Here is a 57,671-nt window from a genome sequence, read left to right on the forward strand (position 1 = left end):
TGTTTGCTACAGCTTCATCAATATGATTTACTGCATCTAGAAAATAATCATGTCCAGGGAGGCCATCTGGACCTAAAGGTTCTTGAGTTTCTTTCATTTTCAATTTCCTTGATTCGTTTTTTAAATCATTTGATCTACTTTATAGAAAAACTTGCGTGCATAGGCAAGAATTTCTTTATCAGTAGGATGATCAACCGTTTCTACGCCAACAATCTTTTCTGCAATATTGGCATCATGTTTGTGCGCGTGTTTGATGAGCTCTAATTTTGCAGATCCAGGCCCAAGAATCAAGATTTCTTTGGACTCATTCACGGCATTGATAACTGAGTGTAAATATTTTGAATCTAAAGCGACTTTACCGCTACCGACTTCATTGGCTTTGTGATGCAGATGAGTGTGGGTACTTTTACTGCGAATCACTTCGGCTTCGCTAGCCTCTTCGCTCAAGAACATTACGTGAGCTTCTTTATGGTCGATCCAAATTACTGCGTGATTTAATGACATATTCTTCCTATGATTAGTATTAACTACCCCTTCAGAATACTCCAGCAATGCTTAAGGATTACTGAAAAATCACTGTGGAAGCGCTATTAGGTTTGATTTATGTCAAATTGTTTGTATTAGTATTAAATTCGTATACTCAGACCATCCACATTTAAGCTCGTTACGGCCATGTCCCCCAATAAATACCTACCCATACGATATATTCCATTTTCTCTATGCATCCTGGGGGCCATTGCCAGTTTTACCTCTTTACAGCTGCATCCACAGGCTTGGAATTTCTTCCTACTATTTGGCTTTTTGTCATTTGTAGGCATGTATGACATCACGCAAACCAAAATAGCCATTCTTCGAAACTACCCCGTTATTGGACATTTGCGTTTCATGCTTGAATTTATCCGCCCAGAAATTCGCCAGTACTTTATCGAGGGCGACAATGATGAAACCCCTTTTTCAAAAGAACAGCGCACATTAGTCTATTCACGCGCTAAAGCTGTACCGGATCAAATTCCTTTTGGCACCACTCTGGATGTCATGGCCCCTGGCTACCAATGGATTAATCAATCATTAGCCCCTACCCGCCTGCCCAGCCATGATTTCCGAGTCGAGATTGGCGGCAAAGATTGCAAACAAAAATATTCAGCCAGCATCTTTAATATCTCAGCCATGAGCTTTGGGTCCCTTAGTGCTAACGCTATTTTGGCTTTAAATCTTGGTGCCAAAAAGGGTGGCTTTGCTCATGACACTGGCGAAGGCTCGATCTCTCAATACCACCGCATACATGGTGGCGATCTCATTTGGGAAATTGGCTCTGGTTACTTTGGCTGCCGCAATACCGACGGTAGTTTTAATGAGAAAAAATATGAGGAGAATGCTTTAGATCCTCAGGTCAAGATGATCGAGATTAAATTGAGCCAAGGCGCCAAGCCTGGTCATGGCGGCATCTTGCCGGGCTCTAAGGTGACGGCTGAAATAGCTGCAGCACGTGGCGTCAAGGAAGGGGAAGCCTGCATCTCCCCTGCTTCGCATAGCGCTTTCTCGACACCGCTTGAGCTGATTCATTTTGTGAAGAAGTTGCGTGATCTATCTGGCGGTAAGCCGGTTGGCTTTAAGTTCTGCGTTGGCCATCCATGGGAATGGTTTGGCATTGTCAAAGCCATGCTAGAGACTGGCATTCATCCGGACTTCATCGTAGTGGATGGCTCTGAAGGCGGGACAGGTGCATCGCCAGTGGAATTTACTAATCACGTGGGCACACCACTACAAGAAGGCCTGCGCCTGGTTCATAACACCCTTGTGGGTGTAAACCTAAGAAATCAAATCAAAATTGGTTGTGCCGGAAAGATCATTAGCGCCTTTGATATGGCTGTAGCTTTTGCTTTAGGTGCCGATTGGTGTAATAGTGCGCGTGGCTTTATGTTCTCCATTGGCTGTATTCAGGCGCAGGTTTGCAATACGGGCAACTGCCCTACTGGCGTAACTACACAGAATCCATTGCGCCAGAAAGCATTGGTAGTGCCGAATAAAGCTGAGCGCGTGTACAACTTCCACAATGAAACCCTGAAGACCTTAAAAGAGCTGGTAGAGGCCGCTGGATTACATCACCCCGGTGAAATTGATGCCCCTCACATCATCCGACGCATTAATAAGCATGAAGTACGTCTTTTATCCTTCTTACTCCCTGAAATGCCCGCTGGACTGTTACTAAAGGCAGAACATATAGATCCGAGCCTGAATTTGCCAAGAGTATTTGAGCTGTATTGGAATCGCTCCCAAGCCGAAAGCTTTGCTGCATTAAAAATTTAATTGTTGAAGGCTTTTAAATGATCTTAACTCCCCAGTTATTGGGTCTAGGAATTCAATCCCATATGCCAGTAACTGTAGTGACCTTGAAAAATCCAAGTCATATTCTTGATAAGGCGTAAGAATGGGATAGATCTGATCATGCTTCATGGGTATATTGAGGGCATTGAGATGGCAACGTAGTTGATGCTTTTTTCCGCTACCAGGAGTCAGCCGATATTTAGCCCATGGCTTATTTGATTTTATAATTTCAATCAAGGTATCCGAGTTTGGCTCACCCTCAACTTCTTGCATCTGCAGAAAATGTTCTGATTCCTGAATTCGACTTTGATAAGTCATTGGAAGTTGTTTCTCCAATTCTTCAGAGTATGGTGCTATCGCCTCATAGACTTTTTTGACCGCTCTATCCCTGAATAAATTTTGGTATTGAGCTCGCTCATTTAGATTAACTGAAAAGATAACTAGCCCTGCTGTATCACGATCAATTCGATGAATGGGGCTGAGCGTTTGTATGCCTGTTTTTTTCTTGAGTCGATTTAATAAGGTTTGATGCAGGTAAAGTCCGCTTGGCGTTACTGGCAAGAAATGCGGTTTATCTGCAACCAGAATATGCTCATCTTGATAGAGAATCTGCTCTTCAAATGGAATCTCTGGCTCGCGAGTCAGTCTCCTGAAGTACATCAGATGAGTATTCGGTTGATATGGATCAGCCACATTAAGAGGCTGTCCTTCCATATTTAGAATAAGGCCCTCATTAAAACGAAGCTCCCACTCAGTAGCTTTTATATGGGGAAATTGCGCTATGAAAAAGGCCAGCAAATTCAGATGGGTTTGATTTGCAGGCAAATACACCCGCGATGCTGAGACTCCTTCTGAATTAACTTGTGTGCTCATAGTGCCCCATAGTTTGGAGCTCTATTTTATGCTTTTGCCAGAGCGTAATTGGCGTCGCTTTATTTGGCCTGACCAAATACTGGGTCGCGCTTTTCTAGGAAGGCGGTAATCCCCTCTCGGTAGTCACTTCCCATATACACATTCTTACGCAAGGATTGCAAGTGTTCAAAAACGGCGGGATTCATGACTGCGGCATCAGAGAGCATTTGTGCCTGGGCTTTGAGCACAGAGTTAGCCTGAGGTGAACGCGAAGCAATAGTTCGAGCCATTTGGTAAGTTTTTAACTCTAATTCACCAGAGACGTAGAGATGATTCAGGATACCAATCTGCAAGGCACGATCAGCGCCTATAGGATCGGCAGTCAGGAACATCTCTTTAACAACGTTCAAGGGCATGCGTGACATGAAATGCAAAATTCCGCTCGCGGTATAAGGGAGTCCCAACTTGGCCGGTGTAATCGCAAAGGTCGAGTCGTGATCACCAATGGCAATATCGCAACTCATAATTAAATCAGTCGAAGCGCCCCATACCGAACCATCTACCATGGCTATCACTGGCGCTCTAAACGCCCTGATAGATTGAAGCAAAACCATAACAGGGTCATCAGCGGGCAAGGGATCCCGCTCTGATCTAGGTAATTCCATCACATCATGACCTGCAGACCAAACTTTATTTTTCTTATCGGCACGCAAAACCAATACGCGCACATCCTGTTTACCGAACTCTTCCAAGGCGTGATGCATTTCTTCGATTAAGCACTCACTTAATGCATTACGCTTTTCATAATGATTAAAGCGAATTGTGGCAATTAAATCTGCCTGTTCGGTTTTGATGTATTGATAGTTCAATGCGCTGTCTCTTTATTTATTATTTTTGGTTGTCTGCGTATTAAGCCGCAATCAAAATATCACCTAGCTCCATCTTCTCCCACCAGATAAAGGGTAAAAGATAGACCGGCTCCCCAGCATCCTGAAGAATTTCCAGCGCACCATCATTGGTCTTGTTAGCCTCATATTTTCCAGGATTTAGAGGTCTGCAGCCATTATCCGTACCGTCATTACGACGCATTCTGGCAATGATGTTTCGAGTGATATAGACGACCATATTTCCTCCTGGTTAAAGTGCTGACTGAATGTGGTTGCGAACTACTGGATAAATCTGGCTTTCCCAGCGCTTACCATTAAATACCCCGTAATGGCCGACACCCGCTTGTAAGTGATGTGACTTCCTGTATCCAGGTAGGCCAGAACAGAGATCTTGCGCTGCTAAAGTTTGTCCAATGCCACAGATATCATCTCGCTCACCTTCAACGGTGAGTAGAAATGTCTTCTTAATCAGCTTTGGATTCACTAACCTACCTTGGTATGTCAAAGTTCCATTAGCTAGATCGCGATCCATAAATACTTTTTTAATGGTTTCTAAATAGAAAGGGGCCGATAAATCCATGATTGCAAAATATTCTTCATAAAAATCATGAATGACATCCGCCTTCGCATCATCACCATTAACGCGATACTCATATAGCTTTCTGAAAGACTCTGCATGACGGTCAGGATTCATACTCATAAATGCCATGAGCTGTAAGAAGCCAGGATAGACTTTGCGCCCAGTACCATTGAATTGATTTGGAATAACCCCGATGAGCTTTTCTTCAAACCAAGACATGGGTTTGCTGGTAGCTAATTCATTGACCTTTGTTGGGCTTTGACTGACATCAATCGGCCCAGCCATCAAGGTCAAGCTTGCCGGGACATAGGGACTCTTGTCTTCAGACATGATGGCTGTGGCTGCTAAGCAGGCTACTGTTGGCTGACATACCGCCATCAGGTGGGTTTGAGGTCCGATCACCTGCAAGAAGTTAATGATGTGCTCGACATAAGTATCAAAGTCAAAGTCGCCACAACTCAATGGAATGTCACGAATGTTCAACCAATCAGTTACATAAACTTCATGATCAGTTAGAAGCGTCTTAATGGTTCCCGCTAACAAAGTAGCAAAGTGTCCTGACATTGGAGCAACTAAGAGAATCTTAGGTTGACCAGAAATATTGGGCTTTGAAAATCGAATCAAGTTACAAAAATGCGTTGAGTAAATTAATTCCTCTGTAACAGGCTGCTCCACCCCAAATGAATCCATGACAGATTGAATTTTAAAATCAGGTCTTGTATGCGTAAATCCAAGCAAAGAAATTTGCTCATAGTGTGCGGCTAATCTCTGCATAGGATTTAGGGAAAAGTTTCCAAACCAATTAGTAGAGACGCGCTCTGATGCTTTTGCAAACATCCGAACGGGGTTATGCAAATTAGCAAAGGTTTGATAAGCTTTGTACATCATCTATGGGCACCGCTTTCTATATGACGCAATGCTCGTTCTGTAGTTTTGAGTGCTGGGTCAAACACCCTACTCAAAGACACATCATTGGCAATAATGGCTGCGGTTTGTGCTGCACGTGCTGCAACGATGGATAAATTCACGAAACCAGCAACATTAAAAGTTTTGAGAAGGTCGGGCAACTCTTGATCGTCTGAAGCAACTTCGCCAGCCTCTATCTTTTGATAAAGATCGCGGTAGTAACTCCTCATACCATCGAGCTCCTCAGCAATTGTCATAATCCGCTGAAATAAGACCGCAAAGTCTGATGCCAGAGCATTGTTTTTGACTACTTCCATGGAGTTACCCCTGGGACCTCGGCTGGAGCAACAGAAACTGGGATAGTTTCAAAGTCCGCAGGGCCCACTATCTCGAGATATTCCATGTCGGGTGAATAGTCGAAGAGGAAATGGGTGATGCCCGGCATTTGATGAACAACATCACCCGCCTCAACTAAGGTGACCTTATCTTCATACATAAACTTGGCCCAACCTTTAGTCATAATGACAATTTGGAACTCTGCTACGTGATAGTGCCAGCCGGTACCATTCTCTGGGGGTTTATTGGCCTTCACGAGATGGGCAATGACCTTACCTTTGGTTGCCTTAGCGACACCCAAATCTTTATAGAGAAAAAAATCCCTAAGGCCGCCTGGTAAAAACTGAGTATCGGCAGGTTTTACATGAGAAAACTCGGTATCACTTTTAAATTTTACGGGTGCGTTCATTTTTAAAACTCCACTTCAAGTTCTTCAATGTCATCGGGTTCTTCGAGGGCGCCCATCACCCATTCCTTCATCTCAGGCATCGCCATGATGTGCGTGCAGTAATCCCTGCTCGCCTTGTCCAGCTCTACCTGATACGTTAGGAATCTTGTGACTACTGGCGCAAACATGGCGTCAGCTAAAGTGGGTTCCTTGCCAAATAAGAAAGGCCCACCGTATGTTGTTAAGCAGTCCTGCCATATGACCAAGACACGATTAATATCGATTTGTGCTTTTGACCACACCTTAAATGACTCAAAATTCGCTTTGACATTCATAGGCAAAGAAGCGCGCAAGGCAGAGAAGCCGGAATGCATCTCGCCACAGATGGAGCGGCAATGGGCTCTTGCTGCTGGATCTTTTGGTAGCAGATGCGCTTTGGGATTTAATTCATTCAGATACTCACCAATAGCCATGGTGTCCCAAACCCTGCAACCATCATGATCTAATCGCGGAACCAGAATGGAGGGTGACAAGAGCAAGAGTTCTGCTCGGTTATCCACATCATCCGGATGAACCTGCACTTCCTGAAAAGGTAAGCCAGAAAGCTTGAGCATCAGCCAACCGCGTAATGACCATGAAGAATAATTTTTGCTACTAATCGTCAAGGTAGTTTGCTTAGGCATAAGAACTTTCAAATGAGGTACAACTACAACTTATTCCCCCTGAAATAAGGATTGGTAGCCAAATGCCCTATTTTTGACATGTTCTACCCAAATCTGGGCATACCTCACCTTTACGCACCCATCTTGTGCGCCGTAATAATGCACCCTTGTGGTGAACTTATAGACTTTGAGTCATGTCTATACACGCCGCCCTACACCACGTCACCGAATACATATATGACCGCCCAGTCAAACTGGGGCCACAGGTAATTCGTTTGCGACCGGCACCTCACTGCCGCAGCCATATTCTTTCTTACTCTCTCAAAATTGAGCCTGAAGGTCATTTCATTAACTGGCAACAGGATCCATTTTCAAACTATCAAGCTCGTTTGGTTTTTCCTGAACCTACGACGCACTTTAAAGTAACGGTCGATCTTGTTACGGAAATGGCCGTATACAACCCATTTGATTTCTTTTTAGAGCCAGATGCTGAAGACTACCCCTTTACCTACAGCCAAGATCTGAAGAAAGAGTTGCGCCCTTACCTAGGTAAAAAGCGCAATGACGGCATCAACAAATACTTCAAAACGGTTGATCGCAGCAAGATGCGCACGATCGATTTTTTAGTTTCGCTCAATCAAAAAGTTCACAAGGATATTAGCTATACCATTCGAATGGAGCCTGGAGTACAGACCCCAGATGAGACTTTAAAACTTCGCAGTGGTTCTTGTCGTGATTCGGCTTGGTTAATGGTGAATCTCTTGCGTCTTTGCGGACTCGCATCGCGCTTTGTTTCAGGCTATCTTATTCAGCTTAAACCAGATGTCAAAGCGCTAGATGGACCAAGTGGAACAGAGGTAGATTTCACTGACTTGCACGCCTGGTGTGAGGTCTATTTGCCAGGTGCAGGATGGATTGGCTTAGACCCGACTTCCGGCCTATTTGCTGGTGAGGGGCATATCCCTGTTGCCTGCACACCTGAACCTTCAGGTGCAGCCCCGATTGAAGGTGGTGTTGACGAATGTGAAGTGCAATTTGCTCACTCCATGGAAGTCACTCGCATTTATGAAGCGCCCCGAGTAACCAAACCATATACCGAAGAACAGTGGCAAGCGATTGTCGATCTGGGCCATCAAGTTGATAAGCAATTGGTTGCGGGCGACGTTCGCTTGACCATGGGTGGTGAGCCTACTTTTGTATCCGTTAATGGACGTGATGAACGTGAATGGAATGTAGATGCATTAGGGCCAACTAAGCGGGGTTACGCAACCGATTTAGTAGAAAAACTTCGCAAGGAATACGGCGATGGTGGTTTCCTTCATTTCGGTCAAGGCAAATGGTATCCAGGAGAGCAACTCCCTCGTTGGGCTTTGTCAATCTACTGGAGGGCTGATGGACAGCCTATTTGGAAAAATCCCAAACTCTTCGCCGATGAACGCCACCCCACAAACTACACCAGCAAAGATGCTGAAAAATTTGTCTACACACTTTCCAAAAAATTAGGCTTGGCGGACAAATTTATTGAACCTGCCTATGAGGATGTTTTTTATTACCTCTGGCGAGAATCCAAGCTACCAGTCAACGTTGATCCCTTCAAATCAAACCTAGATGATGAGATGGAGCGCACTCGGTTAAAGCGGGTCTTCACTCAGAAATTAGATTCCGTGGTGGGCTACGTCCTCCCTATTGAAGCGAATGAAGGAAAGAATTACTTAGATACCGCCTGGAAGACGGGACCTTGGGAATATCGTGATGATCGCCTCTATCTGTTACCAGGCGATTCACCAATGGGCTATCGACTTCCCCTAGAGTCCCTACCCTGGGTTAGCAAAGCAGACTATCCTTATCTCATTGAGCAAGATCCATTTGCTCCCAGATCGCCATTAAACAGTCAAGCGTCAATTGTTCACCAACAACAACCAACTCGTAAAGAATTTACAGCGTCTGGAAAAACGATTTGGAGTCAGTCACAAGAAGTAAGGCGTCCAAAACGTCAAGAATCAGCCGCATGGGTTACCAGAACAGCGATGTGCGTAGAAGCACGTGATCCAATGCGCTCCAATGGACCCAAGGCAGAGAATGAGCATGGTGGTAAGTCAGGCGTGCTGTATGTCTTTATGCCCCCACTCGCTCGTCTTGAAGACTATCTCAATTTATTGGAGGCGGTAGAAACTACGGCGGAAGAACTTCAGTTTCAAATTGTGCTGGAGGGATATACCCCACCACGCGACCCACGCTTGAAGTTGTTACAGGTGACACCAGATCCAGGCGTTATTGAAGTCAATATTCATCCAGCTCATAACTGGGGCGAGCTAGTTGAGCATACGGAATTCTTATATCAAGCTGCTTTTGAATCTCGCCTTTCTGCTGAGAAATTTATGGCAGATGGCCGCCATACCGGCACAGGTGGTGGCAATCACTTTGTAATGGGTGGTGCAACACCGATTGATAGCCCGTTCTTACGCAAACCCGAGCTCTTGGCTAGCCTAATTTTGTATTGGCACAACCATCCAAGCTTGAGCTATCTCTTTAGTGGCATGTTTATTGGACCAACCAGTCAAGCGCCTCGAGTAGATGAAGCGCGCAATGACCAAATCTACGAGTTAGAAATCGCGCTGAAAGAAATTCATGAGAATCGCAAGAAGTTTGGCCAAAGCATGCCACCATGGCTAGTTGATAGAACACTACGTAATATCCTGATTGACGTCACTGGCAATACGCATCGCAGCGAGTTCTGTATTGATAAGATGTATTCACCAGATAGTCAAACGGGTCGCTTAGGCCTACTAGAGTTACGTGCTTTTGAAATGCCCCCACATGCACATATGAGCATTGTTCAGCAATTACTCATTCGCGCCTTGATAGCTCGCTTCTGGGATAAGCCTTATGAGGCGCCAATGACGCGCTGGGGAACTGAACTCCATGACCGCTGTCTCTTACCAACATTTATCAAAATGGACTTTGATGATGTCATTCAAGAGATGCAAAAGTATGGCTATGACTTTAAGCCGGAGTGGTTTGCACCTCACCTTGAGTTCCGCTTCCCGCTCATTGGACAAGTGCAAACGATGGGCACAGAAATTACCTTGCGCAATGCGCTTGAACCATGGCATGTTATGGGTGAAGAAAATTCAGCAGGCGGAACTGCACGCTATGTTGACTCCTCGTTAGAGAGAATTGAATTGCGTGTTACAGGCCTAAACCAAAGTCGCTACACCATCACCTGCAATGGCGAGCCTTTGCCACTCCAACCAACAGGAGTTGCAGGAGAGTATGTAGCAGGTGTTCGTTATAAGGCCTGGAATCCTCCGTCTAGTCTGCACCCCAGTATTGGTATTCATGTTCCATTGATTTTTGATGTGATTGATACCTGGAATAAACGCTCTGTGGGAGGTTGCCAATATCACGTTGCCCACCCTGGTGGCCGAAACTACGACAACTTCCCCATCAATGCCTATGAGGCAGAGAGTCGCCGTCTTTCTCGCTTCTTTAGGATGGGCCACACCCCGGGAACTGCTGAAGGGGCTCTGGCGAACATTGACCTCCCGGCCAGTAAGGAATTTCCATTTACGCTGGATATGCGTCGGTGAGACAATAGTTTGTGGACAACTCTCAGACCCATTCCTTGAAATATGCGAGCAACCCTTCGCTGGTGGAGGATATCAACCGTCTATCACCCGCACCCAAAGAGGGGCACTTTGATGAGTTGCGAGGGGAATCAGGGTCGCTACTGCCCCAATGGCAAACTTTTTTTGAATCTCTTGGTTCATCCGGGTTAAGCGATCTTGATCAACGCACCCAAGAACTTAACAGGCAGATTCGGGATAACGGCATTACGTATAACGTCTATGCCGACGAGTTTGGTCCGCAGCGCCCTTGGTCAGTAGATTTATTTCCGCTCCTCATTAGCCTTGATTCTTGGCAAAAAATTCAGTCGGGGGTTTTACAACGAGCGCGTTTGCTCGAAGCGATTATGGCGGATGTGTATGGGCCGCAAAATTTGTTGAAGGAAGGATGGATTCCTCCGGCATTAATTCATGGACACCCTGGTTACTTGCGCTCCATGCATGGCGTCGAGCTGAAAAACAGAAAATATCTTCACATCATGGCTTTTGATTTAGCCAGAGCGCCTGATGGATCATGGTCAGTACTGTCTCAACGCACCCAAGCACCTTCTGGTCTTGGCTATCTTTTGGAAAATCGCAACCTGATTACAAGGCAATTTCCCAAAGCATATGAGCTCATGCAGATTGCCCCGCTAGCCAATGCCTATAGGGACTTAATCGATGCATTGAAGCTTGAAAGTCCAGCAGGTGCTAATGCCCATATTGCCCTTCTTACTCCAGGACCTTATAACGAGACCTACTTTGAGCATGCCTATCTCGCTCGTTATCTCGGCCTAACTTTGGTTGAGGGCGGTGACTTAACAGTACGCGATCAACATTTGTTTTTGAAAACAGTACGCGGTTTAGAGCCTGTTCATATTTTGCTCAAACGTTTGGACGATGAGTTTTTAGATCCCTTAGAACTGCGTTCTGACTCCACCCTAGGCGTCCCTGGTCTATTACAAGTTATACGTGCCGGTAATGTTGTGTTGGCAAATGCTCCTGGCTCCGCCTTCCTAGAATCTCCAGCCCTATTGGGATTCTTACCGGCGATTAGCGAACGACTTCTCAATGAAAAAGTTCAGCTTCCAGCAATGGATACCTGGTGGTGTGGTGAACGCGCTGCATTAGAGGCTGCTATTCCAAATTTAGGGCATAGTGCTATTAAGCCAACCTACCCTAATGGCACGGGTCATCAAAATTATGAATCCGCCCTAGGTTGCGATCTGAATCAGGCCCAATTAGATGAATGGGTGGGTCGCATTACGCGCCAGCCAGATGAACACACAGTACAAACCTACATCCCGTTGGCACAAATGCCAACCTGGTTAAATGCTTTTAACCTCAATGATGCGTCTTTGATTGAGCCCCACTCTTATATGTTGCGAGTCTTTGCCTTGAGTGATGGTCCTAATGGCTGGCAAGTATTACCTGGTGGACTTGCCCGTATCGCAAGCACTGATTCAGGTATTGCCTCGATGCAACGGGGCGGTAGTAGTGCGGATGTATGGGTTCAAAGCCCGCAGCCCTCCCAAGAGCAAGGACAACAAACTCAGCACCCGATTCAAGCCCCTGAAAAAGTGATGCGCAAGCGCTTGGTTACCAGCCGCGCAGCTGAGAATCTCTATTGGTTTGGGCGCTATACCGAGCGCAGTGAAAATATTCTGCGCTTAGCCAAGCTTTATCTTGAAAATATTAATAGTGAATACACCCCTTCCCGGTCATTATGGTCTTGGTTAGAAAACCTATGTCACCACTACGGGCTTGTGCCTGAAGGGGTACCAAGTAATTTTGACCAGAGTGATATGCGTCACCGAATTTTTGAGCGTACTTTAATTAACTCTCTCAATGCCAGCGACAGCGTCACCAGCGTGGGCTACAACCTGAACGCCATGAAACGCACTGCCTCTAATGTGAGAGAACGACTCTCCCCGGAACAATGGAGCACTATCAATCATTGCATTGAGCAATTTCAGTCTGATTGCCATAAAGCCAATACCTTTAATGATTTTTCCGCTTCGCTCGCTATCGATGCTTTAAATGGCGCGAGTAGCTGCTTGGCGGCGATAACCGGCGCCCAAACTGACCGTATGACACGTGATGACGGCTGGCAACTACTTTCAATTGGAAGGCATATCGAGAGGCTCGCCTTTCTAACAAACGCATTAGACTCAGCTATCGTTTCTGGCTTACTTAACAATCCAAATACAGATAGCTCAGGTTATACCGCCCTACTCAATTTATTTGACAGCACGATCACCTTTCATGCGCAGCATCAACAAAGTCGCGAGATAGCTCCTTTAATTAGCTTACTGGTGATGGATGATGAAAACCCACGTTCCCTGGCCTGGGTTAGCAAAGCGCTCCGCGCCAGACTCTCTAAACTTGCGGGCACCGAGCGAAATAACCCGGATGAGTTAACTCGTAGCGTCATTAATCTACTAGATTACGACTTATATATCCTATCGACTGCCGATGGGTTTGGCAATCTCCCTAACCTAAGAAATTGTTTGAGTAATTGCTCGCAATCCGCCTGGAATGTTTCAGATGCAATTAGCGCACGCTATTTCAATCTGATTCACTCTAATGAATACAGTATCCAAATGTAATGCGCCATTTATGTTGCTAGAAATTACCCACGATACCCATTACTCTTACGATCCTGATGTAGAGATTGCGCAGCATTTTGCTCACCTCAAACCAGCAGATCTAGAAACACAACGAGTATTAAAGTCCGAAGTTCAGGTGAGCCCCAGGCCTTCTTGGAGCGAAGAAAATCGAGATAGTCATGGAAATGTTTGCACCTTCTTTTCTTTGCAGAATAGGCACAGTGAATTACTCATTACAGCCAAATCACTGATCGAGACTACAGCTACTGAATATGGCCCTAAGCCCCAGGAAACTGCACCCTGGGAGCTGGTACGCGAATACTTCCGCTATCACTCCAATACCCAATGGGATGCCGCCTCAGAATTTTTATTTACATCTCCATTCATTACTTTAAGACCAGAATTCGCAGAATTTGCGAGGGCCAATTTCACAGCTGGTAGACCTATATTAGATGCTGCAATTGATTTGATGAAACGCATCTATAGTGAATTTCATTACGTTAGCAAAAGTACCGATATCAACACCCCAGCACTAGAGGCGCTGAATAAGCGAGAGGGGGTATGTCAGGACTTTGCACATATTTTGATTTCAGCGCTCCGCAGTATCGGCATCCCCGCAAAATATATGAGCGGCTATATTCTGACCAATCCTGCACCCGGTCAAGCAAGACTGATTGGCGGAGATGCTTCGCATGCTTGGGTATCGGTTTATGTTCCTAGCATGGATGAAAGCAGTATTTTAGGTAAGGGCATTTGGTGTGATCTAGATCCAACCAATAATCGCTGGGGCTACGGAACTCCTGGGGAAGATTATGTTCACTTGGCTCAAGGAAGAGATTACTCAGATGTCTCCCCTATTCGCGGGGTGATCCATGGCGGAGCAGATCATACGCTAGAGGTAGCGGTAACGGTGATGCCCATTAACTCTTAAGGCACCCTTCTTTCTCCCCAATAATAAAACCGCCCGAAGGCGGTTTTATTATTTGAAGCGTGCATTACTTTCGACTTAGTCTGCGTAAATACCTGCAGCCTTAATGATTGGTGTCCATAAATCAATCTGCGCCTTCAGATGCTTTTTCAAGCCTTCTGGAGTAGCGCTTGCTTGAGATGGAATCTCAACACCCAACTCCGCCATGTGTTGTTTGTAAAGTGGATCCTGAATAGCCCCTTGCAGTGCCTTGGCCAACTTATCCATCTCTGCTTTTGGTGTGCCCTTAGGAGCATAAACACCATGCCACACTTTCACTTCAAAGTTTTTTAAGCCCTGCTCATTGAGAGTGGGAATCTTTTCAAAGGCCTTAATGCGCTGCATGGTGGTTGTGCCATAAGGCTTCACCGCATTAGTTGCCAACTGACCTGAAAGATTGGTTGTTTGATCACACATCAATTGCACCTGACCACCGATCAAATCGGTCAAGGCAGGCGCAGTGCCTTTGTATGGAACAGTCGTCAAATCCAGCTGAATACGGCTCATAAAGAGCAAGCCGCACAAGTGGCTAGCGGAACCTACGCCCGCATTAGCGTACGCAATCTTACCTATGTTTGCCTTCATATAAGGCAGAAGTTCTTGATAGTTCTTAGGAGGCAAATCTTTATTGCCAACCAAAATCATTGGTACATCGGCAACCTGGCCAACGTATTCGTAATCGGTCATTGGATCAAAGCCCAAGTTCTTATACAAAGCTGGGGCTGTAGACATGCCAATATGGTGAATCAGTAATGTGTAACCATCATTCTTAGAATTAATGACACGTTTAGCCGCAATCGTGCCACCAGCACCAGGACTGTTATCCACAATGACTTGGCCTTTGAGCTGCTTACCCATTGCTAAAGCCAGCTCACGAGCTACTTTATCGGTTGGACCGCCAGCCGAGAATGGCACCACTAAAGTAATAGGGCGATCGCCAGGGAAATCAGCCGCCTTTGCAGCAGAAATACTGACGCCTAATGCACACAGCGAAATCGCTGCAATGCGGAAAATTGATTGGGACATTTTCACGGTAATCCTTGTCATTCTTGGTTAAACATACAAAGCAATAGTTTAGAGAATTTGCCACCCCAGCAGGGGAAAATTCTCTAAAAAATGATTATTTCTTCAGCTTGCCAAAGGCGGCTGCCATTGCATTATTCATTGGGGGCGCTTGCCTTCTATCTTCATGCGGCTTTCTGTTTTCAGGCTCTCTAGGACGATTAAGAGCCCTTTGATCAGGCTTGGAGCCCTCTCTTGGAGCTTCATCTGTCAAACGCATTGTTAGCGCGATGCGCTTACGCTTTTCATCCACTTCCAGCACTTTAACCTTCACTACCTGTCCAGCCTTAACCACGCTATGGGGATCTTTTACGAAGGTATTAGATAAAGCAGAGATATGCACCAAGCCATCTTGATGTACACCAATATCGACAAAGGCCCCAAAGGCGGCAACGTTAGTCACTACGCCTTCTAAAATCATATCCGTCTTGAGGTCGCCAATTTTCTCGACACCATCTTTAAAAGTTGCAGTAGTGAATTCAGGGCGCGGATCTCGACCAGGCTTTTCTAATTCTTTAATGATGTCAGTAACAGTAGGTAGACCAAATTGACCATCAGCATACTTTTCTGGTGAAAGTGACTTCAGCAAGCTGGCATCGCCAATCACTTCTTTTACGCCTTTCTTAATATCCTTCAGAATCTTTTCTACCAAAGGATAAGATTCAGGATGAACTGCAGAGGCATCTAATGGATCATCGCCATTCATGATGCGCAAGAATCCAGCAGCTTGCTCGTACGTTTTATCGCCAAGTCGCGGAACGCTCTTGAGATCGGCCCTCGATTTAAATGCACCCTTGCTATCGCGATAGGCCACTATCCCTTCAGCCACTGTAGAGCTTAAACCAGAAACTCTTGCTAGCAAGGGGGCTGAAGCCGTGTTCACATCAACACCGACAGCATTTACGCAATCTTCTACAACCGCAACTAATGATTTAGCCAACTGGGTTTGCATCACATCATGCTGATACTGGCCTACGCCAATCGATTTAGGATCAATCTTGACCAGTTCGGCTAATGGATCTTGTAATCTTCGGGCAATTGAAACGGCACCGCGCAATGAAACATCCATACCCGGTAATTCTTTTGAGGCATATTCAGACGCAGAGTAAACAGAAGCGCCCGCTTCAGAAACAACAATCTTGGTAAGCTTGAGTTCTGGCTTAGCTTTAATTAGCTCCTGGGCTAATTTATCAGTCTCGCGAGATGCAGTACCGTTACCAATCGAGATTAAGGTGGCATTGTGCTTCTCAGCTAATTTAGCCAAGGCATGCAATGAACCAGCCCAATCATTTTTTGGTTGATGCGGGTAAATGACCTCGGTATCCACTACTTTTCCAGTAGCATCCACCACTGCCACCTTCACTCCCGTTCGCATTCCGGGATCAAGACCAATGGTTACTCTTGGGCCAGCGGGTGCCGCCAGCAAGAGGGCTTTAAGGTTGCGGGCAAATACATTAATCGCTTCAGTTTCTGAACGCTCACGTAACGCTGTCATCAACTCAGACTCCAAATGGAGTGAACACTTGATGCGCCAAGTCCAGCGAACGGTATCTGCTAACCACGCATCGGCAGGTCGCCCTTCATTTTTGATCTTGAAATGATTGGCAATCCGATTTTCACAAGGATTGTGAGGAGAATCCCATTTTGGCTTTTCTTCTTCGCTATCTAAACGTAAATTAACCATTAACATCTGTTCCCGACGACCCCTAAATAAAGCTAAGGCACGATGCGATGGAATAGCTTTAATCGGCTCAGAGTAATCAAAGTAATCAGCGAACTTCTCACCCTCTTGCTCTTTACCAGCAATCACTTTAGATTCGACTACACCGTGATCTTGTAAGTACTCTCTAAGAGATTGTACCAATGCTGCATCTTCTGCAAAGCGTTCCATCAAAATTTGACGTGCACCTTCAAGCGCAGCCTTGGTATCCGCAACACCAGGATTATCTGTCCCATCGACCTGAAACGCTTCCTTCAGATACTTTGCAGCCTCTGTTTCAGGATCGAGCTTGGGGTTATTCAGCAGATCATTTGCCAATGGCTCTAAGCCAGCCTCTAAGGCAATTTGCGCCTTAGTCCTTCTCTTGGGTTTATACGGTAAATAAAGATCCTCTAAGCGAGTCTTATCCTCTGCCAACATAATGGCCTTCAGCAACTCTGGCGTCATCTTGCCCTGCTCCTCAATAGAAGCAACGATTGTCTTGCGGCGATCCTCTAGTTCACGAAGATAGCTAAGACGCTCTTCCAATAAACGTAACTGCGTATCATCCAACCCCCCGGTAGCTTCTTTACGATAACGAGCGATAAATGGTACGGTAGCGCCCTCATCCATCAGAGCTATAGCAGCGGCTACTTGAGCAGGCTTAGCAGCAAGTTCTTGGGCAAGACGTTGTTCAATTGATGGCAGCATGTATATCTAGTTTTATTTATTTAACTTATAAATGATTAATTTATAGTTTTGATTTCAATGAAGAACAAAAGCCACCCGGAGGTGACTTTTGTTGTGTAGCTGAAAAAGAGCTTACTCGCGGGATGCTTTCTTACGATCATGCTCTTTCAGGTGGCGCTTACGGATACGTACACTTTTCGGCGTTACTTCAACCAACTCATCATCACTAATGAATTCAACCGCATATTCCAAGGTCAAATCAATTGGCGTTACTAAGCGAACTGCTTCGTCAGTGCCTGAAGAGCGAACGTTGGTTAATTGCTTACCTTTAATTGGGTTAACGACCAAGTCATTGTCTCGACTATGGATACCAATCACCATTCCCTCGTATACAGGATCACCATGGCTAACAAACATACGACCACGATCTTGTAACTTCCAAATAGCGTAGGCAACTGCTTCGCCATCATCTTGACTAATCAATACGCCATTATGACGTTCACCCAAGATGCCATCTTTCGCTGGAGCATAAGAATCAAATGTATGACTCATCAAACCATTACCGCGAGTCATGGTCATGAAGTCGCCTTGGAAGCCGATCAGACCACGTGCAGGAATGCGGTACTCAAGACGGGTGCGGCCTTTGCCATCACTCACCATATCTTGCAACTCACCCTTACGCTTACCCAAGTCTTCCATCACAGAACCTTGAGTGGCATCTTCTACGTCAACCGTTAAGTTCTCATACGGCTCCATTTTGACGCCATTCTCCTCATGAAAGACAACGCGTGGACGGGAAACTGCCATCTCATAACCTTCACGACGCATGGTCTCTACCAAGATGGTGAGATGCAACTCGCCACGACCTGATACTTCAAATACGGTGTCATCATCAGTTTCTTTTACGCGCAAAGCCATGTTGGCTTTTAATTCGCGGTCTAAACGTTCACGAATTTGACGGCTAGTTACAAACTTACCTTCACGACCAGCTAATGGACTAGTGTTTACCATAAAATTCATAGTCAAGGTCGGCTCATCAATCTTGAGCATTGGCAATGGATCTGGCTTGTCAACCGCACATACTGTTGTGCCAATGGCCAAATCTTCAATACCATTGATGAGGGCGATATCGCCAGCAACAGCCTCGTCAACGATTTCTCGCTCCAGGCCTTTAAATTTCAATACTTGGTTGATACGGCCTTTGAATGGCGTGCCATCAGGACCATTCATGCAGAGCACTTCCATACCTGACTTCACACGGCCCCGGCTAATACGGCCAACTCCGATCTTGCCAACATAGCTGTTGTAGTCAATTGAAGAAATCTGGAATTGCAAGGGGCCTTCTGCGTCGTCATCACGCACAGGAACGTGCTTCAGAACAGCATCAAACAAGGGGCGCATAGTACCTTCACGCACATCTTCTGACTCTCCTGCATAACCATTCAAGCCTGATGCATAGATCACTGGGAAATCTAACTGCTCTTCAGTTGCGCCTAGTTTGTCAAATAATTCAAAAGTTGCGTTAATCACGTAGTCGCAACGTGCGCCTGGACGGTCAACCTTGTTAATCACAACGATTGGCTTCAAACCCAATGCCAAAGCTTTCTTGGTAACGAAGCGGGTCTGCGGCATTGGACCTTCAACCGCATCAACCAAAAGCAATACACCGTCAACCATCGAGAGAACGCGCTCTACTTCACCACCGAAGTCCGCGTGTCCTGGGGTATCAACGATATTAATATGTGTACCGTCATATTCCACTGCGCAGTTCTTGGACAAAATAGTAATGCCACGCTCTTTTTCCAAGTCGTTTGAGTCCATGACGCGTTCGGTCATTTTTTCATTTGAGCGGAATGTGCCTGATTGGCGCAAGAGTTGGTCAACCAAGGTAGTTTTTCCGTGGTCAACGTGGGCGATGATAGCGATGTTACGAAGTGCGCGTTTAGTCATGTGAAGCTTCTTGAGTTAAAGATAAGTAAAAGGGTTATAAATAATGATTAATTAATGAGCCTGCGAAATCAAGCGCTTTGGATGCAAAACACCAGAACGCCAATCAGCAGTACCAATAAAGTTATGAGGAGCAGCGGTCGCTCGATAAATGCGTACCAATGCTTCAATGGAAGGTAAGTTCAGAGGAACACGCTGTCCCATTTCAAGACGTTTAGCTTGTTGCTCATCCACCGTTAAGTGTGGCAATGTTTGCAGCAAGGCATCAACAGGCAATATGTAGTCGGCGCTATTCTGAAGGCTGCTTTGTATCGCCTCAATCGTAAAGGACTGCTCAAGATTGAGATGCCCCACTTCGGTTCGGCGTAATCCCACCAAATGGGCGCCACATCCTAGGGCATTACCAATATCTTCTGCTAGAACGCGAATATAGGTTCCTTTGCTACAGCTGACTTTTAACGTAGCTTCTGGCCAAGCGATGTCAGTCCAACGAATGGAGTGAATAGTGATATCTCGCGGAGTGCGCTCCAACTCAACACCTGCACGAGCATATTCATATAAAGGTTTGCCATCACGCTTGAGTGCAGAATACATTGGCGGCACTTGAGAAATAGGCCCTGTAAATTTTGGGAGCAAGGCATCTAATGCAGATTTGAGCTCAACTTCATTGGCAAATACCGGCAAAGGTAATTCTTCAATAGTGAGACCCTCAGCATCGCCGGTATCAGTGCGTGAGCCGAACTTTACTCGAGCGATATAAGACTTATCAGCTTCAAGCAGGTCTTGTGAATACTTAGTTGCTTCGCCTAAGCAGATAGGCAATAAGCCAGTCGCCATTGGATCTAATGTACCGGTATGGCCAGCCTTGTCAGCATTAAAGGCACGCTTGACGGCAGTAACCGCACCCTGAGAACTCATTCCAGCGGGTTTATCTAGTAGCACTACGCCGTCGATCCGTATAGACATGAATTACTTAGTCTCGTCTTTGTGATCGCTCTCAACTGCTTGATCGATCAATCGAGACATTTCTATGCCATGCTCTACTGAGCTGTCATAGTGAAAATGTAAAGTAGGAACGGTATGAATATGCAAACGCTTAAACAAGAGTGAGTGCAAGTATCCGGCTTTTTCTTGAAGCGCCCTTAACGCATGCTCAGGCTCAGCACCCAAAACTGTAAAGAACACTTTGGCATGGGCCAGATCCGGTGTGAGCTCAATACTTTGTAAGGTAATCAAGCCCAAACTCGGACTACGCAATTCGCGGGGAATAAGCTCGGCCAGGTCTCGCTGAATTTGATCGGCGAGACGCTGGTTACGATGCGGGCTAGTTTTATGCATATTGCTTAGAGTGAACGTGCAACTTCAGTAACTTCAAATACTTCAAGCTGGTCACCTTCTTTAATGTCGTTATAGCCCTTTAATGACAGGCCGCACTCGACACCGGCACGAACTTCCTTAGCATCATCTTTGAAGCGCTTGAGAGAGTCCAGTTCACCAGTCCAAACAACGACGTTGTCACGCAAGAGACGAACACTAGATGTGCGCTTGATAATTCCATCAACTACCAAGCAACCTGCAATTGCGCCAACCTTAGATACCAAGAAGACTTGACGAATCTCAACGAGACCAGTGATTTCTTCTTTTTTATCTGGAGTCAACATGCCGCTCAGAGCCAACTTTACTTCATCCACTGCGTCATAGATGATGTTGTGATAACGAATATCCACACCATTGTTTTCAGCTAACTTGCGAGCTGCCGCATCTGCACGGGAATTGAAGCCAAAAATAACCGCTTTAGAAGCCACTGCTAAGTTCACGTCAGTTTCAGTAATGCCACCAACACCTGCGTGAACAATTTGCACCTTCACCTCCGGTGTAGAAAGCTTCATTAATGACTGTGCCAAAGCTTCTTGAGAGCCCTGTACATCAGCTTTAATGATCAATGGCAATAACTTAGCCTCAATAGCGCCTTCTTCCATGTTTTCCATCATGGTTTCAAGCTTGAATGCTTGCTGTTTAGCCAACTTCACATCACGGAACTTACCTTGACGGAACAATGCAATCTCGCGAGCCTTACGCTCATCCGGAACCACCTGTACTGACTCTCCAGCTGCAGGAACATCCCCTAAGCCTTGGATTTCAACAGGGATAGATGGGCCTGCTTCATTACATGGCTTACCGTTTTCATCCAGCATGGCGCGGACGCGACCATAGGTTGAACCCGCCAACAACATATCTCCACGTTTGAGCGTGCCTGATTGAACCAATATGGTTGCTACAGGGCCCTTACCTTTGTCCAAACGCGCTTCAATGACTAAACCTTGGGCCGGTGCATCTTTGGGCGCTTTCAATTCCAAGATTTCAGCTTGCAAGAGTACGTTCTCAAGCAGGGCATCAATGCCCTCACCAGTTTTTGCGGATACCGGAATAAATGGCACATCGCCACCGTATTCTTCAGGAACCACTTGCTCTGCCACCAACTCAGTTTTGACGCGCTCGGAATTGGCTTCTGGCTTATCAATCTTGTTAATTGCCACAACAATTGGAACGCCACCTGCAAGCGCATGGTGAATTGCTTCTTTTGTTTGCGGCATCACGCCGTCATCTGCCGCAACAACCAAGATCACAATGTCCGTTGCCTTGGCACCGCGAGCACGCATTGCCGTAAAGGCTTCGTGACCCGGAGTATCTAAGAAGGTAATCATGCCGCGTGGAGTTTCCACATGGTATGCACCAATGTGCTGAGTAATGCCGCCAGCCTCACCGGTAGCCACTTTGGCCGCACGAATCTTATCGAGCAAAGAAGTTTTACCGTGATCAACGTGACCCATCACTGTAACTACTGGTGGACGTGGCAACAACTCTGCATCGTGACCATCGGTACCAAGATCTAAATCTGGATCATCTAATTTCGCAGCAAAAGCCTTATGGCCCATTTCTTCAACAAGAATCATTGCGGTATCTTGATCAAGCACTTGATTAATGGTGACCATTTGACCCATACCCATCAGCAACTTAATCACTTCCGCACTCTTCACTGCCATTGCATGAGCTAACTCAGCAACAGTAATGGTTTCTGGTACGTGAACATCACGCACTATGGCTTCTGTTGGTACTTGGAAGTTGGTATCTACGTTCGCCTCAGCAATTTGACGTTGCTTCTTACGACCACCGCCTGAACGCCAACCACCAACACCACCAGAAGAATCGCCGCGAGTCTTTAGGCCGCCAGGTTTCTTAGCGCCCTCTTCTTGCCAAGTGGATGATGTCTCAGAAGATTTAATAGTCTTGCCACCAACTTTGGCAACAGCCTTCTTCTTATCATCAGCACCTTCAACTTTTGCAGGTTTATGCAAAGTGCCTTTTTTCGCTTCTTCAGCAGCAATTTCACTAGGTGCTTTGAGAACACGTGCAGGAGCGCTCATCATGTCGCGGATTGCTAAAGCCTCAGCTTCAGCCGCAGCACGACGAACGCGAATATCTGCCAATTCTTTTTCTTTGCTAGCAGCCAAATCTTTAGCTGCTTTATCTGCTGCCGCCTTTTTCTCTGCTGCCGCTGCGGCAGCATCCGGCGCTGTACCTACAGGCGCCTCTTCTTTAGCAATTACTGGAGCTGCAACTTCTTTTTGACGTGCTTCTTCGGCAGCTCTCATTTCCGCTTCTTGGCGAGCCAACAACTCAGCTTGGCGTGTTGCCTCTGCCGCGCGTTTTTCCAACTCCTCTTCGGAAATAACGGGTTTAGCTGGTGCTGCTGGAGCAACTTCTTTAGCCGCTGGAACTGGAATCTCTTCAGGCGCCTTATCACCGGCCTTAACGAGCACACGCTTTTTACGAACTTCAACCTGCACAGTGCGAGTACGTCCAGCAGAGTCTGCTTGACGAATTTCTGAGCTCTCACGCTTGATTAAAGTAATCTTTTTACGCGCGCCAGTATCTGCACTGCCATGCTCTTTTTGCAAATGCTCAAGCAGGACAGTTTTGTCCTTTTCGGTAATGCTATCGTCCTCAGAACCTTTTTCGATACCAGCCGCCTTCAACTGCTCCAAGAGGTCTGGCGCGGTACGTTTTAATTCTTTAGCGAGTACTTTTACTGTTGTTGCCATGCACTACTTCCTCTCATGAAGTAAACCAATGTTCGCGCGCTTTCATGATGAGCGTTTTCGCAGTTTCTTCGTCAATTTGTGTCGCCTCAACCAGCTCATCAACAGCTAGTTCCGCAAGGTCGTCACGGGTATGTACCTGATTGTCAGCAAGCTTAGCAATCAGTTCTGTGGTCATTCCTTCCAGGGAACGCAAGTCTTGTGACACTTCGCCGATACGCTCTTCTTTTGCCAACTCCATAGTTAACAAAGAATCACGGGCGCGGGTACGCAACTCATTCACAGTATCTTCATCGAATGAATCAATCTCTAACATTTCAGACAATGGTACGTAGGCCACCTCTTCTAATGTATTGAAACCTTCTTCAATCAAAATATCAGCCACTTCTTGGTCGACGTCCAACTTGTCCATAAACAATTGACGTACAGAAGAAGCTTCTTTTTCAGTTTTCTCAGCAGACTCTTCAGGGGTCATGATGTTGATCTGCCAACCAGTCAAATCACTTGCCAAACGAACGTTTTGTCCACTGCGGCCAATAGCGATTGCCAAATTCTCTTCATCAACCACTACATCCATCGCATGACGCTCTTCATCAACCACGATTGATGAAACTTGAGCTGGAGCCAAAGCACCAATTACAAATTGGGCTGGATCTTCAGACCACAATACGATATCCACTGCTTCGCCAGCAACTTCATTACGAACCGCAGTCACACGGGTGCCACGTACGCCAACGCAAGTGCCAATTGGATCGATGCGCTTGTCATAAGTAATAACCGCAATTTTTGCGCGGATACCAGGATCACGGGCAGCGCCTTTGATCTCTAATAAACCCTGCTCCATCTCAGGAACTTCGTTCTCAAACAACTTAATTAAGAAGTCTGGGCAAGTACGGGAGAGTTCGATTTGTGGGCCACGTGCTTCACGATCCACCTTAAGGATGTATGCCCGCACACGGTCGCCAGAACGTAAGTTCTCTTTTGGAATCATTTGATCGCGGCGGAGCAATGCTTCAACACGACCAGATTCAATAATCAGGCCATTCTTGTCAGCACGCTTCACGGTACCAGTCATGACTTTTTCGCCACGCTCAAGGTAGTCGTTCAAAATCTGTTCACGCTCAGCATCACGAATGCGCTGCAAGATCACTTGCTTAGCAGCTTGTGCGCCGATACGACCGAAGGCTAAAGATTCGATTTGCTCTTCGATGTAGTCACCAACTTCCATGTCGGCGAGTTGCTCTTGGGCTTCAAATTGCAGAATCTCTTTGTCCGGCTCTTGCAAACCAGCTTCATTGGGCACAACCAACCAGCGACGGAAGGTTTCGTATTCACCAGTTTCACGATCAATCGCAACACGGATATCCACATCTTCTGTAGCGTAGCGCTTCTTAGTCGCAGAGGCTAAAGCCATCTCCAACGCTTCGAATACGATCGCTTGATCAACGTTCTTTTCACGCGCTAACGCGTCTGCCAACATGAGAACTTCTCGGCTCATGACTTTCTTCCTTTGAAATCAATAACAGGGACCAACCGAGTCTTATCGACCTCGGCTAAAGAGAACTCCAATTGAGAGGGCTGACCATCAGCACCCTCAAATACCAAACCAAACTTTGCATCTGGTGAATTCAATTCACCACTCAGCAAACCTTGCAACTCACCACGAAAATTCTTGCGACCGCCAGCTGCAACGCGCAATTTCAAATCCACTTGCATTCCAGCAAAGCGCTCATAATCAGCGGCACTTTTCACTGGACGATCCAGTCCTGGAGATGAAATCTCTAAACGCTCATAAGGAATGTTTTCAACTGGCAAGGTGTAACTCAACTGATGGCTCACCTTTTCGCAATCCAAAACAGAAATCAAGCGTTCGTAATCTGGGTTTTCAATCGTGACGCGCAGCAATCCACCGGCTTCACGCTCTATCTCAACTAGCGTGTAACCCAAGTTTTCCAGCTCTGCAGAAATAACCTGCTGATCTTTCACGACGCCCCTTCATACCAAAATGGCAAAAAAAAATGGGCTTCAAAGCCCATATTCTCGAAATTCAGAACAGGCCGACTTACGTTGATCGCAACATCAGTCGGTAACCACTAAAAACAGCAGAATACTGCTGTAAGACCAAAATTATAGCCTATTTGGCAGAAAACTGATACAAATCAGAAGCTTTCGCCCGGATTACGGGGTTTTCTAGGTCCCTTATTGAAGGGTTTGCGCCCTTTTGGTGCGCTACGCTTAGGTCCATTTCCAGGACTCTGAGGATTGCCTGTCACAAAAGCGGACTGCCCGTGGTGAACTTTGCTGCCTTTACTGCGGTTTTGGCCCTGACCGCCTTGACCACCCTGTCCGCCTTGTCCACTGCGACCACCTTGACCGCCCTGACCAGGTCTGCCGCCTTGAGTGCGCCCACGGAATGGCCCGCGCCCCTCGCTAGAACCGCCGCCGCCAGCCGGTTTGCCACCCCTACCTTGATGCGTTAGGCCGTTATGGCCACTAGCAAGGGTTAAAGCATCACGGGAACCCCAATAAGAAACTGAGGTTTGCATTGGATCCGGTTGGAAATCTTCACCCATCGGGCGACGATCACGATTATTGGGATTCGGGTTGCGGCCCTTGTCTTGTGGCTGTGGCATTTTTAAGCCAGCAGACTTCATCAAGTTATAAATACCGCCCGCCTCAATCTCTTCCCATTTGCCACGTCTTAAACGTGGAGGCAATAAGAAAATACCATAACGAGTTCGGATCAAGCGAGATACTACATGACCAACCGCCTCAAACATACGACGCACTTCGCGATTACGACCCTCACTTAATGCAACGTGATACCAACGATTAGCGCCTTCACCACCGCCCATTGCTAGACGTAAGAATTTAGCTTGGCCATCATCGAGCGTAATGCCACTCTTTAATAGTGAAGTATTTTCTTGGCTCAAGTCACCTAAGATGCGCACGGCGTATTCACGCTCAACACCATAACGGGGATGCATTAAGCGATTTGCTAACTCACCAGAAGTGGTAAACAATAAAAGACCTTCGGTATTAAAGTCTAATCGACCTACCGCGATCCAGCGTCCTTGACGCGGCTTTGGCAAACGATCAAATACGGTTGGACGACCCTCTGGATCTGACTGGCTAACGATCTCACCTGCAGGCTTGTGGTACATGATCACGCGCGGTGGCTTAGTCTGAATCTTGCGATGTACTGGCTTGCCATTGATGCGCACTTGATCGGTTGGTCCAATGCGCTGACCAATATGTGCTGGTAATCCATTCACCGATACGCGCCCTTGAATAATCAAGTCTTCCATATCGCGACGGGATCCCATACCAACATCAGCTAATACCTTGTGCAACTTAACGGTATCTTCATCATCAGCATCATCATCCAAACCATCGAGGTCAGACCAAACTTCATCACGCAAACTGAGTGGGAGATCATCAACGTTGGCAAACTGCAGACTACTCATTTCCTCATCCGTTGGCGCATCTGAATCTTCATCCTCGCGTGAACGTTGTGCACGTTGTGCGCGACGCTCTGCACCAGTTTGATGAGATACCTCGTTCTCATTCACACCATCGGGATTTTTTAATTCCTCAACTTCAGGAGCATCTAAAGCGGCGTCAAATTCACCAGAGACAACTGAAGCAAACAAAGCCTCACTCTCAGCTAGATTGGGAGCTAATTTAGAAGATTGGTTATTGCCTTGATTGTTACCGCCTTCGCGCGGACCATTGGCATCGCCACCTTCGCGGCGTGGCCGATCTTTGTTAAATGGGCGTTTCTTATTAAACGGGTGTTTACCGCCTCCAGCACCCTGGCGACGTGGGCGGCGTTCACCGCGCTCTCCACCTTCAGACTTTTGGCCATCTGAGTTCGATGGCGCAACGTCTGCATTAGAAGGGGTTGCCGATGGATTTACTACCGGGGATGAATCGTTTTCGTTAGAGCTTGTCATTAATTATTATTTTGTTTCGTCTGGATTGTCTTCAGACTCAGGGGTAACTTCCTCAGAATCTAGCTCAGAAATATCAATGATGATTTCCTCTGCAGTGATTTCAGTTGTCTCTTCTTCTATTTCGATCACCTCTTGAGCATCAGTATCAATTACTACTGTCTCTACCGTAGCAGATGGATCAAACTCCATTACCGCTTGACCTAATTGCGCTGCAGCAGCCATTGGCGCCGCATCTTCCAGCATCGGCAAGCTTTGTAAATTGGTCAAACTGAGATCGTCTAAAAATTGCTTAGTAGTGGCATACAAGCCTGGGCGTCCAACGGTTTCTTTATGCCCAATCACCTCAACCCAACCACGATCTTCCAACTGCTTCATTACATTACTACTCACAGCAACACCGCGAATTTCTTCGATCTCACCACGGGTGACAGGTTGATGGTAAGCAATGATGGCCAAAGTTTCCATCACGGCACGTGAATATTTTGGTGGCTTTTCTGGAGTCAAGCGATCAAGGTACTCGCGCATTGAGATACGGCTTTGAAAACGCCAGCCAGTTGCGATATGTACCAACTCCATACCCTTGTCATCCCAAACACGTTGCAGCTCGACTAATGCTTCATCGATATCTGCCGTAGTGATGTCCTCTACAAATAAGCGAGACAAATCAGCAACGGTGAGTGGTTCCTGTGCGCACAGGAGGGCTGTTTCAATGACGCGCTTATTTTGATCGTCCATAAAATTCGGGCTACCAGGAGTAATCCTGGCTAGGCTTTAAAAGGTATTTAGTAATGGGTTTTGGTGTTCTCAAGCTACTACGGACAATCCATCTCATCAATTCTTCTTGGGATATGCCCGCGCTGAAACGAAGTACTTTTCGTTCACCATGCTCTTATTATAAGGTAGGCTCAATACAATAGCCACATGCACAAGAATTCCACCAAACCCCCTTTATTTATGCCTAAGGCGATCTATTCCATAGAGCGCCGTCGACTCCTGGGCCTCGGAATTGGTATGGGGACCCTACTTGGAGGCGCAGGTTTGAGCTCTTGTAGCCTGGTGGGGAGTAAAAAACCTGTCGTTGGCCTAGTTCTGGGTGCTGGAGCAGCTCGAGGTTTTGCCCACATAGGCGTCATTAAGGTATTGGAAGCCCAGGGCATTAGACCCGATATTGTTGTCGGCAGTAGCGCTGGCAGTGTCATTGCCTCCCTCCTCGCATCAGGCGCCACCGGGAATGATCTGAATCGCTTGGCCCTCAATCTGGATGAGGCCACGATTGCTGACTGGGGTCTCCCGTTTGCCGGCCGTTTTGGCGGGCTCATTAAAGGTGATGCACTACAAAATATGGTTAACCGAGAAGTGCAAAATAAATCGATTGAGCAAATGCGCATCCCCTTAGGTATTGTTGCCACTGAATTGCAGTCCGGCAAAGGGGTTTTATTTAGGACAGGTAATACCGGTCTAGCCGTTCGCGCATCTTGCAGCGTACCCGGAGTATTTCAGCCGGCAGTAATCAGCGGCAAAGAATATGTGGACGGTGGTTTAGTAGCACCAGTGCCAGTCAGCTATGCAAGACAGATGGGGGCAACCCTAGTCATTGCAGTAAATATTTCTTCTGAGCCAGTTCATCAAGATGCCAGTGGAACCTTAGGTGTCTTGCAGCAAACCATCTCCATCATGCAGAGAAGTATTAATCAGTACGAACTCAAAAGCGCTGACATCGTGATTCAGCCGCAGTTAAAACAAATGGGTAGTGGTGATTTCAAATCCAGAAATGCCGCCATACTCGCTGGTGAAGCTGCAGCACAAGAGCAAATGGGTTTGATTAAAGAGAAGCTGAAAGGCTAATAGCAATCAGGCTGAGAGTCTCTTACTTAAAGGCTGCGTGAATTACGCTTAAGATTTTTGACTTCGTTGAGAAGCTCTTGACGCTCAGAGTCATCGAGATTGTCGCTACCATCTAAACGACGTGCTCCGTCAAAACGTTTATCCCAATAGAGGCTGCCGAGATCATCCACTCGAACATTGGTACCTCTGGAAGGTGAGTGAATGAATTTGTTATCACCCACATAAATTCCAACATGAGAAAAAGTAAGGCGCATCGTATTAAAAAATACGAGATCGCCTGGTTGCAATTCTTCACGGGTAATCGGTTTACCAACACGGCTCATTTGCGTTGACTTACGCGGCAATAAGAATCCCAACTTATCTTTGAAGACATAGCCAACGAAGCTACTGCCATCTAATCCAGACTGCGGTAATTCTGTGTCCCAGCGATAGCGCACGCCAATAACTTCCATAGCGCGGTTAATTAATTCGTCTGACTTGCCAGTCACGGTATCGGCCAAGCGGTCTGATACTCGGGCAATGTAGGAGCGCCCTGCTTGGAACATACTTTCTTTGGGAACTACAGCATCCGCAGATGCCTCTACCGCCGTATCAACCGCATAGGCAGATACAGAGATGATGGCGCCTAAACCTAGGCCCAGTAGTTTCAAAAGAAGTGCTTTTTTCAATGACATCGGTTCAGTTTAACAAAGAACCCTCAATTAACCAAGTCTTCACTCTATGCTTAAGTCTTTGTTTATAATGATAAATTTGCTTTATATCGGGGCAAATGCACCAAATTAGCCCATTCAGGGGGGTTTTGATCTGCTATCTAAGTCAGCTCTGCAGCAGCAAATAGCTCTTTCGTATAGGTCTGACGAGGGTACTTAATCAGGGTTTCGGTATCACCAAATTCCACCACCTTGCCCCCTTTGAGAACCATCACCTCGTGAGACATTGCTCTAATAACTGCTAGATCGTGACTAATCATGAGATACGCCAAGTTGTACTTTTTTTGCAGCTCGGTTAATAAGGCAAGTACCTGTTTTTGAATAGAGACATCCAATGCCGAGGTGGGCTCATCTAATACCAAAATTTGTGGGCGCAAAATTAAGGCACGCGCAATCGCAATTCTCTGGCGCTGCCCTCCAGAAAATTCATGTGGGTAGCGCAGAAGCGCAGAACGATCTAAGCCCACCTCTTTGAGCATATCCACTACACGTGTCTCACGTTCTGCAGTAGACAGTTTCGGAAAATGCACATCCAATCCCTCAGAAATAATCTGCAATACGTTCATGCGCGGTGACAGCGAGCCAAAGGGATCCTGAAAGATCACCTGCAAGCTAGAACGCATCGCACGTCGCTCAATAGGCTTGAGTTTTTGCCAATCGCTACCAAGCACATCAACATTGCCATTCACTTCTGCCATTGAATCACCTAGCAAGCCGAGTACAGCCATACCTAGGGTGGTTTTGCCAGAGCCAGACTCTCCAATCACACCAATGGTCTGACCTTGCTTTAGTTCAAAGCTCACTTTTTTCAATACTTTATGTGATGGCGCTTTTTTAAACCAGGAGACTGATTCTTCGCTCGGGTAAGCAACCGAGAGGTCCTCTGTTTTCAACAATACCGGAGCTAATGGCATCAGAGGTGCCAGATCGCGTACCGGCTCACTATTGACCAAGGCACGCGTATAAGGATCCTCTGGGCGCTCAAACACTTGTTTGGTTGGCCCAGCCTCCATCAAGTTACCTTGATTTAGGACAGCTACACGTTGCGCAAAATGCTTCACCAAATTGAGATCGTGGGTAATCAACAGAATGCCCATGCCACCATGATCTTTGGATTCTTCTTGGAGCTCTTTGAGTAAATCCAAGATTTGCAAACGCAAGCTCACGTCTAAAGCTGTCGTAGGCTCATCGGCAATCAGTAGCCGTGGCTTACATGCCAAAGCCATCGCAATCATGGCGCGCTGCCTTTGGCCACCCGAAAGTTGATGTGGATATGAATGAAAGCGGCGTTCAGGCTCTGGAATGCCCGTCTTTCTGAGTAGATCAATTGCAGCATCAATCGAATCCGCCTTAGAAATCAAAGGTTGATAGATTTGTACTGCCTCGATGATTTGATTACCAACAGTAAAGAGTGGGTTCAGAGCCGTCATCGGCTCCTGAAACACCATCGCAATCTCACGACCACGAATCTCCCGAATATCTTGGATAGACATCGAGAGCAAGTCCACCGTACCCTCCCCATCTTTTTTATTCCACAAAATCTTTCCAGAGACTTTGGCGCCCTCGGGCTCTAAACGTAATGGCGCCAATGCAGTCAGCGTCTTACCTGAGCCAGATTCCCCAACTAATGCCACACGCTCGCCAATGCCGATTTCTAAATCCAGATGATTGACTGCAAACTTTTCACGACGACCCGTTCCAAATGAAATACACAGATCTTCATAACGAAGCAAACTCATGAACGACCTCCGCTCATTACGCCAGCCTTGCGAGAATCAAAAGCATTACGCAATGCTTCACCCATAAAAGTTAATAGCAACAGAGTTGCGACCAAGACAACAAAGGTTGATAGAGAGATCCACCAGGCATCAAGATTGCTTTTGCCTTGAGAGAGTAGTTCACCCAAGCTTGGAGTACCTGGGGGTACACCCAAGCCTAAAAAGTCCAAGCTGGTTAACGACAAAATGGCGGCACTCATGCGAAATGGCAAAAAGGTAATCACTGGTGTCAAGCTATTAGGCAGAATGTGACGCCACATGATTTGCAAATTGGTTAAACCCAATGCTCTTGCTGCACGCACATATTCCAGGGCGCGATTGCGGAAAAATTCTGCACGGACGTAATCTGATAGGCCCATCCAACCAAAAGCGGCTAACAAAATAATCAGTAGGGAAACACTGGGATTAAAGATTGAGGCAAAAATGATGAGCAAGTACAGCTCTGGCATAGCTGACCAGATTTCTATCAGGCGCTGCGAGACTAGGTCAAACTTTCCTCCAAAGAAGCCCATTAAGGATCCAGTGATGATGCCCACACTCACGCCAACGATCGTTAGTGCAAGACCAAAAAGAATCGATAAGCGAAAACCATAGATCAGGCGAGCCAAAACATCGCGCCCACGATCATCGGTCCCTAACCAGTTCTCCCATGATGGTGGTGCTGGATTAGGCACTTGTGAAAAATAATTGAGCGTCTCATAGCTATAGTGAATCGGCGGGTAGATTGCCCAGTTTCCATTACTAGTAATGTTCTGACGAATATCGGGATCTAAGAAATCAGTTGGAGTCGCAAAGTCACCACCAAAAACAGTTTCTGGCTGACTCTTCACAATCGGAAAATAGAAATGGCCTTCATAGCGCACCACCAAAGGCTTATCATTCGCAATCAATTCAGCGCACATCGATAAGCCAAAGAGGATCATGAAGATCCATAAGCTTACATACCCTATACGACTATTTTTGAAGCGCTGCCAACGACTCATGAGCCGCCTCCTGCACCAAACTGAATGCGTGGGTCTACATAAACATAGCAAAGATCAGAGATTAACTTGGTGAATAGGCCAATCAGAGTGAATAAATACAGAGTGCCGAAAACTACTGGGTAGTCACGACGCATTACAGACTCGTACGAAAGCAAACCGAGTCCGTCTAATGAGAATAGTGTTTCGATCAATAGTGAGCCAGTAAAGAATGCGCCGATAAATGCGGCCGGAAAACCCGTTACTAAGGGCAAGAGTGCGTTACGGAATACATGCTTCCATAGCACTTGCTTTTCAGTAAGGCCCTTTGCGCGCGCAGTCAAAACATACTGCTTACGAATCTCTTCCAAAAAAGAGTTCTTAGTCAACATCGTGACTACGGCGAAACTACCCAAAACAGAGGCGGTAATCGGCAACACTAAATGCCACAAGTAATCCATGACTTTGCCAACCAAACTCAGATCACTCCAATTATCTGAAGTGAGGCCTCGTAGCGGGAATAACTGCAAGAAACTGCCTCCGCCAAAAAGCACCAGCAATAAGACACCCAATACAAAACCAGGAATCGCATAACCCACCAAGATCATGCTGCTGGTTACGGCATCAAAACGTGAACCATCGCGCACTGCTTTAGCTATTCCCAAGGGTATGGAAACTAAATACGTGATGAAGAAGGTCCATAGTCCAATGCTGATCGAGACCGGCAACTTAGAGACCACTAAAGTCCAAACGCTTTCGTGCTGGTAATAGCTTTGACCCAAGTCGAATCTGGCAAAGCGGCCTAACATCATGAAATAGCGTTCAAGTGGTGGCTTATCGAAACCATATAACGCTTTCACCTCCTCTAGGCGCTGTGCATCCACACCTTGACGGCCGCGATAGGTTGATCCGGACCCAGAGGACTCGGAGCCGCCTGTTGCAGCGCCACCCTTCCCTTTTAGTTCCAATACCATTTGCTCTACTGGACCACCAGGAACAAATTGCACTACTGCGAAGGTAAGCGTTAATACTCCCAAGATGGTAGGAATCATCAAGAGCAAACGTTTAAAAATATAAGCGCGCATTTGACCTTGCATTATTTGACCTCTTCTTTCCACCAATTTTGCATGATCCATGTCTCGGCCGAGTAATACAAAGGAGGTTCTGGATAACGCATCTCGTGGCGGAAGGCAACACGATGCGTTGGGTTGTACCACTGCGGCACAACGTAATAACTATTCCACAGAACTCTGTCTAGGGCTCTCGTTGCGGTTCTTAACTGTTCCCGATTTTGTGCTCTGGTAATTTCATCAATCAAAGCATCCACCACAGGAGACTGCACACCAATCACATTATCAGAGCCTTTTTCTTTAGCAGCCTGACTGCCAAAGCGATCCCAGAGTTCATTGCCTGGATTTTGGGAGTCCTGAAATCTGACGGTGGTCATATCAAAGTCGTATTCATTCATACGCTTTTGATGCAAAGCAAAGTCGCTAGTCCTAATATCTACCTCCACTCCCAGCTTCTCTAAGTTGCGTACATAAGCAGAAATCACTCTCAAGAAGAACCCGCCATCTTCCACAATCTCAAAACGAAATGGCTCACCCTTTTCATTGCGTAATGCACCGTCACGATATTGCCAGCCGGCATGAAGAAGGAGCTCACGGGCTTTCTTTAAGTTCTGGCGTAGGCTGCCGGGCGGCTTAGTTGATGGCGCCGCAGGCATTGGCTCAAAGACGGCATCTGGAACCCACTGTGGGTATTTTGCTTTTAAGGGCTTAAGTAGCTTTAGCTCTAACTCTGTAGGTTTGCGAGGGCCGTCAAAGTTGGCACTCAAATCACTGTTGGTGAAATAACTATTGATACGGCTGTACTGATCAAAAAATATTTGGCGATTAAGCCATTCAAAGTCAAGCGCATAACCTAAGGCTTCGCGCACACGCGCATCTTTAAAAATAGGACGTCGCACATTCATGGCAAAACCTTGCATGCCAGCGCCATTGTGATTTAGGAATGCTTTCTTTAAGAGAACACCTTGCTCAAACTTAGAGCCAACATACCCTTTAGCCCATATCTTGGCGCGATACTCAACCAGAGCATCAAACTCCCCTGCTTTAAAGGCTTCTAACCTAACAGCATCATCGCTATAGAGCTTATATAGAACACGATCAAAGTTATAAAAGCCAACGCGGACATTTAATGGTTTACCGAGTTGATCAGCCCAATAGTTTGGGTTCTTTTTATAAACAATCGATTTACCTGCTTTAAAAGATTCAATCAAGTAAGGCCCACTACCGACTGGCATTTCAAAGGCAAGACTCTCAAATGGAATCACCGTTCCATCAGCTTGCTTACCCCAGTTCCGTGAGAACACTGGAAATGTCCCCGCCAAAATAGGTAGTTCAGTATTGTCATTCTTAAAGTCGAAGCGGATGGATCGTTCAGACAAAACAACCGCTTCTTTAATATCCGCAAAAGTAGTTTTATAACGCGGATGCGCTTTACCACTCATCAAGGTATCAAAACTATATTTAACGTCAGCAGCCAAGACTGGACTGCCATCTGAAAATTTTGCCTCTGATCGAAGATGGAAGGTAACCGACTTGTGATCTTTGGCCACCTGAATATCGTCTGCCAATAAACCGTAAATACTAGAGACCTCATCCGCACTTCCTTCGGCCAAGGACTCAAACATCAATTCAATACCGGGAGCAGTGATACCTCTCAGGGTAAATGGATTAAATTTATCAAAGCTCGTTCTTTGCCCCGGGTTTGGCAAGACCAGGGTTCCACCCCGGGGAGCATTGGGATTAACGTAATCAAAATGGGCAAATCCATCAGGATATTTAGGCTTGCCGTATTGCGCAATCCCCTGTCCTGCCAGAGCGATATTGGCCCCTAGCCCCGCTAGCAGGGCTAGCAGCAAAAAATAGGCAATTTGTCGAATGGGCTTTAAGGTGGACATATATGCAACAATTGTAGATAGCTAATCATATTTGAAGTAAAGGACACAACATGGGCTTTCTCACCGGCAAAAAAATCCTCATTACCGGCCTCCTCTCTAATCGCTCTATTGCCTATGGCATAGCCAAGGCCTGCCACCGCGAAGGTGCCGAACTAGCCTTTACCTATGTAGGTGAGCGCTTTAAGGACCGTATCGTTGATTTTGCAAAAGAATTCAATACCGAACTGATTTTTGACTGCGATGTGGGCAGCGACGAACAAATCAGCGCCCTTTTTAAGGATTTAGCTAAATCCTGGCCCCAATTTGATGGTTTTGTACACGCGATTGGCTTTGCCCCACGCGAAGCAATTGCTGGCGATTTTTTGGAAGGTCTTTCTCGTGAAGGCTTCAAGATTGCTCATGATATTTCTGCATACAGCTTTCCAGCAATGGCAAAAGAAGCACTCCCAATGTTGCGTGATAAATCTTCATTGCTCACATTAACTTATTTAGGATCCATGAAGAATGTTCCTAACTACAACACTATGGGTTTAGCAAAAGCATCGCTTGAAGCATCCGTTCGCTACCTCGCTGGCTCAGTTGGCCCTAAAGGCATTCGCGCTAACGGCATCTCTGCTGGCCCAATTAAAACTCTAGCGGCTTCTGGCATTAAAGGTTTTGGCAAGATTTTGCAAGCGGTTGAGGAAACTGCCCCACTGCGTCGTAATGTGACCATTGATGATGTGGGCAATACTGCTGCATTCTTATTGTCTGACTTAGCCAATGGCATCACCGCTGAAATCATTTACGTTGACAACGGCTTTAGTCAAGTAGTTGGCGGAATGGATGAAGTTTGAGTATTTCGCTGCGCGAGGCCCTGAAGTTTTGGGCTAAGCTAGGCTTTATCAGTTTTGGTGGGCCCGCAGGACAGATTGCCGTTCTTCACCAAGAGTTAGTTGAAAAGCGTCGCTGGATTTCTGAGCGGCGCTTTTTACATGCTCTGAACTACTGCATGCTATTACCAGGGCCCGAGGCCCAACAGCTAGTAACCTATATTGGTTGGCTCATGCACCGCAGCTGGGGCGGCATCCTAGCGGGTACGCTCTTTGTGTTGCCCTCCTTATTCATTTTGATTGGCTTGTCATGGGTATACCTCACCTTCGGACAAGTTCCTTGGATTGCAGCCATCTTTTTTGGTATCAAGCCTGCAGTGACTGCGATCGTATTGCACGCTGCAGTGCGAATTGGTAAACGCACAATTCATAACCAAGCACTTCAATGGATCGCCCTTGGATCTTTTTTAGCCATCTTTATTCTGAATCTCGCTTTTCCCATCATCGTGCTCATTGCGGCAGCAATCGGTTACTGGGGAGGCAAACGCTATCCAGAATATTTCCAACAAGCTGGTGGGCATAGTACGAAAGAAGCAAAACAATTTGATAACGCCATCATTGATGACGACACCCCTACTCCCGAGCACGCCAAATTTACTTATTCAAAAACGATACGCTATAGTGGTGTTGCGCTTGCTTGCTGGCTAGCCCCTATTGGTACGCTAGTAGCAATCTTTGGCTGGAAAACCTTATACCCAAATATCGCATGGTTCTTTACCAAAGCCGCCCTTCTGACTTTTGGTGGCGCTTATGCTGTGCTTCCATATGTATATCAAGGAGCAGTCGAGCACTTTCATTGGCTCAGCGCCAATCAAATGATTGATGGTTTGGCGCTGGGTGAAGCAACGCCAGGCCCGCTGATCATGGTGGTAGCCTTTGTTGGCTACCTTGCAGGACATATTCAATATCTGATTGGCAACAGCAACCCATTTTGGTTTGGAGTGCTAGGCGCTTGCGTTGCTACTTGGTTTACTTTTTTACCCTCCTTCTTTTTTATCTTGGTGGGCGGTCCGTTAATTGAGTCAACCCATGGCAAGCCAGGATTTACAGCACCGCTAACCGCAATCACAGCAGCAGTGGTTGGCGTCATCGCTAATCTAGGCCTCTTCTTTGCTTATCACGTCTTTTTACCAAGAGGCTTTGGCGGATCTATCTCTTGGATCTCGATTTTGATCTGCGGTTTAGCTGGTTTGGCTTTATTTAAGTTTCAAAAGGGTGTTCTTTCAGTATTGGGCGGTTCAGCCTTGGCTGGATTGCTCTTCTATTACATCTCTATTTTGATAGGGTGAGTTTTTTCACAAGATTGGCATAATGGAACTTATGCGAATCGAATCTCAAACTATCACCCACCTGCAAGAATGGCTTGGTAAAACCGAGTCTCTACAAGACACCGTCACAGCAGCCCCTGTGCGAGCACTATCCGCAACTTTGGATCGCAATGATGCTGCACCAAGTAAGGGGACTTTTTTACCTGAGCTATGGCACTGGTTGTATTTTCTGCCCCACGCCCGCGAATCCGAAATCGGACCTGATGGTCATCCAAAACGTGGTGGCTTTCTTCCGCCGGTGCCACTACCTCGTCGTATGTGGGCAGGTAGCCGCCTTGAATGGCTAAAACCACTTGCTGTTGGCGACGAGATTGAACGCGTTTCCACGATTGAGTCCGTAAGCCATAAAGCAGGTCGCACAGGCGACTTAATTTTCGTATTGGTCAATCACAAAATCTCTAACCAGAACGGTCTAGCGATTATTGAAGAGCATGACATTGTGTATCGCGATGCGCCAGGGCCAGACGATAAACCTGTTGCCCCTACTGCCGCACCGACGGATGCCAAATGGAGTAAAGCAATTACGCCTGATGACGTACTTCTATTTCGTTATTCAGCATTAACTTTTAATGGCCATCGAATTCACTATGATCGCAAATATGTTACTGAAGTTGAGGGCTATCCAGGCCTCATTGTTCACGGCCCCTTGATTGCGACTCTATTAGTTGATCTAGTGCGTCAAAGTATTCCAGGATGCAAGCTTAAGAGTTTTGAGTTCCGCGCGATACGCCCTACTTTTGATATCAATATCTTTAAAGTCAATGCCAAGCCGGATCTAGAAAATGATCCGAGTGGAAAAACTATTTCCATTTGGGCAGAGGATCATGAAGGTTGGCTCACTATGCAAGCCACTGCTGTTCTAGCCTAATCACAAGAAGGTTTACTGATGACCACTCAACACCTTTCTCGTGAGCTAGCTAGCTTTGCGGCCAATTTACAAGCTGCAGACATTCCAAGTAATGTCATGAACCGTGCTGAAGACCTATTAGTCGATTGGTTTGGTTCCGCTATTGCTGGCAGAGGCTCGCGCCCAGTGGAGCTCATTACTCAGTTTGCACAAAATATGGGTGGGTTTAATGCAACACACGCTGGCCCCTCTGAAGTTTTAATTTCTCGCAAAACTTCTAGCCCCATTTTAGCGGCTATGGCTAATGCTGCAGCATCACATGTTGCAGAACAAGACGACGTCCACAATGGCTCAGTCTTTCATCCGGCCACCGTAGTATTTCCACCTGCACTTGCTTGTGCGCAAGCCATTGGTGCATCTGGTGAAGATTTATTAGTTGCTGTAGTAGCAGGCTACGAGGTAGGCATTCGGGTTGGTGAATTTTTAGGTCGCTCTCATTACAAAGTGTTTCATACCACTGGAACGGCCGGCACATTAGCTGCAGCTGCGGCAGTTGGTCGCCTACTGAAACTCAATTCAGAACAAATGCTCCATGCCTTTGGTTCAGCGGGCACGCAGTCAGCCGGCCTCTGGGAGTTTCTGCGTGATGCCGCAGATTCCAAACAATTGCATACGGCCCATGCGGCCTCCACTGGCTTAATGTCCGCCTATATTGCACAAGCTGGCTTTACAGGCGCTGAACATATCCTGGAAGGCAAGCAGGGATTAGCGGCAGGCATGTCAAGCGATAGTCGCCCCAGTAAATTGGTTGATCGTTTAGGTACCCGCTGGGCTTTAGCAGAAACCAGCTTTAAGTATTACGCCTCCTGCCGTCACACTCACCCTGCTGCTGACGCTCTACTGCAAGTCATGCTGGCAAACAAACTATCTCCTAGCGATATTGCGAAAGTAGAAACCTTGGTTCACCAAGGCGCTATTGATGTCTTGGGCCCAGTAACTGACCCTACTACCATTCATCAGTCCAAGTTCTCTATGGGAACGGTGCTCGCTTTAGTTGCACACTACCAATTTGCTGGCTTACAAGAATTTGATCGGCACTTTCATGATGATGCAATCTGCGCCTTCCGTGAGCGCGTCTCGATGACGCTAGATCCTGAGGTAGATGGCGCCTATCCGCAACGTTGGATTGGCAAAGTCAAAGTTCACTTGAACAATGGGCAAATTCTGGAGGGTCGGGTGGATGAACCTAAAGGCGACCCTGGTAATACCCTATCTCGCGCAGAGATTACCGATAAAGCAATGCGCTTAGCAGCATTTAGCGGGGGTGCTAGCCCAACAGAGATGAGCAAAGCAATTGATCTCTTGTGGAATATCCGCAAACAAGCCAAGATAAGCTTTCTACTGCCGTCCACATAAGCAAATCTACTATTCGCCCCCTTATTTTTTTAGGTTGATATGAACCCACTTGATACACCGCTAGGCTTTAGCACTAACTTTCTATTTGTACCGGGCACTTGTCCTGAACGTTTTATGAAAGCCCTCGATAGTGGCGCTAGCGGCGTTGTCTTGGATCTAGAAGATGCCGTTGCAGAGGAAGATAAAGAGAATGCACGTGACGCCATTCGTACAGCATGGCCTAGCTTTAGCCCTGAGCAAAAGAAGCGACTAGTCATTCGCACAAATTCACCTGGTAGTAAATTTTATTCGGCTGACCTAATTCTTGCGCAACAACTTGAAGTTGCCTGCCTATTAATTCCCAAGAGTGAATCGCTCGACCAAATTAATGGCGCCGCCCTCATACTTCCTAATACCGCAATTATTCCCATGATTGAAACGGCAATTGGGCTGGATAAACTAAAAGAAATTGCAAACTCCAATCAAGTGATTCGCCTTGCTTTGGGTAATTTAGATCTACAAGCGGATCTAGGCATGGTCTGTGATCTTCAAGAAACGGAATTGCAAACAGCACGTTTCCAGATCGTTTTAGCATCACGACTTGCACAGATTGCCCCTCCTATTGATGGAGTTACACCATCCACTGACGACATTGAGCGCATTACCGATGACGCAGAGCGTGCAAAACGTATGGGTTTTGGTGGAAAACTCTGTATTCACCCAAAACAAGTGGCTATCGTCATCAAGGCATTTATCCCAACTGAAGAAGATCTGGCCTGGGCCCAACGGGTTATTGAGGCAGATATGACCTCCAAGGGCAGTGCAGTAAAGCTCGATGGCCGCATGATAGATCGCCCAGTTGTGTTGCTGGCTAAAAGAACCCTGGCTATTGCTGGTAAACACTAAGAGTTTCCTCTGTCTAAAGAGTTGCAAAACTGGCAAAATAACTCTGAGTTGTTTTGCACTCATATAATTTTTATAACTACTACTAGAGACAAAAATGAAATTACGTAAATCACTATTTGCCGGTTTCTGTGCAATCGCTACCCTAGGATTTATTGCAGGTAATGCGTTAGCTGCAGATCCCTATCCAAATAAGCCCGTCACATTGGTTGTGCCCTTTGCTGCTGGCGGACCTACAGACGCTGTTGCTCGTCTAATTGCCGTGCCGATGGGTAAAGAATTGGGCCAAACCGTTATTGTTGAAAATACTGTTGGTGCTGGTGGCACCATTGCAGCCACCCGTGTTGCGCGCTCCGCTCCAGATGGCTATATGATTTTCATTCATCACATGGGTATGGCTACCGCACCGGCTTTGTATAAAAAATTGAACTTTGATCCAATGAAGGACTTTGAATACATCGGCCAAGTCGTGGATGTACCAATGGTACTTTTGGGTCGCAAGAACTTCCCACCAAACAACTTTAAAGAATTAGAGGCTTACATCAAGGCCAATAAGGATAAAGTGACGCTGGCAAACGCTGGTCCTGGTGCGGTATCTCAGTTATGTGGCCTTTTATTTATGTCGCGCGAAGGCGTGGAATTAACAACCGTTCCCTACAAAGGAACTGGCCCTGCATTAACCGATTTGCTTGGCGGCCAGGTTGACCTACTCTGCGATCAGACCACACAGACTGTTCCCTATATTAAAGATGGTTTAGTAAAAGCCTATGGTGTTACCACACCAAAACGCCTGCCAGCCTTACCAAATATCCCTACCTTGGATGAGCAAGGCCTTAAAGGCTTTGATGTCAAAGTTTGGCATGGTATGTATGTCTCTAAAGGCACGCCTCCTGCAGTCGTCGCTAAAATCAATAAGGCGCTTAACGTTGCTTTGAATGACCCTGAAGTAAAGGCTCGTTTAGCAGAGTCCAATATTGAAATTGTTTCACCAGCCAAGAGAACTCCAAAAGGCTTGCAAGAACATCTTGAGGCTGAGATTAATAAATGGGGTCCTGTAATTCGCAAGGCTGGAGCCTATGCGGATTAAGGGCTTACCTTAGAAATAAAAAAGCCAGCATCTCGCTGGCTTTTTTATTGTGCTGAGTTCTTATTTACAGGGGTAATTATCAGTAAAGAAACGCATTAAAGTTTTAGCTGCTTTCTCTTTATTAAACTGAGGGTTTGTCTTGGACCACGCCAGGAACTTTTGCAAGACCTCATTACGAGTCTCGCTCTTATTTGCAAAGCAAATGGCTGGCTTGGCGTCTGGACGACGATTCGCTAAGTATCCCTGATACACTCCTTCGCCAAAGCCAAAACAAAAACTGCGGCCTTGCTCATCATCAGGATTTTTACAGAGCTCAACAAATGCAGCAGTACTAGCATCATCTGCTGGGAGATCCTTCTGCGCAAATGCAGTTGGGGCAAGGGACAGGATGGATGCAATAACTACGAATGTTGCTATGAATGTTTTCATGATTCTTTCTCTCAATAAAGGTTAACGCCTAAAACCGCTCATGTGGCCACCGCCAAATCCACTCATGTGGCCGCCACCACCGCCACCACCAAACCCACCCATATGGCCACCGCCAAATCCACCATCTCGCCCACCGTTATCAAAGCTACGTGAGCGATCTTGATTGCCATCAAAGCGGGCTTGATCTCGCAAAGCGTTTTCTTGAGCGGCCTCGCGATAGATATTGGGATTAGATCTATCCATCTGGGCATCATTGCGTGCTTCTTGATTTAAACGTGCTGCTTGATTTCTTTCTTCAGGAGTTGCATCTTTCTGAAAAGCATTGTTAGCGCGTTGACCATCCATTCTGGCCGCCTGCCTCTCGCCTGGAGTGGCGTTATTTTTCCAATCGTTTAGTAAGCGCTGTTGGTTAGCAATGTTTGCTGGTCCGATAATTGCCCGAGAAGGTACACGCCCTGAGGCATTAATTGTTGTGGAATTAATCGTGCCATTGTTCCAATTGGGGGATGACCAGAAAGCATCTCCGATCGCAAAGCCTAGGCCAAAAGTCATCAGACCCCAAGCAGGGTCATAGACAGGATATGGTGGGTACTCTGGATAGGGCCATGATCCATAAACAACTGTTGGACTATAACTTGGAACGTAAACCACTTTTGTATTAGCCGGGCTAATCAAGACGTTACCACCCGCATCGGTAGTGACAGTAATTTGCCTATTAGACTTAAGGTTACCAGCTTTGATAGCCATTTTTCTAAGGATTTGAACCGCTTGCATTGTGTCAGCAGCCTGGAGCTTATAAGCATTGCCAAGATTCTGGGTCCACTGTAATTTGCTGCCCATCATATTGAATGCTTCTGGGAACGATATTAAGGATTTCACGCTGTCGTTCCAACTTTGTGCCTTGAGCGCATTTTGTAGATCGTCGCCCTTCAATGAAGCATTGCTAGTGCGCCAGTTATAGGCCTCAGCAACTTCTAAGGGGTACGTTGAGGCTAGAAGCATCAGCGAGAGCAAGGAGTCGGGATATAGCGCTATTGGCGAAACTAAGGACTGCAATTGCTCTGAAGAAATAGTTTGTGGGCCTGCGTTATAGCTTGAATCCTGGGTATAGCCAGGACTACCAGATCCGCCACTTTGCATATAACCCTGAGGATAATAGTAGCCACTTGATTGATACGGTCCAGGATTCATAACGCATCCATTCAGAAGAGATCCTAAAGCGATCGATGCCAGCGTTAGCAATCCAACTTTTGCATTCTGCGCAGGAATAGTTTTTTGACTTGTCCGCTTCATATCCGCCTCAATATTGTTCTAAATAAATAGCTCACTAGATTTAACCCACTCTACTACTTTGCAATGCTTTGGGCATTAGCCCGGTCTAAATAAGTATCCAGAGCGAGCTTTATCTCTACGCCTTCTATAGATGGCCCCTATAAGAGCAAACAGAGCCCAAATAGCCAAGAATGGGTCAAGCAAGTAATCCCAAAGGTTGGCCGACTCATGCCAGTGGACTGTCCAAGCCAGAATGGCGATAGCAATAATCCATATACCCTTCGTCCAGCCTGCCAAGCCACACACTAGGGCAAAAAATAGGACCCCAATTAAGAATGCTATGGATCCATAGCCCCATGCATAAGGGTCGATCATTCCCAAGCCCAAGGCAAATGGATAAAAACATAGGGAGATGATTGCCACGGAAAATTTGAAAGCAATTGGCGTAGGCTTATTGGCTGGTAGCAATGAGCTCCACAACAATAAAGTCAGCACGATGCTCAGATCACCAGTCAAGCCGCGTACATAAGCCACCAAGGGTAAATTCATACCAAATGGCCAAAACAGAATATTTCCCATCAGAAGGACTAAAAATACTTTTATAGCAAATGGAAAAGGATTTGAAGAAAACTTTTGCAAGATCCAAATACCCACTACCGCACAAGAAATAGACAATTCAATCAAAGCTATGATTTGCATGAGCTGATTCATTGCTGCACCTCCTGATGAGCTGGATCTGCTTCAGCGCTGTTTATTTGTTGATGGGCCTGTCTTAGCCAAGCACCAGAAAAATAACGATGCCGAATTTTCTTACGATCCCAGGTGTAAACCAAATGCGCATCGTCACCGTCTACGGTGATTAAGTAAGGGTATGAGAATTCTTTACGTTGAGCCTCAGGTAAAGTCTCATCATCCTCTAATACTTCAACGGTTTGCCACTGCCCAGATTTGACATCGCTCATCAATAAGACCAGGCGATAGCGCCCATTTTCAATATTATTTAAAACCAAAATACGAGCGCCATTTTTTAACATGAGTCCTGCAACCGCAGAATTCGGATTTGCTATTGCCAAATCTTCTGAATGTTGCCATGTTTGACCCGCATCTTGGGTATGGGCGACCGGAATTTGCTTTGGTAGGCTTGAGCTGCGCGTTTGTCGAAAATAAGCGCTAGCATCTTGCGTGTCATTGACAAATACAAGTGGCTGAATCGCACCGCGCCCAGAGCTCATACGACGTTTATCGATTACTTGACCTGCCTCTATTCTTAGAAACTCGCCAAAACGCCCTATCCATTCATGATAGGCAGGCAATCCCAGCAAGCCATCGGCGAACATCACATTAGGAGACTTCACAAGGGTGCTTAAATTTAGTAATGGGGAGCTAATGAGACGTTGCGGATTGCTCCAGGTCAAACCTTCATCACCCGAAGTTATGGCAGAAATTGAACTGCCCGCCCAACCGCCAATAGAGACGGTGACGAAGAACAATTGCAGACGACCATCAGCTAATCTGGCTGGTACAGGATTGCCTAACTTAGCGATATAACGTGAAAGCCCCTTCTCTGCGCTAATGCGATCTATCATAACAGTGGGCGCACTCCAGCTAGAAGACTTCGGGTCATATACGGAGCTATAGATCGATACATCAGCAGCACCTTCGCGACTACCGGCAAACCAAAACGCTCTCACTTCACCATCCTTGAGGGCAATCATTGAAGCTGCATGGACTGAGGCAGCACCAGTATCAGGAAGCCAATGTGATTGAGGCGCGGGGATGTTGATCTTGATGGGACTTTTTGTCTTCGTTACTGCAGTCTCATCCAGAACTTCATCTACCCGGAAAGAAGGAGTCGCAAATGGCGCCCATACTGGGCGACTATCAATGTGCAGAAAGCCAATCACTGCAGCAAGCAACAAAAAACAAAGGGCAATGACACGACTCATCTACAAACATCCTTTAAGTTCGATAAATCTGGGTTTGCTACCGGTGTAGAGATCAGGTATTCATTAACGAATAAATGCTTGCCAATTTTCCCCATCATCATCTCCTGAATTTCTTCGTTTGAGTGACGTGCCCTCATCTCCATTCTTTGCCCAACAATCTGACAAGACTCACAGATTGCTGGCAGAGAACCTAACGGGGTATGCACTGCTACCAGGGGATAGGTAGAGGTAAGGGTTGCGACTTCAGCAGCATCCTTAGCCAAATAACCATGCAGCTTTGCACCCGGTAGCAATAATCGATACTCCTCATCCTTGGCTCGATAGTCACAAGGAATCCAAACATCCTTGCCTTGCAACTGAGTAATCGTTTCTGCCGAGTAGCGCCCTAAGCGCCCTTCTAATGGAGCAAGACTACTAGTCAGCCCGCAATAAACCAAAAAGCAGGCTGCCAAAGAAATAGTTTTGGTAAAACGTTGATTCAGTAAACCCAGCAAGACCAGCAGTATTCCTGCTGCCATGAGGATCCAATGACAATAGGAGTATGTCCATGCGCCAGCATCACCCATAAATTGTGAGAACTGAAGGTTGATACCAATCCATAGCAAGAGCGATAACACCAGTAATTGCAAAAGCAAAGCAATGCGAAAGCCCCATAAAGGCAACTTGTCCCAATATAAGGCAATCAGCACCGCAAAGGCTGGCATCACTGGTAAAAGGTAGCGACCTGAACGCTGACTAGGTAGACTGAATACAATGAAGAACGCTGCTATCAACAGCAGCAATAGAACCTCTTCTAAATTCAGAAAGCGACGTGCACGCCAGCATTGCATCAAGCTCGATATCAACACAAAGCTAAATAAGCCAGCATTAGTAATCGTCGTCAAAATTAAAAGCCAAATACTGTCGCCACCGCGCAGCAAATCCATGAAATAACTAGACCGGCGTGCAGCAAACTTACCGGCATTCTCGCCCAGTACAAACTCTTTCCAAACAGCTTCTGGATAAGGGTCCATGGCAAACCACAAGGCAAATACGCCCAGGGCAAGTACAGCGATCAGGATTAACTTATATAGGTCGCGGATAAGTACCTGAGGAATACTCCACTGCCGCCAGCGCCAGTAATACAGCCCCAAAGCAAAAGTAGCAGGAACGATGTAGGCAAAAGATTTTGCAAATAGTGCAAGACCAAAACAAACCCCCGCCATCAATGGGAAAAAGAATTTAGATTCAAATGCACTTTTACCCCAATACAAAATCGCCATAAATGGTAGCGATATCCAAAATACTTCCGGAGGATCTGCTAAGAATGGTCGACCATAGCGATAGGTTGCAAAAAAGGAGAGCCAAACTAATGCTGCCAATATTCCAGTTTGCGTTTTTCCACTGAAACGTTGGACTGCTAAAAATAAGAAAAATGCTGTGAGTCCGGTATATAGAACACTGGGCCAACGCAAATTTGCCAAACTCCATTCACTTGCCCAATTCGTACTAGCAATACCTTGCCAAAATATCAGTGGTGGCTTGGTATTTTTGATGCCATCCATTTCAGACCGCAACGGCAGCCATTGGCTCGACTCCGCCGTCATACGCACAATATGCATATAGGGGTACTCATCACCGTTTTTTGGTGCAAATCGGCTATCCAAACCATAAAGGTAGGTAAATACACCTAAAAGGAGTATCAATAAGGCGGAACGGTAAGAAAATGAAATTCTCATACCCGTAGTTTATAGGGCTTATAGAAAATTCCAACAAAACACATCAGGCCCGTATTTTCGAATGAACTTATGAAAAATGAATCTGAGGTAAGCGCTACTTTTTAAGGATTTCTTGATTAAGATACTCATAAAGCAATAAACCTATGAGTCAAAAAAAATAATTTGAATGGAGAAAAACCGCATGCGAGCACTGTTTTCAAGACCCGCAATCGTAGTATCGACATACATTGGATTGTGTCTATGGAGCAGTCTTTCTTTAGCGCAAAATCCAGATGCAAGCAATTTATATAAACGCAGCCTTGCAGCAACCTGCGCCAATTGTCATGGCACTGAAGGAAACGGTGTTATTGATAGCAACATCCCACTCATCAACAATCTCACTCACACACAAATATTAGAAAAATTGATGGCTTATAAATCTGGCTCATTAGAGGGTACTATCATGCCGCAGCTGACCAAGGGCTATACCGAAGAACAGCTCAATACCATTGCCAATCAACTTGGCAAGAACTAATAAGGAAGCCCATCATGGATCGTCGACACTTTATTGGTCAGAGCACCGCCGCACTTGGTTTGATGGCAGGCTTTTCTGGTCAAGCCCACGCAAATTTACAAAAGGCAGAAATCATCGTGATTGGCGGAGGGTATGGTGGCGCTACTGCTGCTAAATATTTACGCCTGTTTTCCAACAATACCGCCAAGGTGACGTTGATTGAGCCTAATGCTGCTTTTGTTTCCTGCCCACTATCTAATTTAGTTGTAGGTGGCTCACGCACAATATCTGAAATCACGACCCCTTATGACAATCTGAGCAAGCGTCATGGCGTGAAGATCATTCAAGACAGCGTCTCCAGCATCGACCCCGATAAAAAAACAGTTAAGCTTGCCTCTGGGAAAACCTTGCGTTATGACAAAGCGATCGTCTCACCTGGCGTTACCTTAATCATGAATAGTATTGAAGGACTGGCTCAAGCCAATAAAGCAGGCGTTACCCTCCAGGCCTGGAAAGCGGGTCCTGAAACTACCGCCTTACATAAACAACTCGCCTCTATGCGTGATGGTGGCACTTTTGCCATTAGTATTCCGGAAGCACCGTATCGCTGCCCTCCCGGTCCTTATGAGCGAGCCTGCCAGGTAGCAAACTATCTTAAGCACCACAAGCCTAAGTCTAAAGTTCTCATTTTGGATGCCAACCAAGATGTCACTTCAAAAGGTGCGCTCTTTAAGAAGGTGTGGGCAGAACAGTACTCAGGATTGATTGAGTATTTACCCAAATACAATGTCACCGCCGTGGATGCAAAAACAAAAACTTTGAAATTTGAAGTCCAGGACGATATTAAGGCGGATGTTTTAAATATCCTACCGGCGATGAGCGCAGGTGAGATTGCCGTCAAAACTGGGTTAGCAAATTCCAATGGCCGCTGGGTTAATGTAAATTACCTCAACTTTGAATCTACTGCACAAAAAGACATTCATGTCTTGGGTGACTCGATTCAAGTAGCGCCAGCAATGCCTAAGTCAGGGCACATGGCCAATCAACACGCCAAAGTGGCGGCTGCGGCGATTGTGGCCGAACTCAGTAATTGGGAAGTTAATCCAGCGCCAGTAGTAAACAATACTTGCTACAGTTTTGTGAACGAACGAGAAGTGATTCATGTGGCAAGCGTTCATCAATACAGTGCTACTAAGAAAACTTTTGAACCTGTTCATGGTGCAGGAGGGCTATCTCCAGCACCCTCAACTCTTGAAGGGGTATACGCCTGGGGCTGGGCTCATAACATCTGGGCTGATAGCTTGGGCTAGAGCCTTTACCCTTAATAAAAAAGAGACCTTCGAGTCTCTTTTTTATTGATCAGGACATCAAGACGATAGCCGATGCCGTCTACGCCGACTAATAATTATGAAAATAATGGCAATCACTGGCGCCGCTATAGCAGCAATAATCTCAGGGTGAATATCGAGACCTGCCTCTTTCCCGCCTTTGACAATGTATGCCAATAAACTCACAGCATAATAAGTTAGCACCAGCACCGATAAACTCTCGACCGTTTCTTGAAGTCTTAACTGTAATCTGGCCCGTTGATCCATACTAGCTAGTAATTTTTGCGTTTGCTCCTCGTTTACAAACTCAATTCGAGTTCTTAGGGTTTGCGTTGTTCTGGAGATACGATCAGATAATTCTCGTAAACGTCGCTGAGTCCAAATGCATGTTCCCATAGCTGGCTGAAAACGCCGATCCATAAACTCGGACAATGTTTGCACCCCTGGGATAGATGACTCATTTAAGCCTATTAAATTCTTTGATAGAAGCTGACTATAGGCTTCAGAAGCAGTAAATCGAAGTCCATACCCAGAGATCCATTGCTCAATACGAGAAGCTAAGCGAGAAAGCTCTTCTAGAAAAATCCCATCTTTTTCCGTATTCACACCGGCCTCACCTTGTAACTGCGATATCTTTTCAGACAAGGCGGCTAACTCAGACTCTGCCTCTCTTAATGGCAAAGAAAGGCTTTTAGCTACCGGAAAAGAAATCATGGCAACCATACGGTATGTTTCTGCTTCTGCTAACGCCCTAGCGATTCGCCCTAGCTGTCTTGAGCCCATCCCCTCATGCGGGATGAAAAAAGAAATGAATCCATCCTGATCAAGTTGTAAGTCGGTCCATAACTGAGCCTTTTTACTAGAAAAGATGTGGCTACCTAAAACGGTATTGCCGCTAAAAATTTCGGACACTTCTTGCGCCTCTATAAATAGTGGACGATGCTCAAAAACTAAATCTAAAGCAGAAATTCTTTGGCCGCCAGCCTCAGAGATGATCGGGCAACCTAGATCCTTAAAAAGTAAATCTAACTCGCGCTCATTTTCCAATCTAGACTTGAGCAAAGGTTCTTTCACCTTCGACTTGTTGTGAAAAATTACCGCAATGGTTGCGAATTCTCCGTGCAACTCCCACTTCACCAGCACTCTTTCGGGCTCTGGCGCTAACCGCAAGATCATAAAAGAGTGGTCATCTGTATTTGGAGGACGTCCTAAGGCATTGCCTAATTTTTGCACCCACTGGATTTGTTGCTGACGAGAGGCGGCATCCAATAAAAAGGATTGGGATATCACCCTTTCATTTGGCCACAGTGGGATTGGAGGACGTGCATGAACCTCTTCATGCAAGACTGCTCTAGAGGGATGGTCGTAAGGTCTCATAAAAGGGTATAAATTTCTAAGTTATTACGATCATATACCCAGATTTATAAGCTAATAAGGCGCCATAAATCTAATAGCGCATATTGCCAGAGCCTAGGTCAACAACTTCATCAAATTGATAGGGGTGTACGCCCCTATTCAAGCAATTACGCACGTAATCAATGCTAGCTCGTAAGGCATAGTAGTCGCCAGACAGGCGCTTAGAAACTTTAATATTTAAAGCCTGGTACTCAAGTAAATTGAGCCTCTTTAGATACTCATCCCGCTGTTGATCGTCAAACCCATTGAGCAATTCTTGCTCCAAAGATTTCAAAGAGCTGTATAAACGATTAATCTTATTTTGCATGCGCTTAGTGCGATAACTTGGCAAAGACTGCAAAATTGGATAGCCTAAAATACAGAATGGGAGAAACACGAATACCAGACGGCTAATTAGCTCTGCAATCCAAAAGGGGAAATAAGCCGCCAATAAAGGATAATTATTTTTCTCGTAATGAACTGCAACTGGGCTTTCAGTTACTCCGGAGTCCTTGAAGGATGGAAACTCCCCTCGTTCGGCAAAGAAGGACGCCTTGCCATTAATTTCTCTGGCAGCCTCAAGAAACAGAAATTGAATAGCCGGATGCATACGATCATCAATCAATAAATTGGTAGTTGTGGCGAGCAACTTCATATCAGTTGGCGGAAAGTTACGCGGCAAACTAAAGGCTCCCTGGGGTACGTTAAGGATATGTAGATAGGAAATTAACTTAGCAAAAGCCTCTGCCCGTTTAAAGGTCACTAGATGCACACTCGGATCCTGCAACAAGACCTGGACATTTGGGGCCTCATAAGCATCCACGATAAAAATTCCATCGATTTCACCTGCCTGAAGCGCTTTAACCGCGTCACTTCCAGAAAGATTGAGAACTTGCACTCCTTTTTCGTAGCCGGCGGCTTTCAGTATTTTGGTTGACTGAGCATAGGTACCGCTACCCTCAATTCCTACGGAAATCTTTTTACTAACAAAATGTCGCATTACAACGCCAATAGAATCCGACTCGGCAGACTTCAGCTCCGGACCACGATAAAAAAACCAAATAGGATCATAGGCAATTGCACCCAAGGATTTAATCCCCTTGGCTTCATTAGCGGAATCAATACCGGCTTGAACGAATGCCGCTTGCAAAGGGTCATTACGATCCGATAGCCGATCTAAATTTTCTTGCGCCCCCATAGTGCGAACAAGCTCTAGAGTGACGCCTTTTTTCTTGAAAAATTCCACATATTTTTTCCCAAGCACTTCATAGGAGCCACCAGGCGATCCGGTCGCCAACATAACGTGTCTTGGTGGGGGTGGATCTGCATACAACCAGATGCCAATAAGGATTAACAAAAGAAGGGTTAGAAGCGGCCAGGTCTCCCTCAGAAATTGCGTAAAGTCATCCCACTTCTCCTGAGCGCTCTCAGAAAATCCCAAGAATGTTTCATGAATGTCTTGTTTAAAGCTTCCCATGCGCTACCAATCGGCAAATATCATTAAAGATAATGATAATAGGCTTATTCTGATTCTTTCAATTGGTCTTTTAACACCCCTAAAAATATGATAAATCTTAGAAAATCCCAGGATCGTGGCTATGCCGACCATGGCTGGCTTAAAAGCTTTCACTCCTTCTCATTTGCGGGCTACCATGACCCCCGCTTTATGGGCTGGGGGAATCTGCGCGTCATTAATGAAGATCGCGTAGCTGCTGGCATGGGCTTTGGAAAGCACGGTCATCGCAATATGGAAATTATTAGCTATGTTTTATCAGGGGAGCTCGCCCATCAAGACAGCATGGGAAACGTCGAAGGCATTCCCCCTGGGGATGTCCAGCGTATGAGCGCTGGTAGTGGAGTCACTCATAGCGAATTCAATCACGCCAAAGATCAAACCACACATTTTTTACAGATCTGGATAGAGCCCAATGTCTTAGAAATTGAGCCTAGCTACGAGCAAAAAACCATTCCCGCCATTGAAAAATCCGGGAAGTTGCGCATCATCGCATCCCCTACCGGAAATGATGGTGCTGTAAAAATTTATGCAGATGCCAAGGTATATGCTGGATTCTTTGATAAGGGCCAATCATTCGAGCTAGCATTAGATCCCAATAGAAAATTCTACGTTCACCTTATTCGTGGCTCACTTGATGTGAACGGTCAAGCATTGGATGGTGGGGATGCCCTCTTATTTCAAGCAGAAGATCGATTGGCAATTTCTAATGGAAAAAGCGCTGAGGTCTTGGTTTTTGACCTCAGCGCTTAACCTCTATTTTAAGGATCAGGTGATTAATCTAGCTTGATCTTTGCCTTCTCAATCACCACCTTCCATCGAGCAATATCTGAAAAATACAGGTCCGAGAATTGTTGCGTATTCATTGGGGCAATTTGTACTCCAGCCTTTTGAAAGCGGTCCTTCATCTCAGGGGTTTCTAGGATCTTCAAAATAGAGTTATTTAACTCCTTGATGATTCCTTGAGGGGTTTTGGCAGGAACAAATACTCCCTGCCACAAAGCCATCTCGTAACCCTTAACGCCCATCTCTTGAATCGTTACCAATTCTGGAGCGCCACTAAAACGATTTTTACTAGTAACAGCCAGTGCCCTTACCTTGTCGCCTTTATATAAAGGGAGGCCTACTGGCATCCCTGCAAAATAAAAGTCAATCTGCCCGCCCATTAGGTCTGTAGCAGCGGGTGACCCCCCTTTATACGGAATATGAATCGCCTGTAATCCAGTAGTGGCTAAAAATAATTCGCCAGCCATATGATCGGAGTTACCAATTCCTGAAGAGCCAAAACTCAATTTACCTGGCTCGGCTTTAAGCATTGCCATTAAATCTGCAACACTCTTGGCTGGTGAGTTGTTATTGACAATCAGAATATGAGGAGTTGCCGCGACCCCAACGACCGGCAATAAATCTTTTTGGCCATTGAACGGCAGTTTTGGATTGGCTGCCACATTAATAGCCAGGCCATTTTGTGCGAACAAGATGGTGTAGCCATCAGGGGCGCTTTTTGCTACCGCATCCGCTGCCAGGCTTCCTGCTGCGCCGCCACGATTCTCAACAATAATGGGCTGCTTTAAAGCAATACTGAGATCATTGGCAATCATCCTGCCGACAATATCAGTAGAGCTTCCCGGCGCATAACCAATCATCATCTTGATGGGTTTATCAGGGTAGGCAGCCAATGCTGCCCCCACAAATACTGGAACAACCGCCGGAACAACTACCGCACTTATTACTATGTTTTTTATTAGTTTTTTAAACATATGTCTCCTCCAGTAATTTAGTATTTTTTTAAAACCTTAAAGCGGGGATGCCGCATTCCTGAGCGCAAGCATTCAATGCCTCTAGTAGCTCGGGCGAAACAGGGATACCCCTTTCACTTCTCTCAGCCATTGTTTTTGCTGCGCCCTCACCTGGCACACGAATCTCTTTAACGCCAGGCAATGTTGATGAATTTTTCAAATCATTCACTAAAGCAATTACTCTGTTTATAAACTCTTCCGTGTTACCAAACGCACTTGGATCGACTGCAATAATCGTTTGCCCCGTGTTTGTAACCAAGTCGTGGTGAGCATTGAAATCAATTGTTCCCTTGCCAACTGCTGCATTATTAAGTGCGCCTGCAAGCAAGCCAATCATGACTGCTAAGCCATAACCCTTATATCCACCAATGGGCAATAAAGATCCTTCGGCAGATTTTTTAGGGTCCGTTATTGGCTTGCCCTGGCGATCAATCATCCAATCATCTGGAATGGACTCCCCCTTTTGCGCAGCTACTTTTACTTTGCCGTAGGCTGCAACAGTAGTTGCAATATCCAAAAGCACTGTTGGCCCATCGCCTGCTGGCACCGCAATCGCAATTGGATTGGTTGATAACAATAAATCAATGCCGCCCCATGGCGCCATATGATTTGCATTACCAACAGCCATATAAATACCGATATAGCCCTGCTCCGCTAACTTACGAACATATACCGAAGCGGCGCCTGAATGATTGCCGTAGTGACTACCAATCCAACATACGCTGTGCTGCTTCACTTTTTCGATAGCGAGGTCTACGGCTCTATTCATGACTAAGTGCCCTAAGGCATTGTCACCATTAATCAACGCAGTTGCACCCTGCTCGCGCTCAATATGAATATTGGGATGCAAATTAACACCGCCAGCACGAATTCTTTTTAAATAGGCGGGCAAACGGAAAATGCCATGACCATCAGCGCCTACGAGATCAGACTGCACCATCAGATTGGCAATGATGTCTGCATCACTTGCAGGAACTTTCTCTGCTTGCAGTGCGCTCGAGATAAAACGCTCTGTATCAGTTATAGATAAATAGTTCATTCTGATTTAAGCCTCTGAGCTCGCTTTAAATTCCATGCTGTAAACATATTTATTCTCCGGATGATGCGTTACTGTCACTTCAAATAATTTATCCTGATCATCAAAATAGCGGCGAATAATGACCAGACATGCAGTGTCAGGCTTGATGTGAAGTTTTTCCGCAATTTCTGGCGACACTTGAGAAGCATATACATCTACCTCCGCCCTCTCGATACGAGCGCCATATTTTTCCTCAATCTGCTCATACACCATTACCTGGGTGTGTTCTGGATCTTTTGTCAACGAAGCAAACTGGGGCAATATATAAATATCCGTCCAGGCTATGACCTCCTCCGCCTGCTGACGCTTTCGAATTCCGCCAATGTGGTACCAAGATGATCCAACCGGTGCACCAACAATCTGGCTTAGGGACTTATCTAGCTCAATAAATTCTTCGACTATGTTCTGACGATAGGTATCACGTGAATAACTCAGAATATCAATTGGAGAGTTATAGCTTTGGGTGAAACGGCGTAAGCGCTGTCTAGACACCACCTTTGTAGGCGCGCCTTGATGGCGATAAATCAGGCCATTAGATTCCAGAATTTGTAGTGCATGCCGCAATGTATGCCGACTAGACTGAAAATCCCTACAAAGATCCGCCTCGGCAGGCAAGACGGATCCCACTGGCCAATCACCGTTATAAATACGCTGCTCTAGCGTTTTGGCTAAAGACTTATATAACGGTGATCGTTCACTCAATTTAAGAAAGTCCAAACATTTTTTTACCAGCAACTGGCAAACGTGCTTTCAGAATATCGCCAGATAAAGACTCGGTAATGTAGAGATCTTTTCCATCCGCCCCACCAAAACACATATTAGCCAAATGATGGTGATGTGGGTTCTCAGAGTAGATCAAGTGGGTTGGCAGCATATTGTTATCAAATCTCCAGATTCCAATACCTAGGTGACATACCAACAAGCCGTTTTCTGAATCCATTTCAATACCATCTGGACCTGCAACGCCACCTGTTAACTGTATCGCTACACCTGTCTTGGAAACAGAGCCGTCAGCCATCAAAGGCAATCTCCAAATTTGCTGAGATCTAGTGGCCGCTACGAATACATGCTTTTCTTGAGTATTCAAAGTAATGCCGTTTGGGCTTGGCACATTTAGCGCCAAACGATCCAGTTGCCCATTGGCACGCAATCTAAACACGCGACCAGTTGGGTCAGCAATGCCGGTCTGACCTTGATCTGTGAAATACAAATCGCCATTCGAGGCAAAGTGAAGATCGTTCAAGCCTTTAAAGTTTTCGCTATACATCGATCCTAAGATAGTTTCAATTTTTCCAGTTTTTGGATCTAGCGCTAACAAACCTGCTTTGTAATCACAAATAAAAGCGCGCCCATCTTTATGAAACTTCATGCCGTTTGGCCAACCATCATATTGAGTAATCAGCTCCCACTCGCCCTTGGTGTCGATGCGGAAAATACGGCCAAAGGGAATGTCGACGAACCACAAATTGCCCTCACGATCGAATGAAGGCCCCTCTAAAAAGCACTCTACTTCTGCGCCTTGGCGATTAGGATCGGACCATCCTGTACGGGATTTTTTGCGAAACTTCTCTGGCATGGTTGAAAACACTTCCGTTTTAATTTTCTCAACGGGCTGGAAAGGGTTGTGCATCGTCATAAAGAGTCACCTGTGGTAAGTTGTACGGATAAGTAATTTTTGTTATTAAACAATTAAACCATAAATAATGATAACCTTAAGTCCTTGTTGATCAAAATTAATTTAAGCCGTTTATAACTTAACCGAATAAGTTGAAAAATATGAAATCTGTAGCTGTTATTGGAACCGGAATCATGGGTGCTGGCATTGCAGCTGGATTTATTGCCCAAAACATACCCGTAGTCATATTGGGCAGAACAAAAGATAAGGCTGATGCGTGTTTGGATAAAGCAATCAGTCTTGCAAAGAAAATTGGTATGGCTGGAGACAGTGCAACCAAGGATGAAGCTGACATTAAGAAGCAGCAATTCATTGGGATCTTGGAGGATTGGCAAGACTGGGACCAATTCTCCTGGATCATTGAGACTGTTGCCGAGAACTTAGAACTAAAACAAAAAGTTTTCCAACACCTTGATCAAGTAGTGCCAGCAGACATTCCTATTGGCAGCAATAGCTCAGGCTTCCCCATCAGTAAAATTGCAGAAGGCCTCAAAACAGCAAACCGCATGATGGGTGCGCACTATTTCATGCCAGCAGAAGTTGTCCCCCTAGTTGAGATTGTTATGGGACAAAAAACAGAACTTAAATATGCGGAGCAAGCTTGCGAGCTTTATAGGGCCATCGAAAAGAAGCCTGTCCTGGTAAAGAAGGATATTCCCGGATTTTTAGCAAACCGTATTCAACACGCCTTGATGAGAGAAGCGCTCTCGCTCGTACAAGAAGGAATTGCTACGCCAGCTGATATTGATGATGCCGTGAGGTATA

General features: G+C 46.1%; 50 protein-coding genes (2 of these 50 cut by a window edge). 15 read left to right on the top strand and 35 right to left on the bottom strand.

Annotated features, from left to right (window positions below; translation table 11 throughout):
- Together C2755_RS06240 and C2755_RS06245 are read right to left on the bottom strand one after the other, a co-directional pair.
- Window positions 1–97 carry the start of a hypothetical protein gene (locus C2755_RS06240; RefSeq protein WP_215320082.1) on the bottom strand. 158 nt of this gene lie to the left of the window's left edge, so the window shows 97 of its 255 coding nt (coding positions 1–97); the start codon lies at window positions 95–97; its stop codon lies beyond the left edge, outside the window.
- A gap of 23 nt (window positions 98–120) precedes the next feature.
- Complete coding sequence (locus C2755_RS06245) at window positions 121–504, bottom strand: translational machinery protein (RefSeq protein ID WP_215320084.1); 384 nt, start codon at window positions 502–504, stop codon at window positions 121–123.
- 168 nt (window positions 505–672) lie between these two features.
- On the opposite strand from C2755_RS06245, the gene C2755_RS06250 reads away from it, so the two are divergent.
- A complete protein-coding gene (locus C2755_RS06250; RefSeq protein ID WP_215320086.1) occupies window positions 673–2,307 on the top strand; it encodes an FMN-binding glutamate synthase family protein in 1,635 nt (544 codons plus the stop codon).
- On the opposite strand, the gene C2755_RS06255 is transcribed toward C2755_RS06250, so the two are convergent.
- Genes C2755_RS06255 through C2755_RS06285 form a run of 7 tightly spaced genes read right to left on the bottom strand, consistent with a single transcriptional unit; the run spans window position 2,296 to window position 6,957 of the window.
- Window positions 2,296–3,198 (bottom strand): pseudouridine synthase, encoded by a 903-nt coding sequence (locus C2755_RS06255; RefSeq protein ID WP_215320088.1) that lies wholly within the window; start codon window positions 3,196–3,198, stop codon window positions 2,296–2,298. The two genes, C2755_RS06250 and C2755_RS06255, sit on opposite strands and share 12 nt — an antisense overlap.
- A 59-nt stretch (window positions 3,199–3,257) precedes the next feature.
- The gene (scpB, locus tag C2755_RS06260) at window positions 3,258–4,046 is read right to left on the bottom strand and encodes a methylmalonyl-CoA decarboxylase (protein ID WP_215320090.1); all 789 of its coding nucleotides are present in this window, start codon (window positions 4,044–4,046) and stop codon (window positions 3,258–3,260) included.
- Between the two features lie 40 nt (window positions 4,047–4,086).
- Complete coding sequence (locus C2755_RS06265; RefSeq protein WP_215320092.1) at window positions 4,087–4,302, bottom strand: hypothetical protein; 216 nt, start codon at window positions 4,300–4,302, stop codon at window positions 4,087–4,089.
- A gap of 12 nt (window positions 4,303–4,314) precedes the next feature.
- Window positions 4,315–5,532, bottom strand: a complete 1,218-nt coding sequence (locus tag C2755_RS06270) for a polyhydroxyalkanoate depolymerase (protein WP_215320094.1) — start codon at window positions 5,530–5,532, stop codon at window positions 4,315–4,317.
- A complete protein-coding gene (locus tag C2755_RS06275; protein ID WP_215320096.1) occupies window positions 5,529–5,867 on the bottom strand; it encodes a hypothetical protein in 339 nt (112 codons plus the stop codon). The genes C2755_RS06270 and C2755_RS06275 overlap by 4 nt, the downstream gene beginning before the upstream one ends.
- Window positions 5,858–6,295 (bottom strand): cupin domain-containing protein, encoded by a 438-nt coding sequence (locus C2755_RS06280; RefSeq protein WP_215320098.1) that lies wholly within the window; start codon window positions 6,293–6,295, stop codon window positions 5,858–5,860. Before C2755_RS06280 ends, C2755_RS06275 begins: the two co-directional genes overlap by 10 nt.
- Window positions 6,296–6,297: 2 nt before the next feature.
- Window positions 6,298–6,957, bottom strand: a complete 660-nt coding sequence (locus tag C2755_RS06285; protein ID WP_215320100.1) for a glutathione S-transferase family protein — start codon at window positions 6,955–6,957, stop codon at window positions 6,298–6,300.
- A 173-nt stretch (window positions 6,958–7,130) separates the two neighbouring features.
- On the opposite strand from C2755_RS06285, the gene C2755_RS06290 reads away from it, so the two are divergent.
- From C2755_RS06290 to C2755_RS06300, 3 genes are read left to right on the top strand one after another with little or no spacing between them, the layout of a single operon-like run.
- Window positions 7,131–10,526, top strand: a complete 3,396-nt coding sequence (locus C2755_RS06290; RefSeq protein ID WP_215320102.1) for a DUF2126 domain-containing protein — start codon at window positions 7,131–7,133, stop codon at window positions 10,524–10,526.
- An 11-nt stretch (window positions 10,527–10,537) separates the two neighbouring features.
- Window positions 10,538–13,150 carry a circularly permuted type 2 ATP-grasp protein gene (locus tag C2755_RS06295; protein ID WP_215320104.1) on the top strand — a complete coding sequence of 871 codons (2,613 nt, stop codon included), beginning with the start codon at window positions 10,538–10,540 and terminating at the stop codon, window positions 13,148–13,150.
- A complete protein-coding gene (locus C2755_RS06300) occupies window positions 13,128–14,081 on the top strand; it encodes a transglutaminase family protein (protein WP_251368444.1) in 954 nt (317 codons plus the stop codon). Before C2755_RS06295 ends, C2755_RS06300 begins: the two co-directional genes overlap by 23 nt.
- Window positions 14,082–14,156: 75 nt before the next feature.
- On the opposite strand, the gene C2755_RS06305 is transcribed toward C2755_RS06300, so the two are convergent.
- From C2755_RS06305 to scpB (C2755_RS06350), 10 genes are all read right to left on the bottom strand, one after another.
- On the bottom strand, window positions 14,157–15,143 hold the full coding sequence (locus C2755_RS06305) for a tripartite tricarboxylate transporter substrate-binding protein (RefSeq protein WP_215320106.1): 987 nt from the start codon (window positions 15,141–15,143) through the stop codon (window positions 14,157–14,159).
- Window positions 15,144–15,237: 94 nt separating this feature from the next.
- On the bottom strand, window positions 15,238–17,589 hold the full coding sequence (locus C2755_RS06310) for a Tex family protein (RefSeq protein ID WP_215320108.1): 2,352 nt from the start codon (window positions 17,587–17,589) through the stop codon (window positions 15,238–15,240).
- Between the two features lie 111 nt (window positions 17,590–17,700).
- Window positions 17,701–19,518 carry a translational GTPase TypA gene (gene typA / locus C2755_RS06315; protein WP_215320110.1) on the bottom strand — a complete coding sequence of 606 codons (1,818 nt, stop codon included), beginning with the start codon at window positions 19,516–19,518 and terminating at the stop codon, window positions 17,701–17,703.
- A gap of 51 nt (window positions 19,519–19,569) precedes the next feature.
- Window positions 19,570–20,481, bottom strand: coding sequence for a tRNA pseudouridine(55) synthase TruB (truB, locus tag C2755_RS06320; RefSeq protein WP_215320112.1), 912 nt, complete (start codon window positions 20,479–20,481; stop codon window positions 19,570–19,572).
- 3 nt (window positions 20,482–20,484) lie between these two features.
- Window positions 20,485–20,853 (bottom strand): 30S ribosome-binding factor RbfA, encoded by a 369-nt coding sequence (gene rbfA / locus C2755_RS06325; RefSeq protein ID WP_215320114.1) that lies wholly within the window; start codon window positions 20,851–20,853, stop codon window positions 20,485–20,487.
- A gap of 5 nt (window positions 20,854–20,858) precedes the next feature.
- Window positions 20,859–23,618 (bottom strand): translation initiation factor IF-2, encoded by a 2,760-nt coding sequence (gene infB, locus C2755_RS06330; RefSeq protein ID WP_215320116.1) that lies wholly within the window; start codon window positions 23,616–23,618, stop codon window positions 20,859–20,861.
- A gap of 13 nt (window positions 23,619–23,631) precedes the next feature.
- Window positions 23,632–25,113, bottom strand: coding sequence for a transcription termination factor NusA (gene nusA / locus C2755_RS06335; RefSeq protein WP_215320118.1), 1,482 nt, complete (start codon window positions 25,111–25,113; stop codon window positions 23,632–23,634).
- The gene (gene rimP, locus C2755_RS06340) at window positions 25,110–25,601 is read right to left on the bottom strand and encodes a ribosome maturation factor RimP (protein WP_215320120.1); all 492 of its coding nucleotides are present in this window, start codon (window positions 25,599–25,601) and stop codon (window positions 25,110–25,112) included. The genes nusA and rimP overlap by 4 nt, the downstream gene beginning before the upstream one ends.
- Before the next feature lie 173 nt (window positions 25,602–25,774).
- A complete protein-coding gene (locus C2755_RS06345) occupies window positions 25,775–27,571 on the bottom strand; it encodes a pseudouridine synthase (RefSeq protein WP_215320122.1) in 1,797 nt (598 codons plus the stop codon).
- 6 nt (window positions 27,572–27,577) lie between these two features.
- Window positions 27,578–28,306, bottom strand: coding sequence for an SMC-Scp complex subunit ScpB (gene scpB, locus C2755_RS06350; protein ID WP_215320124.1), 729 nt, complete (start codon window positions 28,304–28,306; stop codon window positions 27,578–27,580).
- A 186-nt stretch (window positions 28,307–28,492) separates the two neighbouring features.
- Between scpB (C2755_RS06350) and C2755_RS06355 the strand changes: the two genes are divergently transcribed.
- Entirely contained in the window at window positions 28,493–29,416 is a 924-nt protein-coding gene (locus tag C2755_RS06355) for a patatin-like phospholipase family protein (protein ID WP_215320126.1), read from the top strand.
- A 26-nt stretch (window positions 29,417–29,442) separates the two neighbouring features.
- On the opposite strand, the gene C2755_RS06360 is transcribed toward C2755_RS06355, so the two are convergent.
- The 5 genes from C2755_RS06360 to C2755_RS06380 form a co-directional block, all read right to left on the bottom strand.
- Window positions 29,443–30,090, bottom strand: coding sequence for a C40 family peptidase (locus C2755_RS06360; RefSeq protein ID WP_215320128.1), 648 nt, complete (start codon window positions 30,088–30,090; stop codon window positions 29,443–29,445).
- A gap of 137 nt (window positions 30,091–30,227) precedes the next feature.
- A complete protein-coding gene (locus tag C2755_RS06365) occupies window positions 30,228–31,865 on the bottom strand; it encodes an ABC transporter ATP-binding protein (RefSeq protein ID WP_215320130.1) in 1,638 nt (545 codons plus the stop codon).
- The gene (locus tag C2755_RS06370) at window positions 31,862–32,887 is read right to left on the bottom strand and encodes an ABC transporter permease (protein WP_215320132.1); all 1,026 of its coding nucleotides are present in this window, start codon (window positions 32,885–32,887) and stop codon (window positions 31,862–31,864) included. The genes C2755_RS06365 and C2755_RS06370 overlap by 4 nt, the downstream gene beginning before the upstream one ends.
- Window positions 32,884–33,948 (bottom strand): microcin C ABC transporter permease YejB, encoded by a 1,065-nt coding sequence (locus C2755_RS06375; protein ID WP_215322324.1) that lies wholly within the window; start codon window positions 33,946–33,948, stop codon window positions 32,884–32,886. Before C2755_RS06375 ends, C2755_RS06370 begins: the two co-directional genes overlap by 4 nt.
- Window positions 33,949–33,959: 11 nt before the next feature.
- Window positions 33,960–35,828: an extracellular solute-binding protein gene (locus tag C2755_RS06380; RefSeq protein ID WP_215320134.1), complete on the bottom strand. Its 1,869-nt coding sequence runs from the start codon at window positions 35,826–35,828 to the stop codon at window positions 33,960–33,962.
- A 50-nt stretch (window positions 35,829–35,878) separates the two neighbouring features.
- On the opposite strand from C2755_RS06380, the gene fabI reads away from it, so the two are divergent.
- From fabI to C2755_RS06410, 6 genes are all read left to right on the top strand, one after another.
- Complete coding sequence (gene fabI / locus C2755_RS06385) at window positions 35,879–36,664, top strand: enoyl-ACP reductase FabI (RefSeq protein ID WP_072583474.1); 786 nt, start codon at window positions 35,879–35,881, stop codon at window positions 36,662–36,664.
- On the top strand, window positions 36,661–37,989 hold the full coding sequence (gene chrA / locus C2755_RS06390; protein WP_215320136.1) for a chromate efflux transporter: 1,329 nt from the start codon (window positions 36,661–36,663) through the stop codon (window positions 37,987–37,989). The genes fabI and chrA overlap by 4 nt, the downstream gene beginning before the upstream one ends.
- A 22-nt stretch (window positions 37,990–38,011) precedes the next feature.
- Complete coding sequence (locus C2755_RS06395; protein ID WP_215320139.1) at window positions 38,012–38,896, top strand: MaoC family dehydratase N-terminal domain-containing protein; 885 nt, start codon at window positions 38,012–38,014, stop codon at window positions 38,894–38,896.
- 18 nt (window positions 38,897–38,914) lie between these two features.
- The gene (locus C2755_RS06400) at window positions 38,915–40,291 is read left to right on the top strand and encodes an MmgE/PrpD family protein (protein WP_215320141.1); all 1,377 of its coding nucleotides are present in this window, start codon (window positions 38,915–38,917) and stop codon (window positions 40,289–40,291) included.
- A 39-nt stretch (window positions 40,292–40,330) separates the two neighbouring features.
- Complete coding sequence (locus tag C2755_RS06405; protein ID WP_215320143.1) at window positions 40,331–41,176, top strand: CoA ester lyase; 846 nt, start codon at window positions 40,331–40,333, stop codon at window positions 41,174–41,176.
- Window positions 41,177–41,270: 94 nt separating this feature from the next.
- Window positions 41,271–42,260 (top strand): tripartite tricarboxylate transporter substrate binding protein BugD, encoded by a 990-nt coding sequence (locus tag C2755_RS06410; RefSeq protein ID WP_215320145.1) that lies wholly within the window; start codon window positions 41,271–41,273, stop codon window positions 42,258–42,260.
- Between the two features lie 60 nt (window positions 42,261–42,320).
- Here the strand turns inward: C2755_RS06410 and C2755_RS06415 are convergent, their stop codons facing one another.
- The 5 genes from C2755_RS06415 to C2755_RS06435 form a co-directional block, all read right to left on the bottom strand.
- Complete coding sequence (locus tag C2755_RS06415) at window positions 42,321–42,689, bottom strand: Rap1a/Tai family immunity protein (RefSeq protein WP_215320147.1); 369 nt, start codon at window positions 42,687–42,689, stop codon at window positions 42,321–42,323.
- Window positions 42,690–42,710: 21 nt separating this feature from the next.
- On the bottom strand, window positions 42,711–43,982 hold the full coding sequence (locus C2755_RS06420; protein WP_215320149.1) for a DUF3300 domain-containing protein: 1,272 nt from the start codon (window positions 43,980–43,982) through the stop codon (window positions 42,711–42,713).
- A gap of 75 nt (window positions 43,983–44,057) precedes the next feature.
- Window positions 44,058–44,672, bottom strand: coding sequence for a hypothetical protein (locus tag C2755_RS06425; RefSeq protein WP_215320151.1), 615 nt, complete (start codon window positions 44,670–44,672; stop codon window positions 44,058–44,060).
- Window positions 44,669–45,907, bottom strand: coding sequence for an exo-alpha-sialidase (locus C2755_RS06430; protein WP_215320153.1), 1,239 nt, complete (start codon window positions 45,905–45,907; stop codon window positions 44,669–44,671). The genes C2755_RS06425 and C2755_RS06430 overlap by 4 nt, the downstream gene beginning before the upstream one ends.
- Window positions 45,904–47,625 (bottom strand): glycosyltransferase family 39 protein, encoded by a 1,722-nt coding sequence (locus C2755_RS06435; RefSeq protein ID WP_215320155.1) that lies wholly within the window; start codon window positions 47,623–47,625, stop codon window positions 45,904–45,906. Before C2755_RS06435 ends, C2755_RS06430 begins: the two co-directional genes overlap by 4 nt.
- A 181-nt stretch (window positions 47,626–47,806) precedes the next feature.
- Here C2755_RS06435 and C2755_RS06440 point away from each other — a divergent pair, with 181 nt between their 5' ends.
- Complete coding sequence (locus tag C2755_RS06440; protein ID WP_251368445.1) at window positions 47,807–48,139, top strand: hypothetical protein; 333 nt, start codon at window positions 47,807–47,809, stop codon at window positions 48,137–48,139.
- Window positions 48,140–48,153: 14 nt separating this feature from the next.
- A complete protein-coding gene (locus C2755_RS06445) occupies window positions 48,154–49,428 on the top strand; it encodes an NAD(P)/FAD-dependent oxidoreductase (RefSeq protein ID WP_215320157.1) in 1,275 nt (424 codons plus the stop codon).
- A 57-nt stretch (window positions 49,429–49,485) separates the two neighbouring features.
- On the opposite strand, the gene C2755_RS06450 is transcribed toward C2755_RS06445, so the two are convergent.
- Together C2755_RS06450 and C2755_RS06455 are read right to left on the bottom strand one after the other, a co-directional pair.
- Window positions 49,486–50,823 carry a DUF3422 domain-containing protein gene (locus C2755_RS06450; protein ID WP_215320159.1) on the bottom strand — a complete coding sequence of 446 codons (1,338 nt, stop codon included), beginning with the start codon at window positions 50,821–50,823 and terminating at the stop codon, window positions 49,486–49,488.
- 70 nt (window positions 50,824–50,893) lie between these two features.
- The gene (locus C2755_RS06455; protein WP_215320161.1) at window positions 50,894–52,318 is read right to left on the bottom strand and encodes a TAXI family TRAP transporter solute-binding subunit; all 1,425 of its coding nucleotides are present in this window, start codon (window positions 52,316–52,318) and stop codon (window positions 50,894–50,896) included.
- A gap of 87 nt (window positions 52,319–52,405) precedes the next feature.
- On the opposite strand from C2755_RS06455, the gene C2755_RS06460 reads away from it, so the two are divergent.
- Complete coding sequence (locus tag C2755_RS06460; protein WP_215320163.1) at window positions 52,406–53,107, top strand: pirin family protein; 702 nt, start codon at window positions 52,406–52,408, stop codon at window positions 53,105–53,107.
- 23 nt (window positions 53,108–53,130) lie between these two features.
- Here the strand turns inward: C2755_RS06460 and C2755_RS06465 are convergent, their stop codons facing one another.
- Genes C2755_RS06465 through C2755_RS06480 form a run of 4 tightly spaced genes read right to left on the bottom strand, consistent with a single transcriptional unit; the run spans window position 53,131 to window position 56,867 of the window.
- Complete coding sequence (locus C2755_RS06465; RefSeq protein ID WP_215320165.1) at window positions 53,131–54,114, bottom strand: tripartite tricarboxylate transporter substrate binding protein; 984 nt, start codon at window positions 54,112–54,114, stop codon at window positions 53,131–53,133.
- A 28-nt stretch (window positions 54,115–54,142) separates the two neighbouring features.
- The gene (locus tag C2755_RS06470; protein WP_215276812.1) at window positions 54,143–55,192 is read right to left on the bottom strand and encodes an Ldh family oxidoreductase; all 1,050 of its coding nucleotides are present in this window, start codon (window positions 55,190–55,192) and stop codon (window positions 54,143–54,145) included.
- Window positions 55,193–55,198: 6 nt separating this feature from the next.
- Entirely contained in the window at window positions 55,199–55,933 is a 735-nt protein-coding gene (locus C2755_RS06475; protein ID WP_215320167.1) for a GntR family transcriptional regulator, read from the bottom strand.
- A gap of 1 nt (window position 55,934) precedes the next feature.
- Window positions 55,935–56,867, bottom strand: coding sequence for an SMP-30/gluconolactonase/LRE family protein (locus C2755_RS06480; protein WP_072583457.1), 933 nt, complete (start codon window positions 56,865–56,867; stop codon window positions 55,935–55,937).
- 140 nt (window positions 56,868–57,007) lie between these two features.
- On the opposite strand from C2755_RS06480, the gene C2755_RS06485 reads away from it, so the two are divergent.
- On the top strand, window positions 57,008–57,671 hold the 5' portion of the coding sequence (locus tag C2755_RS06485) for a 3-hydroxyacyl-CoA dehydrogenase family protein (protein WP_215320169.1). The gene runs 272 nt beyond the window's last position; only the first 664 of its 936 coding nucleotides appear in the window; the start codon lies at window positions 57,008–57,010; its stop codon lies off the right edge, out of view.

Source organism: Polynucleobacter sp. MWH-S4W17, assembly GCF_018687535.1.
In the GTDB taxonomy this organism is placed as follows: Bacteria; Pseudomonadota; Gammaproteobacteria; order Burkholderiales; family Burkholderiaceae; genus Polynucleobacter.

What these genes read in the sequence shown, in the direction of transcription:
- C2755_RS06245 (WP_215320084.1), bottom strand. Translation starts at nt 504, where the DNA reads ATGTCATTAAATCACGCAGTAATTTGGATCGACCATAAAGAAGCTCAC.
- scpB (WP_215320124.1), bottom strand. Translation starts at nt 28,306, where the DNA reads ATGGACGATCAAAATAAGCGCGTCATTGAAACAGCCCTCCTGTGCGCA.
- C2755_RS06355 (WP_215320126.1), top strand. Translation starts at nt 28,493, where the DNA reads ATGCACAAGAATTCCACCAAACCCCCTTTATTTATGCCTAAGGCGATC.
- C2755_RS06420 (WP_215320149.1), bottom strand. Translation starts at nt 43,982, where the DNA reads ATGAAGCGGACAAGTCAAAAAACTATTCCTGCGCAGAATGCAAAAGTT.
- C2755_RS06280 (WP_215320098.1), bottom strand. Translation starts at nt 6,295, where the DNA reads ATGAACGCACCCGTAAAATTTAAAAGTGATACCGAGTTTTCTCATGTA.
- C2755_RS06430 (WP_215320153.1), bottom strand. Translation starts at nt 45,907, where the DNA reads ATGAGTCGTGTCATTGCCCTTTGTTTTTTGTTGCTTGCTGCAGTGATT.
- C2755_RS06345 (WP_215320122.1), bottom strand. Translation starts at nt 27,571, where the DNA reads ATGACAAGCTCTAACGAAAACGATTCATCCCCGGTAGTAAATCCATCG.
- C2755_RS06455 (WP_215320161.1), bottom strand. Translation starts at nt 52,318, where the DNA reads ATGGGAAGCTTTAAACAAGACATTCATGAAACATTCTTGGGATTTTCT.
- C2755_RS06370 (WP_215320132.1), bottom strand. Translation starts at nt 32,887, where the DNA reads ATGAGTCGTTGGCAGCGCTTCAAAAATAGTCGTATAGGGTATGTAAGC.
- C2755_RS06375 (WP_215322324.1), bottom strand. Translation starts at nt 33,948, where the DNA reads ATGCGCGCTTATATTTTTAAACGTTTGCTCTTGATGATTCCTACCATC.
- C2755_RS06400 (WP_215320141.1), top strand. Translation starts at nt 38,915, where the DNA reads ATGACCACTCAACACCTTTCTCGTGAGCTAGCTAGCTTTGCGGCCAAT.
- C2755_RS06290 (WP_215320102.1), top strand. Translation starts at nt 7,131, where the DNA reads ATGTCTATACACGCCGCCCTACACCACGTCACCGAATACATATATGAC.
- C2755_RS06470 (WP_215276812.1), bottom strand. Translation starts at nt 55,192, where the DNA reads ATGAACTATTTATCTATAACTGATACAGAGCGTTTTATCTCGAGCGCA.
- C2755_RS06460 (WP_215320163.1), top strand. Translation starts at nt 52,406, where the DNA reads ATGATAAATCTTAGAAAATCCCAGGATCGTGGCTATGCCGACCATGGC.
- typA (WP_215320110.1), bottom strand. Translation starts at nt 19,518, where the DNA reads ATGACTAAACGCGCACTTCGTAACATCGCTATCATCGCCCACGTTGAC.
- C2755_RS06255 (WP_215320088.1), bottom strand. Translation starts at nt 3,198, where the DNA reads ATGAGCACACAAGTTAATTCAGAAGGAGTCTCAGCATCGCGGGTGTAT.
- rbfA (WP_215320114.1), bottom strand. Translation starts at nt 20,853, where the DNA reads ATGCATAAAACTAGCCCGCATCGTAACCAGCGTCTCGCCGATCAAATT.
- C2755_RS06380 (WP_215320134.1), bottom strand. Translation starts at nt 35,828, where the DNA reads ATGTCCACCTTAAAGCCCATTCGACAAATTGCCTATTTTTTGCTGCTA.
- C2755_RS06275 (WP_215320096.1), bottom strand. Translation starts at nt 5,867, where the DNA reads ATGGAAGTAGTCAAAAACAATGCTCTGGCATCAGACTTTGCGGTCTTA.
- C2755_RS06310 (WP_215320108.1), bottom strand. Translation starts at nt 17,589, where the DNA reads ATGCTGCCATCAATTGAACAACGTCTTGCCCAAGAACTTGCTGCTAAG.
- fabI (WP_072583474.1), top strand. Translation starts at nt 35,879, where the DNA reads ATGGGCTTTCTCACCGGCAAAAAAATCCTCATTACCGGCCTCCTCTCT.
- C2755_RS06435 (WP_215320155.1), bottom strand. Translation starts at nt 47,625, where the DNA reads ATGAGAATTTCATTTTCTTACCGTTCCGCCTTATTGATACTCCTTTTA.
- C2755_RS06425 (WP_215320151.1), bottom strand. Translation starts at nt 44,672, where the DNA reads ATGAATCAGCTCATGCAAATCATAGCTTTGATTGAATTGTCTATTTCT.
- C2755_RS06405 (WP_215320143.1), top strand. Translation starts at nt 40,331, where the DNA reads ATGAACCCACTTGATACACCGCTAGGCTTTAGCACTAACTTTCTATTT.
- truB (WP_215320112.1), bottom strand. Translation starts at nt 20,481, where the DNA reads ATGTCTATACGGATCGACGGCGTAGTGCTACTAGATAAACCCGCTGGA.
- C2755_RS06250 (WP_215320086.1), top strand. Translation starts at nt 673, where the DNA reads ATGTCCCCCAATAAATACCTACCCATACGATATATTCCATTTTCTCTA.
- C2755_RS06270 (WP_215320094.1), bottom strand. Translation starts at nt 5,532, where the DNA reads ATGATGTACAAAGCTTATCAAACCTTTGCTAATTTGCATAACCCCGTT.
- infB (WP_215320116.1), bottom strand. Translation starts at nt 23,618, where the DNA reads ATGGCAACAACAGTAAAAGTACTCGCTAAAGAATTAAAACGTACCGCG.
- C2755_RS06445 (WP_215320157.1), top strand. Translation starts at nt 48,154, where the DNA reads ATGGATCGTCGACACTTTATTGGTCAGAGCACCGCCGCACTTGGTTTG.
- C2755_RS06300 (WP_251368444.1), top strand. Translation starts at nt 13,128, where the DNA reads ATGAATACAGTATCCAAATGTAATGCGCCATTTATGTTGCTAGAAATT.
- C2755_RS06440 (WP_251368445.1), top strand. Translation starts at nt 47,807, where the DNA reads ATGCGAGCACTGTTTTCAAGACCCGCAATCGTAGTATCGACATACATT.
- C2755_RS06450 (WP_215320159.1), bottom strand. Translation starts at nt 50,823, where the DNA reads ATGAGACCTTACGACCATCCCTCTAGAGCAGTCTTGCATGAAGAGGTT.
- C2755_RS06285 (WP_215320100.1), bottom strand. Translation starts at nt 6,957, where the DNA reads ATGCCTAAGCAAACTACCTTGACGATTAGTAGCAAAAATTATTCTTCA.
- C2755_RS06365 (WP_215320130.1), bottom strand. Translation starts at nt 31,865, where the DNA reads ATGAGTTTGCTTCGTTATGAAGATCTGTGTATTTCATTTGGAACGGGT.
- nusA (WP_215320118.1), bottom strand. Translation starts at nt 25,113, where the DNA reads ATGAGCCGAGAAGTTCTCATGTTGGCAGACGCGTTAGCGCGTGAAAAG.
- C2755_RS06360 (WP_215320128.1), bottom strand. Translation starts at nt 30,090, where the DNA reads ATGTCATTGAAAAAAGCACTTCTTTTGAAACTACTGGGCCTAGGTTTA.
- C2755_RS06305 (WP_215320106.1), bottom strand. Translation starts at nt 15,143, where the DNA reads ATGTCCCAATCAATTTTCCGCATTGCAGCGATTTCGCTGTGTGCATTA.
- C2755_RS06395 (WP_215320139.1), top strand. Translation starts at nt 38,012, where the DNA reads ATGGAACTTATGCGAATCGAATCTCAAACTATCACCCACCTGCAAGAA.
- C2755_RS06410 (WP_215320145.1), top strand. Translation starts at nt 41,271, where the DNA reads ATGAAATTACGTAAATCACTATTTGCCGGTTTCTGTGCAATCGCTACC.
- C2755_RS06415 (WP_215320147.1), bottom strand. Translation starts at nt 42,689, where the DNA reads ATGAAAACATTCATAGCAACATTCGTAGTTATTGCATCCATCCTGTCC.
- C2755_RS06465 (WP_215320165.1), bottom strand. Translation starts at nt 54,114, where the DNA reads ATGTTTAAAAAACTAATAAAAAACATAGTAATAAGTGCGGTAGTTGTT.
- C2755_RS06265 (WP_215320092.1), bottom strand. Translation starts at nt 4,302, where the DNA reads ATGGTCGTCTATATCACTCGAAACATCATTGCCAGAATGCGTCGTAAT.
- C2755_RS06480 (WP_072583457.1), bottom strand. Translation starts at nt 56,867, where the DNA reads ATGACGATGCACAACCCTTTCCAGCCCGTTGAGAAAATTAAAACGGAA.